This is a genomic window from Pseudomonas sp. BF-B-26, from assembly GCF_019956495.1.
In the GTDB taxonomy this organism is placed as follows: Bacteria; Pseudomonadota; Gammaproteobacteria; order Pseudomonadales; family Pseudomonadaceae; genus Aquipseudomonas.
Map to the genome: position 1 here is coordinate 1 of NZ_JAHBDP010000072.1, position 56,917 is coordinate 56,917.

Annotated in this window: 53 protein-coding genes and 1 other RNA gene (1 of these 54 cut by a window edge); 20 read left to right on the plus strand and 34 right to left on the minus strand. The window is 59.5% G+C overall.

The annotated features are described in order from the left end of the window. Window positions 1-80: 80 nt before the first annotated feature. Together KGB03_RS14355 and KGB03_RS14360 are read right to left on the minus strand one after the other, a co-directional pair. Window positions 81-566: a DUF523 domain-containing protein gene (locus tag KGB03_RS14355; protein WP_218536660.1), complete on the minus strand. Its 486-nt coding sequence runs from the start codon at window positions 564-566 to the stop codon at window positions 81-83. 2 nt (window positions 567-568) lie between these two features. Next, window positions 569-1,201 carry a 2OG-Fe(II) oxygenase gene (locus KGB03_RS14360; protein WP_223527344.1) on the minus strand — a complete coding sequence of 211 codons (633 nt, stop codon included), beginning with the start codon at window positions 1,199-1,201 and terminating at the stop codon, window positions 569-571. 108 nt (window positions 1,202-1,309) lie between these two features. Between KGB03_RS14360 and KGB03_RS14365 the strand changes: the two genes are divergently transcribed. After that, window positions 1,310-2,062, plus strand: a complete 753-nt coding sequence (locus KGB03_RS14365; protein ID WP_111448395.1) for a DUF2059 domain-containing protein — start codon at window positions 1,310-1,312, stop codon at window positions 2,060-2,062. A 114-nt stretch (window positions 2,063-2,176) separates the two neighbouring features. Here the strand turns inward: KGB03_RS14365 and KGB03_RS14370 are convergent, their stop codons facing one another. After that, entirely contained in the window at window positions 2,177-3,124 is a 948-nt protein-coding gene (locus KGB03_RS14370; RefSeq protein WP_223527345.1) for an alpha/beta hydrolase, read from the minus strand. 97 nt (window positions 3,125-3,221) lie between these two features. Here KGB03_RS14370 and KGB03_RS14375 point away from each other — a divergent pair, with 97 nt between their 5' ends. Together KGB03_RS14375 and KGB03_RS14380 are read left to right on the plus strand one after the other, a co-directional pair. Further along, a complete protein-coding gene (locus tag KGB03_RS14375; protein WP_223527346.1) occupies window positions 3,222-3,809 on the plus strand; it encodes a DUF6436 domain-containing protein in 588 nt (195 codons plus the stop codon). Between the two features lie 102 nt (window positions 3,810-3,911). Next, complete coding sequence (locus KGB03_RS14380) at window positions 3,912-6,323, plus strand: penicillin acylase family protein (RefSeq protein ID WP_223527347.1); 2,412 nt, start codon at window positions 3,912-3,914, stop codon at window positions 6,321-6,323. A 147-nt stretch (window positions 6,324-6,470) separates the two neighbouring features. On the opposite strand, the gene KGB03_RS14385 is transcribed toward KGB03_RS14380, so the two are convergent. Continuing rightward, window positions 6,471-7,436 (minus strand): GlxA family transcriptional regulator, encoded by a 966-nt coding sequence (locus KGB03_RS14385; protein ID WP_223527348.1) that lies wholly within the window; start codon window positions 7,434-7,436, stop codon window positions 6,471-6,473. Between the two features lie 335 nt (window positions 7,437-7,771). Here KGB03_RS14385 and KGB03_RS14390 point away from each other — a divergent pair, with 335 nt between their 5' ends. Next, entirely contained in the window at window positions 7,772-8,413 is a 642-nt protein-coding gene (locus KGB03_RS14390; RefSeq protein WP_223527349.1) for an HD domain-containing protein, read from the plus strand. A 132-nt stretch (window positions 8,414-8,545) separates the two neighbouring features. Here KGB03_RS14390 and KGB03_RS14395 read toward each other — a convergent pair whose 3' ends face one another. From KGB03_RS14395 to KGB03_RS14430, 8 genes are all read right to left on the minus strand, one after another. Continuing rightward, window positions 8,546-9,436 (minus strand): ABC transporter permease subunit, encoded by an 891-nt coding sequence (locus KGB03_RS14395; RefSeq protein WP_111448389.1) that lies wholly within the window; start codon window positions 9,434-9,436, stop codon window positions 8,546-8,548. Continuing rightward, window positions 9,433-10,314 (minus strand): ABC transporter permease subunit, encoded by an 882-nt coding sequence (locus tag KGB03_RS14400; RefSeq protein WP_193560115.1) that lies wholly within the window; start codon window positions 10,312-10,314, stop codon window positions 9,433-9,435. Before KGB03_RS14400 ends, KGB03_RS14395 begins: the two co-directional genes overlap by 4 nt. A 35-nt stretch (window positions 10,315-10,349) precedes the next feature. Then, window positions 10,350-11,492: an ABC transporter ATP-binding protein gene (locus KGB03_RS14405; protein ID WP_218536655.1), complete on the minus strand. Its 1,143-nt coding sequence runs from the start codon at window positions 11,490-11,492 to the stop codon at window positions 10,350-10,352. Between the two features lie 73 nt (window positions 11,493-11,565). After that, window positions 11,566-12,663 carry a polyamine ABC transporter substrate-binding protein gene (locus KGB03_RS14410; RefSeq protein ID WP_223527350.1) on the minus strand — a complete coding sequence of 366 codons (1,098 nt, stop codon included), beginning with the start codon at window positions 12,661-12,663 and terminating at the stop codon, window positions 11,566-11,568. 188 nt (window positions 12,664-12,851) lie between these two features. Beyond that, window positions 12,852-13,964, minus strand: a complete 1,113-nt coding sequence (locus KGB03_RS14415) for a polyamine ABC transporter substrate-binding protein (protein ID WP_192409044.1) — start codon at window positions 13,962-13,964, stop codon at window positions 12,852-12,854. A 168-nt stretch (window positions 13,965-14,132) separates the two neighbouring features. Next, window positions 14,133-15,497 (minus strand): aspartate aminotransferase family protein, encoded by a 1,365-nt coding sequence (locus KGB03_RS14420; protein ID WP_192409042.1) that lies wholly within the window; start codon window positions 15,495-15,497, stop codon window positions 14,133-14,135. A gap of 57 nt (window positions 15,498-15,554) precedes the next feature. After that, window positions 15,555-16,913, minus strand: coding sequence for a glutamine synthetase family protein (locus tag KGB03_RS14425; RefSeq protein ID WP_056738830.1), 1,359 nt, complete (start codon window positions 16,911-16,913; stop codon window positions 15,555-15,557). A gap of 37 nt (window positions 16,914-16,950) precedes the next feature. Then, window positions 16,951-17,727: a gamma-glutamyl-gamma-aminobutyrate hydrolase family protein gene (locus KGB03_RS14430; RefSeq protein WP_192409040.1), complete on the minus strand. Its 777-nt coding sequence runs from the start codon at window positions 17,725-17,727 to the stop codon at window positions 16,951-16,953. A 278-nt stretch (window positions 17,728-18,005) separates the two neighbouring features. On the opposite strand from KGB03_RS14430, the gene KGB03_RS14435 reads away from it, so the two are divergent. Both KGB03_RS14435 and KGB03_RS14440 read left to right on the plus strand, forming a co-directional pair. Beyond that, window positions 18,006-19,382: a glutamine synthetase family protein gene (locus KGB03_RS14435; RefSeq protein WP_008150449.1), complete on the plus strand. Its 1,377-nt coding sequence runs from the start codon at window positions 18,006-18,008 to the stop codon at window positions 19,380-19,382. A gap of 277 nt (window positions 19,383-19,659) precedes the next feature. Continuing rightward, window positions 19,660-20,298: a TetR/AcrR family transcriptional regulator gene (locus KGB03_RS14440; RefSeq protein ID WP_223527351.1), complete on the plus strand. Its 639-nt coding sequence runs from the start codon at window positions 19,660-19,662 to the stop codon at window positions 20,296-20,298. 184 nt (window positions 20,299-20,482) lie between these two features. Here the strand turns inward: KGB03_RS14440 and KGB03_RS14445 are convergent, their stop codons facing one another. The 9 genes from KGB03_RS14445 to KGB03_RS14485 form a co-directional block, all read right to left on the minus strand. Beyond that, window positions 20,483-20,698, minus strand: coding sequence for a molybdopterin-binding protein (locus KGB03_RS14445; RefSeq protein ID WP_003229256.1), 216 nt, complete (start codon window positions 20,696-20,698; stop codon window positions 20,483-20,485). Window positions 20,699-20,731: 33 nt separating this feature from the next. Further along, entirely contained in the window at window positions 20,732-21,538 is an 807-nt protein-coding gene (gene ssuB, locus KGB03_RS14450) for an aliphatic sulfonates ABC transporter ATP-binding protein (protein ID WP_223527352.1), read from the minus strand. Next, the gene (gene ssuC / locus KGB03_RS14455; protein ID WP_223527353.1) at window positions 21,535-22,317 is read right to left on the minus strand and encodes an aliphatic sulfonate ABC transporter permease SsuC; all 783 of its coding nucleotides are present in this window, start codon (window positions 22,315-22,317) and stop codon (window positions 21,535-21,537) included. Before ssuC ends, ssuB begins: the two co-directional genes overlap by 4 nt. 8 nt (window positions 22,318-22,325) lie before the next feature. After that, window positions 22,326-23,474, minus strand: a complete 1,149-nt coding sequence (ssuD, locus tag KGB03_RS14460) for an FMNH2-dependent alkanesulfonate monooxygenase (protein ID WP_192409033.1) — start codon at window positions 23,472-23,474, stop codon at window positions 22,326-22,328. A gap of 25 nt (window positions 23,475-23,499) precedes the next feature. Then, a complete protein-coding gene (locus KGB03_RS14465; protein ID WP_223527354.1) occupies window positions 23,500-24,465 on the minus strand; it encodes a sulfonate ABC transporter substrate-binding protein in 966 nt (321 codons plus the stop codon). Window positions 24,466-24,554: 89 nt separating this feature from the next. Beyond that, on the minus strand, window positions 24,555-25,148 hold the full coding sequence (gene ssuE, locus KGB03_RS14470; RefSeq protein ID WP_192409029.1) for an NADPH-dependent FMN reductase: 594 nt from the start codon (window positions 25,146-25,148) through the stop codon (window positions 24,555-24,557). A gap of 328 nt (window positions 25,149-25,476) precedes the next feature. Further along, a complete protein-coding gene (locus KGB03_RS14475; protein ID WP_223527355.1) occupies window positions 25,477-26,115 on the minus strand; it encodes a peroxiredoxin in 639 nt (212 codons plus the stop codon). 296 nt (window positions 26,116-26,411) lie between these two features. Next, complete coding sequence (locus KGB03_RS14480) at window positions 26,412-27,794, minus strand: OprD family porin (RefSeq protein WP_192409027.1); 1,383 nt, start codon at window positions 27,792-27,794, stop codon at window positions 26,412-26,414. Window positions 27,795-28,149: 355 nt separating this feature from the next. Next, window positions 28,150-29,484 carry an OprD family porin gene (locus KGB03_RS14485; protein ID WP_223527356.1) on the minus strand — a complete coding sequence of 445 codons (1,335 nt, stop codon included), beginning with the start codon at window positions 29,482-29,484 and terminating at the stop codon, window positions 28,150-28,152. Window positions 29,485-29,845: 361 nt separating this feature from the next. Between KGB03_RS14485 and tauA the strand changes: the two genes are divergently transcribed. Further along, window positions 29,846-30,835, plus strand: coding sequence for a taurine ABC transporter substrate-binding protein (gene tauA, locus KGB03_RS14490; protein ID WP_223527357.1), 990 nt, complete (start codon window positions 29,846-29,848; stop codon window positions 30,833-30,835). A gap of 122 nt (window positions 30,836-30,957) precedes the next feature. Here tauA and argA read toward each other — a convergent pair whose 3' ends face one another. Continuing rightward, a complete protein-coding gene (gene argA / locus KGB03_RS14495) occupies window positions 30,958-32,256 on the minus strand; it encodes an amino-acid N-acetyltransferase (protein WP_218536646.1) in 1,299 nt (432 codons plus the stop codon). A gap of 265 nt (window positions 32,257-32,521) precedes the next feature. Next, the gene (gene argE, locus KGB03_RS14500) at window positions 32,522-33,691 is read right to left on the minus strand and encodes an acetylornithine deacetylase (RefSeq protein WP_192409019.1); all 1,170 of its coding nucleotides are present in this window, start codon (window positions 33,689-33,691) and stop codon (window positions 32,522-32,524) included. A 157-nt stretch (window positions 33,692-33,848) separates the two neighbouring features. On the opposite strand from argE, the gene KGB03_RS14505 reads away from it, so the two are divergent. Next, complete coding sequence (locus KGB03_RS14505) at window positions 33,849-35,216, plus strand: inorganic triphosphatase (protein ID WP_111448372.1); 1,368 nt, start codon at window positions 33,849-33,851, stop codon at window positions 35,214-35,216. Window positions 35,217-35,330: 114 nt separating this feature from the next. Here KGB03_RS14505 and KGB03_RS14510 read toward each other — a convergent pair whose 3' ends face one another. Continuing rightward, window positions 35,331-35,795: an Lrp/AsnC family transcriptional regulator gene (locus KGB03_RS14510; protein WP_046045137.1), complete on the minus strand. Its 465-nt coding sequence runs from the start codon at window positions 35,793-35,795 to the stop codon at window positions 35,331-35,333. Between the two features lie 126 nt (window positions 35,796-35,921). Here KGB03_RS14510 and KGB03_RS14515 point away from each other — a divergent pair, with 126 nt between their 5' ends. The 4 genes from KGB03_RS14515 to KGB03_RS14530 all read left to right on the plus strand — a co-directional run bounded on the left by KGB03_RS14515 (window position 35,922) and on the right by KGB03_RS14530 (window position 39,403). Beyond that, window positions 35,922-36,260: a hypothetical protein gene (locus tag KGB03_RS14515; protein WP_218536645.1), complete on the plus strand. Its 339-nt coding sequence runs from the start codon at window positions 35,922-35,924 to the stop codon at window positions 36,258-36,260. Between the two features lie 90 nt (window positions 36,261-36,350). Then, the gene (locus KGB03_RS14520) at window positions 36,351-38,135 is read left to right on the plus strand and encodes a GspE/PulE family protein (RefSeq protein WP_218536644.1); all 1,785 of its coding nucleotides are present in this window, start codon (window positions 36,351-36,353) and stop codon (window positions 38,133-38,135) included. Window positions 38,136-38,208: 73 nt separating this feature from the next. Next, the gene (locus KGB03_RS14525; RefSeq protein ID WP_111448368.1) at window positions 38,209-38,526 is read left to right on the plus strand and encodes a DUF2388 domain-containing protein; all 318 of its coding nucleotides are present in this window, start codon (window positions 38,209-38,211) and stop codon (window positions 38,524-38,526) included. A 211-nt stretch (window positions 38,527-38,737) separates the two neighbouring features. Next, window positions 38,738-39,403, plus strand: a complete 666-nt coding sequence (locus KGB03_RS14530) for an outer membrane protein (RefSeq protein ID WP_218536643.1) — start codon at window positions 38,738-38,740, stop codon at window positions 39,401-39,403. Window positions 39,404-39,469: 66 nt separating this feature from the next. Here KGB03_RS14530 and gcvP read toward each other — a convergent pair whose 3' ends face one another. Continuing rightward, a complete protein-coding gene (gene gcvP, locus KGB03_RS14535; RefSeq protein ID WP_223527358.1) occupies window positions 39,470-42,343 on the minus strand; it encodes an aminomethyl-transferring glycine dehydrogenase in 2,874 nt (957 codons plus the stop codon). Window positions 42,344-42,497: 154 nt separating this feature from the next. Here gcvP and KGB03_RS14540 point away from each other — a divergent pair, with 154 nt between their 5' ends. Next, window positions 42,498-43,637, plus strand: a complete 1,140-nt coding sequence (locus KGB03_RS14540) for a DegT/DnrJ/EryC1/StrS family aminotransferase (RefSeq protein ID WP_218536641.1) — start codon at window positions 42,498-42,500, stop codon at window positions 43,635-43,637. Between the two features lie 114 nt (window positions 43,638-43,751). Here KGB03_RS14540 and gcvH read toward each other — a convergent pair whose 3' ends face one another. From gcvH to KGB03_RS14580, 8 genes are all read right to left on the minus strand, one after another. Beyond that, the gene (gene gcvH, locus KGB03_RS14545; RefSeq protein ID WP_008150389.1) at window positions 43,752-44,135 is read right to left on the minus strand and encodes a glycine cleavage system protein GcvH; all 384 of its coding nucleotides are present in this window, start codon (window positions 44,133-44,135) and stop codon (window positions 43,752-43,754) included. 50 nt (window positions 44,136-44,185) lie between these two features. Beyond that, on the minus strand, window positions 44,186-45,268 hold the full coding sequence (gene gcvT, locus KGB03_RS14550; protein ID WP_192409011.1) for a glycine cleavage system aminomethyltransferase GcvT: 1,083 nt from the start codon (window positions 45,266-45,268) through the stop codon (window positions 44,186-44,188). A gap of 156 nt (window positions 45,269-45,424) precedes the next feature. Next, window positions 45,425-47,041 (minus strand): ABC transporter permease, encoded by a 1,617-nt coding sequence (locus KGB03_RS14555; RefSeq protein ID WP_223527359.1) that lies wholly within the window; start codon window positions 47,039-47,041, stop codon window positions 45,425-45,427. A 232-nt stretch (window positions 47,042-47,273) separates the two neighbouring features. Continuing rightward, on the minus strand, window positions 47,274-48,278 hold the full coding sequence (locus KGB03_RS14560; protein ID WP_192409007.1) for an extracellular solute-binding protein: 1,005 nt from the start codon (window positions 48,276-48,278) through the stop codon (window positions 47,274-47,276). 249 nt (window positions 48,279-48,527) lie between these two features. Continuing rightward, on the minus strand, window positions 48,528-49,745 hold the full coding sequence (locus KGB03_RS14565) for a 2-octaprenyl-3-methyl-6-methoxy-1,4-benzoquinol hydroxylase (RefSeq protein ID WP_223527366.1): 1,218 nt from the start codon (window positions 49,743-49,745) through the stop codon (window positions 48,528-48,530). Window positions 49,746-49,848: 103 nt separating this feature from the next. Then, entirely contained in the window at window positions 49,849-51,036 is a 1,188-nt protein-coding gene (ubiH, locus tag KGB03_RS14570; RefSeq protein WP_223527360.1) for a 2-octaprenyl-6-methoxyphenyl hydroxylase, read from the minus strand. Then, window positions 51,033-52,367, minus strand: coding sequence for a Xaa-Pro aminopeptidase (gene pepP, locus KGB03_RS14575; protein ID WP_223527361.1), 1,335 nt, complete (start codon window positions 52,365-52,367; stop codon window positions 51,033-51,035). The genes ubiH and pepP overlap by 4 nt, the downstream gene beginning before the upstream one ends. Window positions 52,368-52,394: 27 nt before the next feature. Then, entirely contained in the window at window positions 52,395-52,955 is a 561-nt protein-coding gene (locus KGB03_RS14580; protein WP_008150369.1) for a YecA family protein, read from the minus strand. Window positions 52,956-53,082: 127 nt separating this feature from the next. Between KGB03_RS14580 and KGB03_RS14585 the strand changes: the two genes are divergently transcribed. The 4 genes from KGB03_RS14585 (at window position 53,083) to KGB03_RS14600 (ending at window position 54,507) form a co-directional block, all read left to right on the plus strand. Beyond that, window positions 53,083-53,292, plus strand: a complete 210-nt coding sequence (locus tag KGB03_RS14585; protein ID WP_007942437.1) for a TIGR02449 family protein — start codon at window positions 53,083-53,085, stop codon at window positions 53,290-53,292. After that, window positions 53,289-53,606, plus strand: a complete 318-nt coding sequence (locus KGB03_RS14590) for a cell division protein ZapA (RefSeq protein WP_007942435.1) — start codon at window positions 53,289-53,291, stop codon at window positions 53,604-53,606. The genes KGB03_RS14585 and KGB03_RS14590 overlap by 4 nt, the downstream gene beginning before the upstream one ends. Window positions 53,607-53,636: 30 nt before the next feature. Further along, window positions 53,637-53,815: non-coding RNA, 6S RNA (gene ssrS, locus KGB03_RS14595), on the plus strand. 86 nt (window positions 53,816-53,901) lie between these two features. Beyond that, a complete protein-coding gene (locus KGB03_RS14600; RefSeq protein ID WP_111448358.1) occupies window positions 53,902-54,507 on the plus strand; it encodes a 5-formyltetrahydrofolate cyclo-ligase in 606 nt (201 codons plus the stop codon). Window positions 54,508-54,541: 34 nt separating this feature from the next. On the opposite strand, the gene KGB03_RS14605 is transcribed toward KGB03_RS14600, so the two are convergent. Beyond that, window positions 54,542-54,694, minus strand: coding sequence for a hypothetical protein (locus KGB03_RS14605; RefSeq protein ID WP_008024268.1), 153 nt, complete (start codon window positions 54,692-54,694; stop codon window positions 54,542-54,544). 201 nt (window positions 54,695-54,895) lie between these two features. Between KGB03_RS14605 and KGB03_RS14610 the strand changes: the two genes are divergently transcribed. The 3 genes from KGB03_RS14610 to rbbA all read left to right on the plus strand — a co-directional run. Next, window positions 54,896-55,345 carry an EVE domain-containing protein gene (locus KGB03_RS14610; protein ID WP_218536638.1) on the plus strand — a complete coding sequence of 150 codons (450 nt, stop codon included), beginning with the start codon at window positions 54,896-54,898 and terminating at the stop codon, window positions 55,343-55,345. A 132-nt stretch (window positions 55,346-55,477) separates the two neighbouring features. Next, a complete protein-coding gene (locus tag KGB03_RS14615; protein ID WP_223527362.1) occupies window positions 55,478-56,443 on the plus strand; it encodes an HlyD family secretion protein in 966 nt (321 codons plus the stop codon). Beyond that, window positions 56,440-56,917: the beginning of a ribosome-associated ATPase/putative transporter RbbA gene (gene rbbA, locus KGB03_RS14620; protein ID WP_223527363.1), read on the plus strand. The gene runs 2,246 nt beyond the window's last position; only the first 478 of its 2,724 coding nucleotides appear in the window; its start codon is at window positions 56,440-56,442; its stop codon lies beyond the right edge, outside the window. Before KGB03_RS14615 ends, rbbA begins: the two co-directional genes overlap by 4 nt.

Here is a 56,917-nt window from a genome sequence, read left to right on the forward strand (position 1 = left end):
GTGTGACAGTCATAGTTGATGTTGACTGACACACCGCTTTCGCGAGCAAGCCCGCTCCCACAATAGTTTTGTGTCGGTCGCTAGTCCTGCTCAGTCAATGCTGTCGCCGCTTCAACCAACTCCAGCTCACTGAAGACCTGCACACCATGGCGCTTGAGCAATGCGGCAGTCACGCCTTCGCCACTCACCTTCACCCCACTGAACGTCCCGTCATAGGTCAACAGATTCCCGCAAGACGGGCTGTTGGCCTTGAGCACGGCAATCCGGATGTCGTGCTTTTGCACCAGTTCCAGCGCCTGACAAGCCCCCGAGAGAAACTCGGCGCTGACGTCGTCGCCCTCGGTGGTGATCACTGAGGCGTGGCCATCCAGCACTTCACTACCCTGCCCGCCCGAAATCTCGGCCGCTGCCCTTGGCGTCGGCAACCCGCCGGCCACCTCCGGACACAACGGCACCACCCGACCTTCATCAAGCCACTGCTGAAGCTGATCGAACGGTCCACTGGCCCCGCCGTCATAACGTACGCGGTGCCCCAGCAGACATCGGCTAACCAGAATTTTTTGCATGATCAGAACGGCTCGTTGCCACGCCGCCGGAACCAGCCGGTCAACGACAGGCGATCGCGGTTCGCGGGCAGGACTTCGTGGGGCACTTCACCCGACAGGAACACCACCAGGCATCCGCCGGTGGGCACCACATCATGTTCGACGCTTTCATTCAGGTACATGCGCAACTGGCCGCCGTATTCGGGCAGCCAGGCGTCATTGAGATAGACCACCGCCGACACCATGCGCCGGTCGTCGTCGCGGAAACGGTCGACATGCCTGAGGTAGAACGCGCCGGGCGGGTACAGCGCGAAATGGCTTTCGAAATCTTCCAGGCCCAGAAACAAACCGCGATTCATCGCCTCGCGCAGGCTGTCCATCAAATCCAGATAGCTGTCGCACACCAACGCCTGGCCGGGCTCGATCCATTGGATATGGTCGCCGCGAATCCCCTCGCGAATCCCGGATGTCGACCCGCGCCCTACGGCGGCCGGGGCCAATTCGCCCTCGGCAGCACGTTTACGGCACTCAGCCGCCAGTTCCCGGGTCAGACCCAGAGGAAGGAAAACATTCTGCTGCGACCAGCCATGTTCGGCCAGGTCGTCGACGATACGTAACAGCAGCGGGTGATCAGAGGGTATTCGCATGCCGCGCATAGTATTCCTGTGCCTGAAAATCCGACAGAGCCGCGCAGCGGGTTGATACGAATTCTCGACAAGGACGAATGCCACACGGAGAATAGTCGCCTGCTGACAGGAGTCCCTATGCGCCGTTTGCTTTTTTCACTGTTGATGTTCTGTGTATTGCCCGCTTGGGCAGACGGCCACGACCAGTTGTACAAGGTCGCCGGTTGGCCAGAACAACGCGCGCATTTCAACGACGCTCTCTCGGCGGCTCAGCAGCGGTACCAGAACAGCCTGCCGCCGGCAGTGTTCCAGGCGCTGGTGAATAACAGCAATCAGCGCTTTGCCCCCCAGGCCGTCGACCAACGCGCCGAAGCGCAATTGCGCAAGACCCTCGCCGATCCGAAACCTGCGCTGACATTCTTTCAGTCGCCCCTTGGCAAGAAAATCGTGGCCGCCGAATTGCTCGCGACCCGTCGCGACCAGTTGGCAAAAAACGCCAAGGGTTTGCCCAAGGTCCAGGCCAGCGACAGCCGCCTGCTGATCATCGGCCATCTGGCCCAGGCCTTGCCCGCTCGCGAAGCCGGCGCTGAAGTCAGCCTGGCGATTGCCGGCGTCGCGGCCGACAGCCTCAGTTCGATGATCCCCGGCCTGCTCGGCGGTGGTCAGGCGCAAGGCATGTTGAATGGTCAGCGTCAGCGCTTGATGGACCAGATCGGCAACGACCTGAACAACACGCTGTTGTATGTCTATCGCGACCTGTCGGATGAAGAACTGGAAGAGTTCGCGACCTTCGCCGAGTCCACCGAGGGCAAGGCTTATTACCAGGCAGCCCTGGCGGCGATTCGCGCGGGGTTGGCGGTGGGGCAGGACACTTCAAGTCTTCGCCAGTAATTTTTAGCGCCTGCAAGGGCCCCTTCGCGAGCAAGCCCGCTCCCACATGGGATCTGTGGCGTACACAAACCCCCTGTGGGAGCGGGCTTGCTCGCGAAGAGGCCAGCACAGACGCTAAAGATTCCGCCCCTTGATCCGCTTGGTCAAAAACCCGAAATACTCCCGCCGCAACGCCAGCGTCTCATTCGCCAGGTGATGCCGCGCCTCAGGCAACATCAGCACCTGCGGCCGATCGAACTTGCCCCGCAACACTTCAAGGTTATGCTCCCAATCCACGGTCATGTCCGCCTGCCCCTGCACAATCAGCGGTCGCCGCATGCTGTACGGTGCGGCTTCGATGCGCTTGATCCAGCGCGCCAACGCACCGACCCAGGCGGTCGGCAAACGGAGCGGCTGCAACGGGTCCGCTTGCAGGAAAGGCAGAAAATCCGGGTCGTTGGAGTTCTCGCTGAAGCGCCGGGCAATCGCTTTGACGAAAGGCTTGAGCAGGTAATAGCTGAGTTGCGACCAGCCCCAGGCCCGTGGCCTTACCAACGGCGACAGCAAGATGACCTGGCCCTGGGCCGGACTGCTGGCGCCCTGATTGAGCACATGATCGATCACGATCGCGCCGCCCGTGCTTTGCCCGCACAGGTGCCACGGCTGCGGCAGATCGAGGGATTGCGCCTCGGCGAACAACCCTTGCAGCGTGTCCTGATACTCGGTGAAATCCTTGATGCTGGCCCGTTCGCCGCTGGACAGTCCGTGCCCCGGCAGGTCGCAGGCAATCACCGCAAAATTCTGATCCAGCGCCCACTCGATCACATGCCGGTAGAGCCCGGTGTGATCGTAATAACCGTGGAACAAAAACAGCGTCGCCTTCGCCCGCTCGGGCCACCAGACCTGACTGACCACGTCATAACCATCGACCGCAAAACGCCCAAGGCCAGTGCGCACGTTGCGCCCCGCAAAATCCAGCCCGTAGAAATGCTGGTAAGCCAGCGCTTCCTCCGACAGCGGCTGCCAGTCGGCCAGCGGCCGCAGGCTGGCACGCAGATGATCGGAGTCGAAAGTGGCAGACATGAGCAATTCCAGAACGCGAAACAGACTTTATGGGCCTGCGATATTCATCTGTTGGGGCAAGCATGGCAAGCTAGCGCACCTTCGAGGACTGAAATCCATGCGCTCGCCCTACCGCGCCACACTGCTTGCCAGCCTGCTCGCCCTCGTGTGTGCCGGTTTGCTGTGGGCTGCATACGACTGGTTTGAGGGGCGCTACTTGCGAGCGTTCAGCGAGCACACCGCGGTGTTCTCCGGCGACCCGCTGCGCCTGCCCGACAACCTCGCCGGCCCCGGCGCCATCCGCCTCGTGCACTTCTGGGACCCGGGCTGCCCGTGCAACGTCGGGAACCAACAACACCTGAGCGAACTGGTTGAGCACTACGCACCGCAAGGCGTGGAGTTTTATGCGGTACAAAAACCTGGCAGCCACGGTCAGTTGCCGAACACCTTAAGCAGCCTGAAAAGCATCGTCGTCCTGCCAGGTTCCGAACAGATCCCCGCGAGCCCGGCCGTGGCGATCTGGGATCGCAGCGGCAAACTGGCGTATTTCGGCCCGTACAGTGAAGGCCTGACCTGCAATTCGAACAACAGCTTTATTGAGCCGATACTGCAAGCGTTGAGCGAAGGCCGCGCGGTGAATGCCACGCACACACTGGCCGTGGGTTGTTACTGCCCGTGGCCTGTCGACGCAGTGAAGCAAGGCTGACAGGAGACGCGAATCCCTCCTAAGTGCGATGGCCATGGCGGCAAGCCTTGTTAAACAGTGGCGCCAGGGAACTGCTGCCACGGATAACAACAAGGAATCACCATGAAACGTAGCCTGACCGTTCTCGCCCTGCTGATTGTTGCGCTCGCCGCAGGTGCAGGCGGGTACGTCTACAGCAAGCAGCCGTCACGCCAAGGCTTGGTGGAGCTGCAACACCTGCAAGGTTCGGTCACCGTGCGCTATGACGAGCGCGGCATCCCGCACATCCGCGCCGAGAACGAAACCGACCTGTACCGCGCCCTCGGCTATGTGCACGCCCAGGATCGGCTGTTTCAGATGGAAGTCCTGCGCCGCCTCGCCCGCGGCGAGCTGGCCGAAGTACTGGGCCCGAAACTGCTCGACACCGACAAGCTGATGCGCAGCCTGCGCATTCGCGAACGCGCCGACACCTACCTGGCGAACATGGACAAACAGTCGCCGGCCTTTATCGCCATGCAAGCCTATCTGGATGGCATCAACCAGTATCAGGACGGTCATTCAAAACCTGCGGAGTTTGATGTACTGGGCATCCCCAAACGCCCCTTCACCGCCGTGGACACCATCAGCATCGCCGGTTACATGGCCTACAGTTTTGCCGCAGCGTTTCGCACCGAACCATTGCTGACCTACGTGCGCGATCAGTTGGGCGCCAACTACCTGAACGTCTTCGATCTCGACTGGCAGCCCAAGGGCGTGCTGGTGAAAAACCGCAGCGCTGCCATGTCACCCCTTGCCAGTACCGACTGGAAAGACCTCAACGCCCTCGCCCGTCTCAGCGAGCAGGCACTGGCCGACAACGGCTTGCCGCAGTTCGAGGGCAGCAACGCCTGGGCCGTCTCCGGCAGTCGGACCAAAAGCGGCAAACCGCTGCTGGCCGGCGACCCGCATATCCGTTTTTCCGCGCCGTCGGTGTGGTATGAAGCGCAGCTCTCGGCGCCGGGTTTCGAGCTCTACGGCCACTATCAGGCATTGATGCCGTTCGCCTCCCTCGGGATGAACCGCGACTTCGGCTGGAGCATCACCATGTTCCAGAACGACGACCTCGACCTGATCGCCGAGAAGGTCAACCCGGACAACTCCAATCAGGTCTGGTATCGCGGCAAGTGGGTGGACATGCTGACCAGCGAACAGCAGATCGCGGTCAAGGGCCAGACGCCGGTGACACTGGTGCTGCGCCAGTCGCCCCACGGTCCGATCGTCAACGATGCGCTGGGCAGCGGCGTCGGCAAAACGCCGATCGCCATGTGGTGGGGGTTTCTCGAAAGCCAGAATCCGATCCTTGAGGGCTTCTACCAGCTCAACCGCGCCGACACCCTGGCCAAGGCGCGCAGTGCCTGCGCAAAGGTCCAGGCGCCAGGCCTGAACATCGTCTGGGCCAACGCCAAGGGCGACATCGGCTGGTGGGCGGCGGCGCAATTGCCAAAACGTCCGGCGGGTGTGCGTCCGGGGTTCATCCTCGACGGCAGCACCGCCGACGCGGACAAGGAAGGTTTTTACCCGTTCAGCGCCAACCCACAGGAAGAGAACCCGGCACGCGGTTACATCGTCTCGGCCAACTTCCAGCCGGTGTCGCCGACCGGCATGGAGATTCCCGGTTACTACAACCTGGCCGATCGAGGTCAGCAGCTCAATCGCCAGCTCAGCGACAAAACCATCAAGTGGGATGTGGACGCCAGCCAGAAGCTGCAACTGGGCACCACCACCGCTTACGGCCCGCGCTTGCTGGCGCCGTTGCTGCCCGTACTGCGTGAAGTGGTGAGCGATCCCGCCGAACTCAAACTGGTTGAGCAACTGGCCCAATGGCAAGGCGACTACCCGCTCGACTCCACTAGCGCCACGCTGTTCAACCAGTTCCTGTTCAACCTGGCTGACGCGACGATGCACGATGAGCTGGGCAATGACTTCTTCGAGACGTTGCTGTCGACCCGGGTGATTGATTCCGCACTGCCGCGCCTGGCCGCGACTGCCGATTCACCGTGGTGGGACAACCGCAACACCCTCGGCAAGGAGACCCGCGCCGATACGGTCAAGGTTGCGTGGCAGGCGAGCATTGCTCATCTCAAGACCACCCTCGGCGGCGATTTCGCGCAATGGCAGTGGGGCAAGGCGCACACGCTGACCCATGGCCATCCGCTGGGGCAGCAAAAGCCGCTGGACCGGATCTTCAATGTCGGCCCGTTTGCGGCACCCGGCACCCATGAAGTACCGAACAATCTCTCAGCCAAAATCGGCCCGGCGCCTTGGCCAGTAACTTATGGTCCCTCGACGCGGCGTCTGATCGACTTCGCCGACCCGACCCACAGCCTGACCGTCAACCCGGTTGGCCAGAGTGGCGTGCCGTTCGACAGCCACTATGATGATCAGGCTGAGGCGTATATCGAAGGGCTTTACTACCAGGCGCATCTCAACGACGAAGAAGTCACGGCCAACACGCGCAGTACGTTGAAGCTGTTGCCAGCGCGGTCAGGGCAATAGATTTGTGTTGACCGGGCTGACGCCATCGCGAGCAGGCTCACTCCCACAATGGATCTTCATTGGACACAAATATTGTGTGCGCCGACGATCCAATGTGGGAGCGAGCCTGCTCGCGATGAGGTCCTGACAAGCAACAAAAATGTCAGCTCAAACCATCGCCGCAAAGTTCAGCCTGAACTGCTGCGGCGTCACGCCCAGCCTGCGGTTGAACACACTGCGCATGTGCTGGGCATCGCGAAATCCGCACTGATAAGCCACGGTCTTCAGCGGTGAGTGGGTGCTTTCAAGCAGCACCCGCGCCGCATCCACCCTGGCTCGCTCGACGAATTCCGCCGGGGTGACTTTCGCCTCTTTGGCAAACACCCGGGAAAAGTTGCGGGCGCTCATGTTGGCGGCGTTGGCCAGGTCGGCAATTGCCAGGTCGCCCGTCAGGTTGGCCAACACATAGAGCTGCACCAACGCCACCGCCGAAGTGGGTTCGGCGTGTGGCGTGAGGAATGGGCTGAACTGTGACTGCCCGCCGGAGCGCTGAGTGAACACCACCAGTCGCTTCGCCACACTCAATGCGACTTCCGGCCCGTGATCCCTGGCCAGCAAGTACAGCGACAGATCAATCCCGGCCGTGACACCCGCCGAGGTGTAGAGCTCGCCGTCCTCCACGTAAAGGCGATCTGCCTCGACCTGAGTCGACGGGCACAACTGCGCCAGCGCCGCGGCATCGCCCCAGTGGGTGGTGACCGTTCGCCCTTCCAGCAATCCGGCCCTGGCGAGCATGAACGCGCCGTTGCAGATCGAGCCAAAGCGTTGTGCCTGCGCGCAGGCATCGCGCAGCCAGGCATCGAATGCCGCACCAAAATCCATGAACGGCAACTGCGGCCCACCGGCCACCAGCAGCAAGTCATAGGCCTCCAGCGCTTCGCTGAAATGCCGATGGGCATTGAGTGACAAACCGTTGGAACACGCCATCATCCCGCGCTCGACACCGATCACCTCCAGTCGGTAGTGATCGGGTGGTTCGAGGAAACGATTGGCTTCGCAAAACACATCCATGGGGCCGGTGACGTCCAGGGACTGAACGCCGGCGAAGACCACGATGGCAACGGTTTTACTCATGCTCGAAAGCCTCTATGGATCACGCTTACTTGTGGCGAGGGAGCTTGCTCCCGCTCGGCTGCGCAGCAGTCGCAAAACCGTCGGAAGCGGTGTGGCTGACAATACTCGACTGCAGGTATGGGGCCGCTTCGCAGCCCAGCGGGAGCAAGCTCCCTCGCCACAAAAGCGTGCTCATCGACAGCAACCCTAGCCAATCCGCGCGCAACAAGCGAGGTTGGCGCGATATGCATGCTCATTGGCCGGGATCGCAGCCATGGATCGATTGTCCGGTTTGGGGTGCGCGGACAGACTGACTCCATCAGCGCCGCCACGGCGCTCCCCGAGAGGACAGCACCATGAGCAGCATCATCGCCGGTATCGAAATCCCCGACAGCGCGTTGGCCAAAGCCACCACGGAATACATTCGCGACGTCGAATCAGACCTGCTGTATCACCACTCGCGCCGGGTGTTTCTGTTCGGTGCCTTGAGCGGCGAACGCAAGCAACTGAGCTACAACCCAGAACTGCTGTACGTCGGCGCGATGTTCCATGACTTGGGTCTGGTGGAGGGTCATCGCACTGACGACGAGCGCTTCGAAGTCGATAGCGCCAACGCTGCCAAAGCATTCCTCAAGCCCTACGGTTTGTCCGACGATGATATCGAGCAGGTCTGGTTGTCGATTGCCCTGCACACCACACCGGGCGTGCCGCAACACCTGCGACCTAATGTGGCGCTGGTCACCGCGGGCGTTGAAATGGATGTGCTGGGCATCGATTACGCAGCGTTCCCCAGCGCGCAACGCGAAGCCGTGGTGCATGCCCACCCGCGTGGCGAAGGGTTCAAGGAGTGCATCTTGTGTGCGTTTGCCAATGGCTTCAAACACAAGCCGGATACCACGTTTGGTACCGTGAACGCGGATGTGCTGGTGGATAGCGAGCCAGGCTTCAAACCGATGAACTTCGTCGAGATCATCCGCGAGTCCCCTTGGGTGTCGTAAAACAACTGTGGGAGCGAGCCTGCTCGCGAAGACGGAGTGTCAGTCGACATCAATGTTGACTGACGCACCGCTTTCGCGAGCAGGCTCGCTCCCACATGGGATCTGGCGTGGCCACTTATTCGTGACCAGCCTTCAAGCCGCTTCCGGCGCCTGTGCGCGACGCACGTCCGGTTGTTTCCAGGAGTCGGCAGCGCCTTCTTCGATCGCCTGCTGGATCGCACGTTTGCGACTTTCTTCGGCACGACGGCTGAAGAACCAGACCAGGAACGTCATCAGCGATACCGCCAGCAAAATCAGACTGGCCACGGCGTTGATCTCGGGTTTCACGCCCAGACGCACCGCCGAGAACACTTCCATCGGCAGGGTCGTCGAACCCGGGCCCGATACGAAGCTCGCCAACACCAGGTCATCCAGGGACAAGGCGAACGACATCATGCCGCCGGCCCCCAACGATGGCGCGATCATCGGGATGGTGATCAGGAAGAACACCTTCCATGGCCGCGCGCCAAGGTCCATGGCCGCCTCTTCGATGGACAGGTCCAGCTCACGCAAGCGCGCCGAGACCACCACCGCCACATACGCCGCACAGAACGTGGTGTGGGCGATCCAGATGGTGATGATGCCGCGTTCCTGTGGCCAACCGATCATCTGCGCCATCGCCACGAACAGCAGCAACAGCGACAGACCGGTGATCACTTCAGGCATCACCAGCGGCGCGGTGACCAGGCCACCGAACAGCGTGCGACCCTTGAAGCGGGTGATACGGGTCAGCACAAACGCCGCCAGCGTCCCCAGCACCACCGCCGCCACCGCCGTGTAGCAGGCGATTTCCAGCGAGCGCACCACCGAGCCCATCAGTTGGGTGTTGTCCATCAGGCCGACGTACCACTTGATCGACCAGCCGCCCCACACCGTCACCAGTTTCGAGGCGTTGAACGAGTAGATCACCAGGATCAGCATCGGCGCGTAGATGAACAGCAAGCCCGCCACCAGCATGAAACTTGAGAAACGGAAGCGCTTCATTCTTTACCCTCCATTTCCTTGGCCTGACTGCGGTTGAACAGGATGATCGGCACAATCAGGATCGCCAGCATCACCACCGCCAGGGCAGACGCCACCGGCCAGTCACGGTTGTTGAAGAACTCTTGCCAGAGCACTTTACCGATCATCAGGGTTTCCGGACCGCCGAGCAGTTCCGGGATCACGAACTCGCCCACCACCGGGATGAACACCAGCATGCAGCCGGCGACGATGCCGTTCTTGGACAGTGGAATGGTTATCTTCCAGAAGCTGTTGAACGTGCTCGAACCCAGGTCAGAGGCAGCTTCCAGCAGGCTGTTGTCGTGCTTCACCAGGTTGGCGTAGAGCGGCAGGATCATGAACGGCAGGTACGAATAAACGACGCCGATGTACACCGCGAGGTTGGTGTTGAGGATCTGCAGCGGTTCGTTGATCCAGCCCATGCTCATCAGGAAACCATTGAGCAGACCGTTGTTGCTGAGGATGCCCATCCACGCGTAAACGCGGATCAGGATCGCGGTCCAGGTCGGCATCATGATCAGCAGCACCAGCACCGTTTGCAGCTCTTTACGGGCACTGGCAATGGCGTAGGCCATCGGGTAGCCGATCAGCAAACAGAGGACGGTGCTGATCAGCGCCATCTTCAACGAGCCGAGGTAGGCGGCGATGTACAACTCGTCGCCGGCCAGCATCGCGTAGTTGCTCAGGTTAAGCAGCAACTGCACCTTTTGGTCGAGGTAGCTGTAGATCTCGGTGTACGGCGGAATGGCCACGTCGGCTTCGGCGAAGCTGATCTTCAGGACAATGAAGAACGGCAACATGAAGAACATGAACAGCCAAATGAACGGAACCCCGATGACCATCTGACGGCCACCGGGAATTATTCGATTGAGTCGGCGTTTGAATTTGCGCATGTTCATGAGCGAAGTACCACGCCGCTGTCGTCTTCCCAATACACGTAGACCTGGTCACCCCAGGTTGGACGCTGACCGCGGCGCTCGGCGTTGGCGACGAAAGACTGGACGATCTTGCCGCTCGGCAGTTCGACGTAGAACACCGAGTGGCCACCGAGGTAGGCGATGTCGTGCACCTTGCCGCTGGACCAGTTGTATTCGCAGGTCGGCATGGTCGGCGTCACCAGCAGTTTTTCCGGACGGATCGCGTAGGTCACGGATTTGTCCTGCACCGAGGTGCTGATGCCGTGGCCCACGTAAATCTGCCGGTCCAGGTCCTTGCAGGTGATGATTGCGTGGCCTTCGGCATCGTCGATCACTTCACCGTCGAAGATGTTGACGTTGCCGATGAACTCGCAGACCAGACGGCTGGTCGGGGTTTCATAGATGTCGATCGGACTGCCGATCTGGGCGATCCAGCCCAGGTGCATGATCGCGATGCGCTCGGCCATGGTCATGGCCTCTTCCTGGTCGTGGGTCACCATGACGCAGGTTACGCCGACCCGCTCGATGATTTCGACCAGCTCCAGCTGCATTTGCGAACGCAGCTTCTTGTCCAGAGCACCCATCGGTTCGTCGAGCAGCAACAGCTTCGGCCGCTTGGCCAGGGAACGCGCCAGGGCCACACGCTGACGCTGACCTCCGGACAACTGATGCGGCTTGCGCTTGGCGTATTGCGTCATCTGAACCAGCTTGAGCATGTCCGCGACACGGGCATCGACTTCAGCTGTGGGGATTTTGTCCTGTTTGAGGCCAAATGCGATGTTCTGCGCCACGGTCATGTGCGGGAACAAGGCGTAGGACTGGAACATCATGTTGATCGGCCGCTCGTAAGGCGGCATGTCGGTGATGTCTACGCCATCGAGGAAAATGCGCCCCTCCGTAGGCCTTTCGAAGCCTGCGAGCATGCGCAGCAACGTGGATTTGCCCGATCCCGAACCGCCGAGCAGGGCGAAAATCTCGCCTTTCTTGATTTCCAGGGACACATCGTCCACGGCAATCGTCTCGTCGAACTTCTTCGTGACCCGGTCGATTTTGACCAACACCTGTTTAGGTGATTGGTCGCCCTCGAGGGCTTTCTTATAGGCGCCGGAGGCAACTGCCATTTACGAAACTCCCAGAAAAAAAGAGTGCAGTTCGCTCAAGGTGAGCCAACCTTGGATAATTTGAGCCTTGCAGCTATTTACCCGACTTGACCTTGGTCCAGCTGCGGGTCATCAAACGTTGAATGTTTGGTGGTAACTCGACCGACACGTAGGTCTTGTCGAGGACGGCTTGCGGTGGATAAACCGACTCGTCAGTACGGATGGACTGTTCCATCAATTTGTCCGAGCCGGGGTTGGGGTTCGCATAGCCAACAGAATCGCTGACCTGTGCGATCACCTCGGGTTTCAACAAGTAATTGATGAAAGCGTGGGCTTCCTTGACGTTGGCCGCGTCCTTGGGGACCGCCAGCATGTCGAACCAGAGCGCGCCGCCCTCTTTGGGAATGGTGTAAGCGATGTTCATGCCCTTGCCTGCCTCAGCCGCCCGGGCCTTGGCTTGAAACATGTCACCGGAGAAGCCGATCGCGATGCAGATATCGCCGTTGGCAAGGTCCGCGATGTACTTGGACGAGTGGAAGTACGTCACGTAAGGCCGCACCGCCAGCAACTTGGCTTCAGCCTTTTTGTAATCTTCGGGGTTGGTGCTGTTGGCGTTCAGGCCCATGTAGTTGAGGACCGTGGGCATCATTTCATCGGCGGAGTCGAGGAACGCCACGCCACAGCTTTGCAGCTTCTTGATGTTTTCCGGTTCGAACACAGCGCTCCAGGAATCGATCTTGTCGACGCCCAATACCGCCTTGATCTTGTCGACGTTGTAACCAATGCCGTTGGTGCCCCAAAGGTACGGTACGGCGTATTGGTTACCCGGATCGTTTTGCTCCAGGCGCTTGAGCAGCACCGGGTCGAGATTGGCATAGTTGCTCAGCTTCGACTTGTCGAGCTTCTGGAAGGCGCCGGCCTTGATCTGCTTGCCAAGGAAGTGATTGGACGGCACGACCACGTCGTAACCGGTGCGCCCCGCCAGCAACTTGCCTTCCAGGGTTTCGTTAGAGTCGAAAACGTCATAAACCGGTTTGATGCCGGACTCTTTCTGGAAGTCGGCCAGGGTGGTCGAGCCGATGTAGTCGGACCAGTTATAAATATGCACGGTACTCGCGGCCTGGACGCTGACAGCCAGTGTCAGTCCGGCGCCGACCAGCACGGCATTGCGCAACAAAGAAAAAACAGGCACGTGGAGGTCCTCTAAAATTAGTTGGGCCCAAGTTGCCCCGTGCTACATGACAGCGATGGCTGCCTGGCAACAAAACCGGCGCGCAACTTACCCTCGAAAAACCGTTCCAGCAAAACTTTCTGTCATTTAATTACACCGGCTGCCGTCACCGCGCAGGTGACGACAGCAGGTGATTGCCTCAAACCGGCTTACTTACCGGATTTGATCTTGGTCCAACTGCGAGTCAGCAGGCGCTGGGTCGCGGCCGGCAAGTCGGCAATCGCGTACAGCTTGGCCTGCACTTCCGGCGACGGGTAGATGCCCGGGTCGCTGGTGATGTCTTTATCGACCAGTGCGGTGGCGGCCGCGTTACCGTTCGGGAAGCGCACGGCGTTGGTGATTGCAGCCATGACTTCCGGCTTCTGCAGGTAGGTCATGAACTTGTAGGCGCCTTCGACGTTTTCGGCATCTTTAGGGATGGCGACCATGTCGTAGAAGCTGCCCGCACCTTCTTTCGGAATGTTGTAGCTGACTTTCACCTTGTCACCGGCTTCAGCAGCACGGGACTTGGCCTGATAGACGTCACCCGAATAACCGACTGCGACGCAGATGTTGCCGTTGGCCAGGTCGGAGATGTACTTGGACGAGTGGAAGTAAGCGATCGAAGGACGGACTTTCAGCAGCAGCGCTTCAGCCTTGTCGATGTCTTCTTTCTTCTGGCTGTCGGTTGGCAGGCCCAGGTAGTGCAGCGCCGCCGGAATCATCTCGGTTGGCGAATCCAGCAGGCTGATACCGCAAGACTTCAGCTTGGCGGCGTTTTCAGGCTTGAAGATCAGGTCCCAGGAGTTGGTTGGAGCATCGGCACCCAATGCAGCCTTGACCTTCTCGGCGTTGAAGCCGATACCGATCGAACCCCACATGTAAGGGAAGGCGTGTTCGTTGCCCGGGTCGCTCACCGATACCGCTTTGAGCAGTTCAGGGTTCAGGTTCTTCCAGTTAGGCAGTTTGGACTTGTCCAGCTTCTGGTAAACGCCGGCCTTGATCTGCTTGGCCAGGAAGTTGTTCGACGGTACGACGATGTCGTAACCGGACTTGCCTGCCAGCAACTTGGCTTCCAGAGTTTCGTTGCTGTCAAAAACGTCGTACACCACCTTGATCCCGGACTCTTTTTCAAAGTTCGCGATGGTGTCCGGTGCAATATAGTCGGACCAGTTATAGACGTGCAGGACCTTGTCGTCCGCCTGCACCGCGCCCGCCATCATGCCCATCAGGGACATGGCAAGGAGAGTCTTGCCAGCAAACTTCTTTCCTAATGCCTTCATTCGTAATGCTCCAAATTTTTCTTTTTTGAACCACTTTGTTCAGCGGCCGAACCCGGACAACTGGAACCGCGACTAGTCTGGCAAGATCCGAGGCGGTCTTTCAAGGAAAGCCCGCCCTTCAAGACTGCTCTGAGCGAAAGTTTCATATGTCCGCTCAGAGCCTAGCACTTAGCCCTGCAACGCACTCAGGGTCAGGTCCAGACACTTGCGTGCCTTGGTCACCAACTCATCGATTTCAGCCGGTGTAATCACCAGTGGCGGAGCGATGATCATGGTGTCGCCGACGGCGCGCATGATCAGGCCGTTTTCGAAGCAGAACGTGCGGCAAATCATGCCGGCGCCCTTGCCTTCGTAACGCTTGCGAGTGGCCTTGTCCTTCACCAGCTCGATCGCCCCCAGCAGACCTACCCCACGCACTTCCCCCACCAACGGGTGATCGCTCAGTTCCCGTAGACGCTTTTGCAAATAGGGTGCCGTTTCTGCATGAACGCGCTCGATAATTTTTTCTTCGCGCAGGATGCGGATGTTTTCCAGTGCCACCGCAGCAGCCACCGGGTGTCCGGAATAGGTGAAACCGTGGTTGAAATCACCACCTTCGTTGAGCACCGCCACCACTTCATCGCGCACGATCAGGCCACCCATAGGGATATAGCCGGACGTCAGGCCTTTGGCGATGGTCATCATGTCGGGTTTGAGGTCGTAGAAATCGCTACCGAACCACTCACCGGTACGGCCGAAACCACAGATCACTTCGTCAGCCACGAACAGGATGTCGTACTTGGCGAGGATTTCCTTGATGCGCGGCCAGTAGGTGGCAGGCGGAATGATCACGCCGCCGGCACCCTGGATCGGCTCGGCAATAAAGGCACCGACGTTGTCCACGCCGACTTCCAGAATCTTCTCTTCCAGCTGATTGGCCGCCCAGATACCGAACTCTTCCGGTGTCATCTCGCCGCCTTCAGCGAACCAGTACGGCTGCGCGATGTGGACGATGCCAGGGATCGGCAAGTCGCCTTGTTCGTGCATGTACGTCATGCCACCCAGGCTCGCGCCGGCCACGGTGGAACCGTGATAGCCGTTTTTGCGGCTGATGATGACTTTCTTCTTCGGCTGGCCCTTGATCGCCCAGTAGTGGCGAACCATACGCAGCATGGTGTCGTTGCCTTCAGAACCGGAACCGGTGAAGAACACGTGGTTCATGCCTTGTGGCGCGATGTCGGAGATGGCCTTGGCCAGTTCCAGCACCGGCGGGTGAGCCGTCTGGAAGAACAGGTTGTAGTAAGGCAGTTCGCGCATTTGTTTGCTGGCGGCATCGGCCAGTTCATCGCGACCGTAGCCGATGGCTACGCACCACAGACCGGCCATGCCGTCGAGGATCTTGTTGCCTTCGCTGTCCCAGAGGTAAACGCCCTTGGCGTTGGTGATGATCCGCGGGCCTTTCTCTTTCAGCTGCTTGAAATCGCTGAACGGGGCCAGGTGGTGATCGTTGCTCAGGGTTTGCCATTCACGGGTTTGCGGGTTGTTGCTGGTCATGCGAATTCTCCTAAGATTTCAGTGAGAGCGCCGCCAACATCAGCGGCGCCCGGCGCATCAGACGGCGAAGAGCAGGAATTCCCGCTCCCACGAACTGATCACGCGCTTGAAGTTTTCATGCTCGGCCCGCTTGACCGCGACGTAGCCAGTGATGAATTTCTTGCCCAGGTATTTCTCGATAGTCGCGCTGTGTTCCATGCGTTCCAGCGCGTCTTCGATGGTCAGCGGCAGGCGCAGGTTGCGGCGTTCATAGCCACGGCCCACCACCGGCGCACTCGGGTTCAAGCCTTCGACCATGCCGATGTAACCGCAGAGCAGGCTCGCGGCAATCGCCAGGTACGGGTTGGCGTCGGCGCCCGGCAGGCGGTTTTCCACCCGACGGTTTTGCGGCCCGGCATCCGGAACCCGCAGGCCCACGGTACGGTTCTCTTCGCCCCACTCCACGTTCACCGGTGCCGAGGTGTCCGGCAAGAAGCGGCGGAACGAGTTGACGTTCGGCGCGAACAGCGGCAACAGCTCAGGGATCAGTTTCTGCAAACCACCGATGTGGTTCAGGAACAGCTGGCTCATGGTCCCGTCTTCATTGGAGAAGACGTTCTTGCCGGTCTCGATGTCGATGATGCTCTGGTGCAAGTGCATCGCGCTGCCCGGCTCGCCGGTCATGGGCTTGGCCATGAAGGTGGCTGCCACATCGTGCTTGAGCGCGGCTTCGCGCATGGTGCGCTTGAACACCAGGATCTGGTCGGCCAGGGACAGGGCATCGCCGTGACGGAAGTTGATTTCCATCTGCGCCGTGCCGTCCTCGTGGATCAGCGTGTCGAGGTCCAGTTCCTGCAATTCGCACCAGTCGTAGACGTCTTCGAACAGCGGATCGAATTCGTTCGCCGCTTCAATCGAGAAGGACTGGCGACCGGTTTCCGGGCGACCGGAACGGCCAATCGGCGGTTGCAGCGGGAAGTCCGGGTCTTCGCAGCGCTTGGTCAGGTAAAACTCCATTTCTGGCGCCACGATCGGCTGCCAGCCCTTGTCGGAATAGAGTTTCAGCACCTTTTTGAGCACGTTGCGCGGCGACAGCTCGATGGGGTTGCCTTGCTTGTCGTAGGTGTCGTGGATCACCTGAGCGGTGGGCTCGATGGCCCAGGGCACAAGAAAAACCGCGTTCTGGTCGGGGCGGCAGATCATGTCGATGTCGGCCGGGTCGAGCAGTTCGTAATAGATGTCGTCTTCGACATAGTCGCCGGTCACGGTCTGCAACAGAACGCTCTCGGGCAGGCGCATGCCTTTTTCGGCAATGAACTTGTTGGTCGGCGAAATCTTGCCCCGGGTGATCCCGGTCAAATCGGCGATCATGCATTCGACTTCTGTGATCTTGTGGTCTTTCAACCAATCGGTGAGCTGGTCGAGGTTGTTACTCATAAATGCCTCTTAGGCTGAGTTTCCTGACTCTAATAAGTCAGGCGTTGTTTGACGCATCGGCGTCGCGTTGTAATGCGTGCTTACGACAGGCATCGCCAAATGCCTGGAAGATCGCAAGGTAATCCGGGTTAGAGCTTACCTGCCATTCGGGATGCCATTGCACTCCCAAAGCAAAACCCTTGCCCTGCGGGACCGAGACCGCCTCAATCAACCCGTCAGGCGCCAAGGCTTCGACGCAAAGGCCCGGCGCCAGACGTTCAACGCCCTGACCATGAATCGAATTGACCTGTATCTCGCTCGCCAGGCCCAGACCTGCGAGTACACCACCCGGCTGAATGTGCACCGGGTGACTTGGCGCATACTGTCCTTCAAGCGGTAGGCTATCGTCTTCACGGTGATCCATGAATGGACCGGCTTCGTGGACTTTTTGATGCAGGCTGCCGCCGAACGCCACATTCATTTCCTGGAAACCGCGGCAAATACCGAGCACGGGAATACCGGCCTCGACGGCGGCGCGGATCAACGGGAGGGTGGTGGCATCACGTGCAGAATCATGAGCAGTGCCCGGCGCGCTGGCTGGGCCGCTATAGTGAAACGGTTCTATATTGGAAGGAGAGCCTGTAAAGAGGATGCCATCCAGACCGTCCAGAATATCGGACGGTGCCAGCAAATCGGCCAGGGACGGAAGAATCACCGGCAGCCCCTTGGCCGCTGAGGCCACAGCGCGGACGTACTTGTCGCCACTGATGTGATAAGCATGCAGACCGATCTGCTTAGAGCAGGCGGTGACGCCGATTAACGGCAGGCGAGCCATGAAGCACCCCGGTATTATTGGTGTTATGGGTTTGAATCGAGCTTAGCCTTGTTCATTTTTTTACACAACACCCCCGTAAAAAATACAACACGGCCTGCTCCAGCCCGCAGGCGCTAAAGCGCTCAAAGGCATAAAAACGCCCCAAAGTGCCTCAAAAAAGCCCCACGGGTGCTTTTTTAGGGCAAAAAAGGCCTCGCTTGACTTCGGCATGCCGTTCGGGTTGACTGGAATCCGAAGAGATCAATGATTGATATTTTTAACAACAAAGGTGTTGCATCATGTCGGTACCCCCGCGTGCCGTTCAGCTTAACGAAGCGAACGCGTTCCTTAAGGAACATCCTGAGGTTCTGTACGTTGACCTTCTGATTGCGGATATGAATGGTGTGGTGCGCGGCAAGCGCATTGAACGCACCAGCCTCCACAAGGTTTACGAGAAAGGCATCAACCTGCCGGCCTCTCTATTTGCTCTGGATATCAATGGCTCGACGGTGGAAAGCACCGGCCTGGGCCTGGACATCGGCGATGCTGACCGAATCTGCTATCCAATCCCTGACACCCTGTGCAACGAGCCTTGGCAGAAGCGCCCTACCGCGCAACTGTTAATGACCATGCACGAACTTGAAGGTGAACCTTTCTTCGCGGATCCCCGTGAAGTTTTGCGTCAAGTTGTTGCCAAGTTCGACGAGATGGGTCTGACCATCTGCGCCGCGTTCGAACTGGAGTTCTACCTGATCGACCAGGAGAACGTGAACGGTCGCCCACAACCGCCTCGCTCGCCAATCTCCGGCAAGCGCCCGCATTCGACCCAGGTTTACCTGATCGACGACCTCGACGAATACGTCGACTGCCTCCAGGACATTCTGGAAGGTGCGAAAGAGCAAGGCATCCCTGCCGACGCGATCGTCAAGGAAAGTGCCCCGGCGCAGTTCGAAGTGAACCTGCACCACGTTGCCGACCCGATCAAGGCCTGCGACTACGCGGTCCTGCTAAAACGCCTGATCAAAAACATCGCCTACGACCATGAAATGGACACCACGTTCATGGCCAAGCCTTACCCGGGCCAGGCGGGCAACGGTCTGCATGTCCACATCTCGATTCTTGATAAAGACGGCAAAAACATTTTTGCCAGTGAGGATCCCGAGCAGAACGCCGCACTGCGTCACGCGATCGGCGGTGTGCTCGAGACCCTACCGGCGCAGATGGCTTTCCTCTGCCCGAACGTCAACTCCTACCGTCGTTTCGGCGCACAGTTCTACGTGCCGAACGCACCGTGCTGGGGTCTGGACAACCGTACTGTTGCGGTGCGTGTGCCGACCGGTTCCGCCGACGCGGTCCGTCTGGAACACCGCGTTGCCGGCGCCGATGCCAACCCGTACCTGCTGATGGCTTCGGTCCTGGCAGGCGTGCACCACGGCCTGACCAACAAGATCGAGCCGGGCGCACCCGTGGAAGGCAACTCCTACGAGCAGAACGAGCAAAGCCTGCCGAACAACCTGCGCGATGCATTGCGCGAGCTGGACGACAGCGAAGTCATGGCCAAGTACATCGACCCGAAATACATCGATATCTTCGTCGCGTGCAAAGAGAGCGAGCTGGAGGAGTTCGAACACTCCATCTCCGACCTCGAGTACAACTGGTACCTGCATACCGTGTAAGTGGTTGCAGTAAAAACAACGCCGCCGGCTTCACAGCCTGCGGCGTTTTTTTATGGCCCAACACTGACTTTGTGGCGAGGGGATTTAGCGAACGTCGCACCGCCCCGTTCGGCTGCGAAGCAGTCGCAAAACCTCTGTACGCGATACGCCTGACACACCGCAGCTGCAGGCTTTGGGGCCGCTTCGCGACCCAACGGGGATAAATCCCCTCACCACAGGGGATATGGAACATCTGCCCGCTCTGCGTACAATGCCCGCTGCCCCGCAGGAGACTTCAATGACGCGCACCGCCACCCTTCGCAAACCCCGCGCTCGCAGCCAGGCCCGGATCGATTCGATACTCGATGCCGCCCGCACGCTGCTGGCTGCCGAGGGCGTAGCGAGCCTGTCGATCTACAGCGTCGCCGAACGCGCGGAGATCCCGCCCTCCTCCGTCTACCACTTCTTCGCCAGCGTCCCGGCGCTGCTCGAAGCCCTGACGGCCGATGTCCATGCGGCGTTCCGTGCCTGCCTGCAAGCGCCCATCGACCACGAAACCCTCAACGGCTGGCGCGATCTGTCGCGACTGGTGGAACAGCGCATGCTCGACATCTATGACGAAGACGCCGCCGCCCGCCAACTGATCCTTGCCCAGCACGGGCTGACCGAAGTCACCCAGGCTGACCGTCAGCACGACATCGAACTCGGCGACTTGATGCACAAACTCTTCGATCATCACTTCGAGCTGCCGAGACTGCCGACCGACGTTGATGTGTTTGCGTTGGCCATGGAGCTCGGCGACCGCGTCTATGCGCGCTCGGTGCAACAACACGGACAGATCACGCCGCGCATGGCTGAGGAAGGGATGCGGGTGTTCGACGCCTACCTAGGGCTATATTTGCCGCCGTATCTACCGAAGCGCACTCTTTCAGCCTGATTCTTTATTGACCGTGCAGGCCTCTTCGCGAGCAAGCCCGCTCCCACATTGGTCCCGTGAACACTGGAGATCAAATGTGGGAGCGGGCTTGCTCGCGAAAGCCGCACCGCCGACCTTACTGACTCACACGCATAAAAAACCCCGAAGGGCTTAAACCGTTCGGGGTTGTTGTTTGCGCACGCGCTTACAACTTGGCGATCGACACCTCGGTGGATTTTACAAACGCGATCACTTCGCTGCCGACCACCAGCTCCAGCTCTTTCACCGAGCGAGTGGTGATCACCGAGGTGACGATGCCGGAAGCGGTCTGTACGTCGATTTCGGACAGCACGTCGCCGAGTACGATTTCCTTGATGGAGCCTTTGAACTGGTTGCGAACGTTGATGGCTTTGATCGTCATGGGGTTGATTCCTGTCGTTGGATAAGGCTTGAGTTATTGAGCCCAGCGCAATTGCGTGGGCAATGGTGAAACAGGTTCCGGTGCCGGCGGTTCGCCGGGCAACGCCAGTACGCGATTGAGGACTTCGGTTTCCAGCGCCGCCAGCCGATGGGAGCCACGAACCCGAGGGCGCGGCAGTTCAACGTGCAGGTCGAGGCCGACTTCGCCCTCTTCGATCAGGATCACCCGATCGGCAATCGCCACCGCTTCACTGACATCGTGGGTGACCAGCAACACGGTGAAACCGTGCTTCTGCCAGAGCCGCTCGATCAGTTGCTGCATTTCAATTCGGGTCAGTGCGTCCAGCGCGCCCAGCGGCTCGTCCAGCAACAGCAAACGCGGTTGGTGGATCAGCGCGCGAGCCAGGGCCACCCGTTGCTTTTGTCCGCCGGACAAGGCGGCCGGCCATTCATTGGCGCGATCCGCCAGGCCCACCGACTCCAACGCGTCCAGCGCTTGCGGACGCCAGTTGCCCTTGAGCCCGAGGCCGACGTTGTCGATGACCTTTTTCCACGGCAGCAAACGCGCTTCCTGGAACATCAATCGAGTGTCTTCCCGCGCCTTACTCAGCGGCGCGGAACCTGCGAGCAATTCACCGCCCGTGGGTTTGTCGAGACCGGCGAGCAAACGCAGCAAGGTGCTTTTGCCGCAACCGCTACGACCGACCACGGCGACAAACTGACCCGCCGGGATGTGCAGATCGATCTCGCGCAAAACCTGGCGCGTACCAAACGTCTTCTGCAGTTTGCGCACGGCCAGCGGAATCCCGCGCAGCAGGCGTGGAGGTTGTTGAGCCGTCATGCCGCACCTCCTTTAACAACCTGATAGGCCGGGTGCCAGCGCAACCACACGCGTTCAAGTCCACGGGCCGCGAGGTCGGCGAGTTTGCCGAGCACGGCATACAAAAGAATCGCCAGTACCACCACGTCGGTCTGCAAGAACTCCCGAGCATTCATCGCCAGGTAGCCGATGCCGGAGCTGGCGGAAATGGTTTCCGCGACGATCAACGTCAGCCACATGAAGCCCAGTGCGAACCGCACGCCGACCAGAATCGAAGGCAGCGCCCCCGGCAGAATCACCTGACGGAACAGGCTGAAACCGGACAAGCCATAACTGCGGGACATTTCCACCAGCGCCGGATCAACGTTGCGGATGCCGTGATACGTGTTGAGGTAGATCGGGAACAACGTGCCCAACGCCACCAGGAAAATCTTCGCCGATTCATCAATGCCGAACCACAGGATCACCAGTGGAATCAGCGCCAGGTGCGGCACGTTGCGGATCATCTGCATCGAACTGTCGAGCAGGCGTTCGCCCCATTTCGACAGGCCGGTGATGAAGCCCAGGGTCAGACCGATGCTGCCGCCGATGACAAAGCCCAGCGCTGCACGCCAGCCGCTGATCGCCAGGTGCGTCCAGATTTCGCCGCTGCGCACCAGGCTGACGCCGGCTTCGATGACCGCGATTGGCGCCGGCAGAATCCGCGTCGACAACCAGCCCGCCGACACCGACAACTGCCACACCGCCAGCAGCAACAACGGCAACGCCCAAGGCGCGAGGCTATGGATGATTTTCTTCATGGCGCGCCTCAGCTCTGCGACGCGGCTTTGGGGAGGATGTCATTGGCGACCATCTCACCAAACGGGCTGACGTAACCGGCGCTTTTCGGCAATTCCGGACGCTCGATATCGAGGTGCGGGAACAGCAATTCGGCGACGCGGTACGACTCTTCCAGGTGTGGATAACCGGAGAAGATGAACGTGTCGATGCCCAGGTCCGCGTATTCCTTCACGCGAGCGGCCACGGTCGGACCGTCACCCACCAATGCTGTACCAGCACCGCCACGCACCAGGCCGACACCGGCCCACAGGTTGGGGCTGACTTCCAGGTTGTCACGGCTGCCGCCATGCAGCGCGGCCATGCGTTGCTGACCGACCGAGTCGAAGCGCGCCAGAGAAGTCTGGGCACGAGCGATGGTGTCGTCGTCCAGATGAGAGATCAGCCGATCCGCCGCTTGCCAGGCTTCGGCATTGGTTTCACGAACGATCACATGCAAACGAATGCCGAAGCGCACGGTGCGCCCGAGCTTCGCGGCTTTGGCGCGTACTTGTTCGATCTTCTCGGCAACCGCAGCCGGCGGCTCGCCCCAGGTCAAAACCATTTCGACCTGCTCTGCCGCGAGGTCTTGCGCCGCTTCCGAAGAACCGCCGAAGTACAGCGGCGGACGCGGTTGCTGGATCGGCGGATAGAGCAATTTGGCGCCCTTCACGCTGATGTGCTGACCGTCGTAATCGACGGTTTCGCCTTCCAGCACGCGGCGCCAGATACGGGTGAATTCCACCGAGGCTTGATAGCGCTCTTCGTGAGTCAGAAACAAACCGTCACCGGCCAATTCTTCCGGATCACCACCGGTTACCAGATTGAACAACGCACGGCCGCCGGACAGGCGATCCAGCGTCGCAGCCTGACGCGCGGCCACCGTCGGGGAAATGATCCCGGGCCGCAGGGCGACGAGGAATTTCAAGCGCTGGGTCACCGGGATCAGCGACGCGGCCACCAGCCACGAGTCTTCGCAAGAGCGACCCGTAGGAATCAGCACCCCGCCGAAGCCCAGGCGATCCGCCGCTTGCGCGACTTGTTGCAGATAACCGTGGTCGACGGCGCGAGCGCCTTCGGCGGTGCCAAGGTAATGGCCGTCGCCGTGGGTAGGCAGGAACCAGAAAATATTGAGGCTCATGGAGTGGTCTCCTTAGGGATTCGAATTACTGAGCGTTGGCAACGGCCGCCGGTGGCGTCCAGATCACGTCTTTGATGCTCAGCGGCTTTGGAATCAGCTTGAGCTGGTAGAAGCTGTCGGCGATTTTCTGTTGCGCGGCGACCACTTCAGGCGTGAGGAACAGCGCGCCGTAACCCTGGCGTTTCACCGAGGTCAGGGTGATGTCCGCCGGCAATCCGAGCAGTGGCGAGACTTGTTGGGTCACCTCGATGGGATTGGCCTTTGACCACTCACCGACCGCGCGCACTTCTTCCACCAGGGTCTTGATCACCTCAGGATTTTTCTGCGCATAGGGCTTGGTCGCGAGGTAGAACTGATGGTTGTCGACGATGCCTTGGCCATCACGCAGGGTGCGTGCCTGCAACTGTTGTTCGGCGGCGGCCTGGTACGGGTCCCAGATCACCCAGGCATCGACGCTGCCACGCTCGAACGCAGCGCGGGCGTCGGCCGGCGGCAGGAATACGGTCTGAATGTCGGTGTACTTGAGGCCGGCATCTTCCAGTGCGCGGACCAGCAGGTAGTGAACGTTGGAGCCTTTGTTCAGGACGACTTTCTTGCCCTTGAGGTCCTGCACCGATTTGATCGCCGAGTCCTTCGGCACCAGGATCGCTTCACTGTGAGGTGCTGGCGGCTCGTAGGCGACATAGAGCAGATCGGCGCCGGCTGCTTGAGCGAATACCGGTGGCGTTTCACCCGTCACGCCGAAGTCGATGGAGCCGACGTTCAGGCCTTCAAGCAGTTGCGGGCCGCCGGGGAATTCAGTCCATTGCACGTCCACGCCTTGGGCGGCGAGGCGCTTTTCCAAAGTGCCTTTGGCTTTGAGCAGCACCAAAGTGCCGTATTTTTGATAGCCGATTCGTAACGTCTCGGCTTGTGCTTGAAAAATAACGCCGAAAGACACAGCCGCAGCAAACAGAGCGACCAGCCCACGACGCAAAATGACAGTGCGCATGGCGCTCTCCTTTTTGCAGTTGGGTTTTGGCTGCACCTGCTTGGCCGTTAGCGGCTGAGTAAGGTGAGTACTTCAAATTGGGGTAAGGCTTAAATGCTCCAGCGAGCACTCAACAAACGTTCATTCAACAGGTTCGGATCGATCGGCTTGGGCCGTCGGGCCATGGCGCTGAAAAACAGCTCCAGCGATTCATTCAGTCTTTCTTCCAGCTCCGGCGCCAACTGCGCCTGGACGCTGCCTTCGCCGTAAGCGATCTGGCTGTCTACGGCGAAAATCCCGTGGAGCATTTCCTGGGCTTTCAACGCCGACAGCACCGGTTTTAGCGCGTAATCCACCGCCAGCATGTGGGCGATGCTGCCGCCGGTGGCCATTGGCAAAACCACTTTGTGGGCCAGGGCGCGTTCGGGCAGCAGGTCCAGCACGGTTTTCAATGCGCCGGAGAACGATGCTTTGTAGACCGGCGTGGCGATCAGCAGGCCATCGGCGTTTTCAATCTGTTGCAGCAGGTCGATCACCTTCGGGCTGTCGAAGCGCGCATGCAGCAAGTCTTCAGCCGGGAAGTCCCGTACCTGGTAACTCACCACTTCCACACCTTGCCCCTGCAACCAGCGTTGGGAGCGCTCCAGCAGTACGCCGGAACGGGAGCGTTGGCTGGGACTGCCACCGAGTGAGACGACCAGCATTCAGAGGATTCCTTGAACGGTGTTGGCGATTCGCGGCTTGCGATCTCGCGTTGATGGAAGTGACCTTAACAGGTGATTGTTATATCCATAAATCATATTTATTCATTTAGTTATTCTTTATAGGTCTATATGAAATAGCTTTTCCGGGCAAAAAAACAGGCCGTAAAAACGGCCTGAAATCCCCTGTTTTGTGGATAGGTTCACTCTGAATTCTGCGGTGCCTGACCGGCCGTCTTCGCGAGCAAGCCCGCTCCCACAGTTGACCGCATTCCAATGTGGGAGCGGGCTTGCTCGCGAAGTCGGATTCGGCCACACCGCAATTGATGGTTTATCTGTTGGGCTGTGGCGTCAGACGCAGGTACGGCTTCACCGCGCGATAGCCCTTGGGAAAGCGTTTGTTGATTTCGTCTTCGTCCTTGAGCGACGGCACGATTACCACTTCATCACCGTCCTGCCAGTTGGCCGGGGTGGCCACTTTGTAGTTGTCGGTGAGTTGCAGCGAGTCGATCACCCGCAGAATTTCATGGAAGTTACGGCCGGTGCTCGCCGGGTAGGTGATGGTCAGCCGAACCTTTTTGTTCGGGTCGATCACGAACAGCGAACGCACGGTCAGAGTGTCGTTGGCGTTCGGGTGGATCAGGTCGTAGAGGTCCGAGACCTTGCGGTCGGCGTCGGCAAGGATCGGGAAGTTGACGAGGGTGTTCTGGGTTTCGTTGATGTCTTCGATCCACTTGTGGTGCGAATCCACCGGGTCCACGGACAGGGCAATGGCTTTCACACCACGTTGGGCAAATTCGTCCTTGAGCCTGGCAGTGAAGCCCAACTCCGTGGTGCACACCGGGGTGAAGTCCGCCGGATGGGAAAACAGCACGCCCCAGCTATCGCACAGCCATTCGTGGAAACGGAGGGTGCCGGCGCTGGAATCCTGTTCAAAGTCGGGGGCAATGTCGCCCAGTCTGAGGCTCATGGTGCTGCTCCTGGTGAGTGCTTGTTGAGGCCAACTGTGCCTGCATTTTTTATTCATTAAAAAGAATAAATATCGATTTGTTTAGATCGTAAGTGAATATTAAAAATGTGTTCACTGGACCTCGGCAGCAGTCAGGACGACTATCGCCCACAAGGTTCGAGAAGGCCTTGAGTTGCTGCACAAAGAGGGAAATTTCGAGGAGGGTTTACGGGGGTGAGCCTGACTTGAAAACGCAAAAGCCCCGCCCGGCGAGATGCCGGGCGGGGCTTTTTTTTACTTCAGTTACGCGAGTGCTATTACAACAGCGGGATCGAGTAGCTGACGATCAGACGGTTTTCGTCCTGGTCGCGTTGGCCTGGGATGTCGTTGCGCCACATGGCGTTTTTCCACGTGAGGCCCAGGTTTTTCAGTGGGCCTTCCTGGACTACGTACGCCAGGGTCAGGTCGCGTTCCCACTCAGAGCGGCCGGTTGCGTTAACGCTAGTCTGAGCAGCACCCACTTTACCGGTGGTGTCGATGTTATCGCCACGCAGGTAAACGATGCCGGCAGTTGCGCCTGGCAGGCCAAGCTTGGCGAAGTCATACGAGTAGCGAGCTTGCCAGGTACGTTCGCCGGCGCGAGCGAACTTGGCAATCTGCGAGTCGGTAGTGAGGTAAGCCGACGAGCCGTCACCCTGGTTCAACCAAGGGAAATCGCTGTTACCGTTGCTGACCTGGTAACCGCCACCGAAGGTGTGACCGGCAACCGAGTACAGGAACAGGCCGCTATACAGGTTGTTGTCGACTTTGCCTTTGGTGATGCCCGTACCGTAGTCACCCGTGGTGAAGTAGGCGGATTCATGGCCGTTGGCGCCATCGTCACGGCTGTTGAAGTAACGGAAGTCAGACTTCAGTACGCCCGGACCGATCGACCAGTTGTGAACCAGACCCAGGAAGTGCTGCTTGTAGAAATCTTCCAGGTTGCCGTAGTAGTACTGGGCTGTCAGGTCTTTGGTGATCTTGTAGTCGCCACCACCGTAGATGAACTTGTTGCTGTCACGGCCGGAAGCGGTGGGAGAGTTCGCACCAGCAATCGACAACTCTTCGTTGTTGCTGGAGTTACGACCCTTGGCGTGCTCGATCTGACCACCGACCAGTGTCAGGTCTTTGATTTCGTTCGAGGTGATCTGACCACCTTGAAAGGTTTGCGGCAGCAGACGGCCATCGTTGGTCACGATAACCGGCAGTTTTGGCTGCAGGGTGCCCAACTTCAGCTCAGTCTGGGAGATCTTGGCCTTGGCCGTCAGACCCAGGCTGGAGAAGTTATCAACCGCTTCACCGTTAGACTTGCTTGGGAAAACAGTGCCGCCGTAAGAAGTCGAAGTGGCGCCGTTAGTGCCGCCGCCCGAATCCAGACGCACACCCAGCAGGCCGATAGCATCGATACCGAAGCCGACGGTGCCTTGGGTGTAGCCGGAGATGAAGCGCAGGTCGAAGCCTTGACCCCATTCTTCGTTCTTGCTTTGAACGCCGTTGGCCTTGACCCTGGCGGTACCCGCGTCGGAATCACGGTTATCGGTGTTGATGTAGAAGTTACGCAGCCCCAGAGTGGCTTTGCTGTCTTCGATGAAACCGGCGGCGCCTGCCTGCTGCGCCAAAACCCCTACGGCCACAGCCAGGGCCAAGGTGGACTTGTTCATTTGTTTCGCTCCTATCGTTTCTAATTTTTAAGGTCCTGAGTCGAATGCCCTGGATCCTGAAATGCTCGGTGAGTGCCAGCCCGTGTGACTACGGCGATGGCCTGACCTCTGTGATTTTGGCCCGCATGATAAACACAAAAAGAATTATTTCATTACTTTTCATGCCATTCAGGAATATAGCTTCGTGCTATTACTCTGAGTCGGGACACAAGGTATCGGCTCATAAGCCACCCACTTTAGGCGTTCGGCATAAAAGCTAAAAAGAATAAAAAATTACTACTTAAGCTCTATTTAGAATATTAAAAAAAACACAAAAAAAACCTCGCCGGCGGGCGAGGCTTTTTTCTGACGGCTATTACAGGAAGCTGTAGGTGTAGTTGAAGATCAGACGGGTCTGGTCAACATCAGGGTTGTTGCTGACTTCACTGCCACGGTAGACGCCATTACGCAACGTCACGCCGAAACCTTTGAGGGAGCCCTGCTGGATGGTGTAGTCGATCCGCATGTCGCGTTCCCACTCGGACGCATCAGGGCCACTGCCGTTCGTTGCTTTGATGTTATCGCCGTGCAGGTAGGCGATCGAGGTTTTCAGGCCCGGTACACCCAACGCGGCGAAGTCATAGGAGTACTGACCGAAGGTGGTGTTTTCACCGGCACGGACGAAACCATTGATCATGGAATCGGTGAACAGGTAGAAGCTCGCGCCGCCATTACCTTCCGCATGGCCATTGCCATCAACCACGTTGCCCTGGTTCAGGTAAACGAAGCCGCCGTCATCGTTGACGCGCTGATGACCAAGCAGGAAGGCGTTGCCACCCAGCGTGTAGGTGAACATGGCGCTCCAGGTCTTGTTATCGACCTCGCCCGGCTTGCTGGCGTAACCGTTGTTGTTGTTGAAGCGATAACCCGCATCACCGTTCTTGCCGTTGGAGCTGCTGTCGAAATAGCGGATATCAGTCTTGAAGGACTGGTTGGCGTTGATCGGGAAGACGTGGATCAAGCCGAAGAAGTCCTGCTTGTAGTAGTCCTTCAGATCCGAGTGGTAGTACTGCAAGGTAAGGTCCTTGGTGACCTTCCAGTCAGCACCGCCATAGCGGAACTGGTTGCTGTCATGAGTACCGCCAGCCACGGCCAGGCCGGTGGAGTTTGAAGAGGCACGCCCTGCCGAGTGCTCCAACTGACCCGCGTTGAAGGTCACGTTGTCGATTTCCTTCGAGGTGAGGGTGCCACCGTCAAAGGTCTGTGGCAGCAGGCGGCTGTCGTTCGCTACCAAAATTGGCAAGTTAGGCTGCAGAGCGCCACCCAAATGGGCCTCGGTCTTCGAGAAGCGTGCCTTGACGTTAGCTGCTGCACGGCTCCATTCGTCCACAGCCGAACCATCGCTGTCGCTTGGGAAGAACGTGTTGTTGTTGGCTGGGTGGTGGCCTCTGCCGCCGTCCAGATGGATACCTACGAGGGCCTGGGCGTCGATACCGAAGCCGACAGTGCCTTGGGTGAAACCGGACAGATAATCGAATTTCAGGCCTTCAGCGGTCTCTCTCTGATCCGCGCCGCCTTCTCGGTTATCGTTGTTGTAATACATGGTGCGGGAACTGACGGAAGCCTTGCTGTCTTCCAGGAAACCTGCGGCGCCTGCCTGCTGCGCCAAAACCCCTACGGCCACGGCCAGAGCCAAGGTGGACTTGTTCATTGTTTCGCTCCTATCGTTTCTAATTCTTGTATTCCTGGTCCGGGGTTAATTGCCTCGGATCCTAAGATGCACGATTAGCGCCAGACCGTGACTCACAAGTCAATCGTAACTTTGTGTGTCTACGACCATAGTCTAATCCCCAGTAAATTCGCTCCTTGACGGGCAATGAACGCTTCATAAACCCAAAAAGAATCACCCAATTCTTTTTCATACCGTTTAGGAATTAAGCTCCGCAGTACCCCTTGAGCCAGGACACGGGCACCGGCTCATAAGCTAATTCCTAAATGGTATTTGTTAGCCTTTTTTTAGATCGATTAGCTTTGATGCAACTCACGATCAATCCCTATCGAAAGGCAGCGCCATGACCACCAAACGCGCACTATCCGGTTCAATTGTTACAGTTTGTGTATCGCTAATAATATCTTTCAGCGCTCACGCTGCAAACCTCACAATCGGTTATCAAACCGGCATCGACCCCAGCAAAGTCCCCCAGGCAGACGGACTGTACGAGAAAACCATAGGCCAGAAAATTGATTGGCGTCGTTTTAATAGCGGTCCGGAAGTGGTTACTGCCATTGCTTCTGGCGACGTGCAGATCGGCAACCTCGGTTCAAGTCCGCTGGCAGCCGCGGCTTCGCGCAATCTGCCAATCGTTGCGTTCATTGTTTCCGCCCAGATCAACGCTGCTGAAGCACTCGTGGTGCGCAACGGCAGCGGCATCGATAAACCGAATGATCTGATCGGCAAGACCATTGCCACCCCCTTCGTATCAACCTCCCACTACAGTTTGCTGGGTGCGTTGAAGCACTGGGGCCTGGATGCCTCGAAAGTCAAAGTGGTTAATTTGCAACCGGCGGAAATCGCGGCGGCCTGGAAGCGTGGTGACATCGATGGGGCGTTTGTCTGGTCACCCGCCCTGGGGGAAATTCGCAAAACTGGCAAGACCTTGACCGACGCGGCACAGGTCGGCCAATGGGGTGCACCGACCTTCGAAGTCTGGGTCGCGCGCAAGGATTACGCCGAGAAGCACCCAGAGGTGGTGGCCAAATTCGCCAAGGTCACGCTGGACTCGTTCGCCGACTATGCCGCGCATAAGGACAGCTGGACTGCTGACTCGGTACCGGTGCAAAAAATCGCCAAACTGACCGGCGCCAATGCCGTCGATGTGCCGGAGTTGCTGGCCGGTTCCACGTTCCCGGATGCTAAAGCCCAACAGACCACCGCACTGCTGGAAGGCGGCACGGCCAAGGCGATTGGCGAGACGGCGAAGTTCTTGAAGGAACAAGGAAAGGTCGAGACGGTGCTGCCGGATTATTCGCCGTATGTCAGTGCGAAGTTTGTACAGGATTGATGATCATTCCCACGCTCTGCGTGGGAATGCAGCCCGGGACGCTCCGCGTCCCATCTAGAGCCGAACGCGGAGCGTCCGTTGAGGCATTCCCACGCAGAGCGTGGGAACGATCAAGCGTGCGGTCAGAGGGCTTTTTCGAAGATCTTCGAATTACGCTGGTAGTTGTACAGCGACGCCCGTGCTGATGGCAGACGTTCAACACTGCTTGGCACAAACCCACGCTCACGAAACCAGTGAGCGGTGCGGGTCGTCAATACGAACAAGGTTTTCAGCCCCTGCGCCCGGGCGCGGGTTTCGATGCGCTCCAGCAGCTCATCACCACGACCGCCATGGCGATACTCCGGGTTCACCGCCAGACACGCCAACTCCCCCGCATCCGAATCAGCAATCTGATACAGCGCCGCACACGCGATGATCATGCCTTCGCGCTCGACCACACTGAACTGCTCGATTTCACGCTCCAGCACCTCGCGGGAACGCCGCACCAGAATGCCCTGCTCTTCCAGCGGGCTGATCAAGTCCAGCAAACCACCGACGTCTTCGATGGCCGCTTCGCGCACCACCTCGAATTGCTCCTGGGCCACCAGCGTACCGCCGCCATCGCGGGTGAACAGTTCGGTAAGCAATGCGCCGTTTTCGACATAACTGACGATATGGCTGCGGGCGACACCGCCGCGGCAGGCCTCAGCGGCCGCATCCAGCAGCTCAGCCTGATAGTTGCTGCCCAGGCGCTGCAGATGCGCCGGCACTTGTTGCGGACGCAACTCACGAACCAGACGACCGTTTTCATCGATCAGCCCCAGGTCAGCACCGAACAACAGAAGCTTGTCCGCCCCCAGATCGATGGCCGCACGGGTGGCGACGTCTTCGCAGGCGAGGTTGAAAATCTCACCGGTCGGCGAGTAGCCCAGCGGCGACAACAGCACGATGGAACGCTCATCCAGAAGGCGATTGATGCCCTTGCGGTCGACCCGACGCACTTCGCCGGTGTGGTGATAGTCGACACCTTCCAGCACGCCAATCGGCCGCGCCGTCACCAGGTTGCCGCTGGCCACCCGCAGACGCGAGCCCTGCATCGGCGATGAAGCCATGTCCATCGACAGCCGCGCTTCGATGGCGATGCGCAGCTGGCCGACCGCATCGATCACGCACTCCAGCGTTGCGGCATCGGTGATGCGCATGCCGTGGTGGTAATGCGGGGTCAGGCCGCGTGCAGCCAGGCGGGTTTCAATTTGCGGACGGGAACCGTGAACCAGCACCAGTCGCACGCCCAGGCTGTGCAACAGCACCAGGTCGTGGACGATATTGCCGAAGTTCGGGTGCTCCACGCCGTCGCCGGGCAGCATGACGACGAAGGTGCAATCGCGGTGGGCGTTGATGTAGGGCGAAGCGTGACGAAGCCAATTAACGTATTCGGGCATGAACCTGGGCCTGTAATAAATAGCAGCCAAAAAATGGGCGAAACAGAAAACGCACAGCGGGCTGATGGTTATCGTCGGAACAGGCTTGGCGACACGCGCGCTCTCCTCATGAATACGGGTTGGGACACCGGCAATTTACAAGGCTTGCCAGCCGTGACACAGCCCCTGTGGGAGTGAGCCTGCTCGCGATAGCGGAATGTCAGTCGATACTGAAGTGTCTGACACACCGCTATCGCGAGCAGGCTCACTCCCACAGGGATCTCGCTCAACCGACTGGCATTGGCGTTTTGGCCGGTGTCAGGCAGTAATGTTCAATCAGTTGACGTAATAGATGCACCGTAGGCTGCAAACGTGACATTTCGAGGTATTCCCCCGGTTGGTGCGCACAGGCGATGTCGCCAGGGCCAAGCACCAGTGTTTCGCAGCCAAGACGCTGAAGATAAGGCGCTTCGGTGCCGAACGCCACTGCTTCGGCACGATGGCCGGTGAGCTTTTCCGCAACCCGGACCAATTCTGCATCCTCGGCCTGCTCGAACGGCGGCACTTCGGGGAACAGCGGCGCGTAATCGATCTTCACCTGATGCCACTCGGCAATGGGCTTGAGCTTCTTCAGAATCTCCGCGCGCAGGGCATTGGGGTCCATGCCCGGCAACGGGCGCAGATCAAACTCCAGCGAACACTGGCCGCAAATACGGTTGGGGTTATCGCCGCCATGGATGCAGCCGAAATTCAGGGTCGGCGTCGGTACGCTGAACTGTGGATTACGGAACTCACGCTGCCACGCCAACCGCAAACCACGCAGTTCACCGATGGCATCGTGCATGGCTTCGAGGGCGCTGTGGCCCAGGCGCGGATCCGAGGAGTGGCCGCTCTGACCGAGGATGTCGATGCGCTCCATCATGATGCCTTTGTGCATGCGGATCGGCTTGAGCCCGGTCGGCTCGCCGATCACCGCCGCACGACCGAGCGGACGCCCGGCTTCGGCCAGGGCGCGAGCGCCGGACATCGAGCTTTCTTCATCGCAAGTGGCGAGGATCAACAGCGGTTGCTTGAACGGCTGATCGAGCAGCGGTATGACGGCTTCGATGGCCAGCGCGAAAAAGCCCTTCATGTCGCAACTGCCCAGCCCCACCCAGCGACCGTCGACTTCGGTCAGTTTCAGCGGATCGGTCTGCCACAGCGCGCCATCGAACGGCACCGTGTCACTGTGACCGGCCAGCACCAGGCCACCGGGGCCGGAACCGAAACTGGCCAGCAGATTGAATTTGCCGGGGCTGACCTGCTGAATGTCGCAGGTAAAACCCAGATCGCCGAGCCACGTCGCCAGCAAATCGATCACCGGACGGTTGGTTTGATCGAGGCTGGCCTGCGTACAGCTGACGGACGGTGCGGCGATCAGCGCAGCGAACTGATCTTTCATGGACGGCAAAGGCATCGCTGACTCCAACTCCCGAGTTGAACTCCATCATAGAACCATCCGGCGACAGGAATAAACCGTCGCGGCGCGTAGGTACGTTCACTCCTGTACACTGCACGACCTTGGCAGCCACACATTTCCCCCGGCTGCGCTCCCGATCCTGGATTTTCCGGCCATGCAGAAAGAAACCGAAATCAAACTCCGCGTCAGCCGAGAAACCCTCGCGGCCCTGCGCGAGCACCCGCTCCTGAAAAAACGCAACAAAAGTGGCTGGGAACGCCGTGAGTTAATGAATCAGTACTTCGACACGCCTGAGCGCGACCTGGCCCGCGCCAAGGTTGCCCTGCGCCTGCGCCGCGATGGCGAAGAAGTGATTCAGACCCTCAAGACCCGCGGCCAGAGCGTCGCCGGTTTGTCCGAGCGTAACGAATACGACTGGAACCTGCCCAAAGCCAAGCTCGACGTGAAGAAACTCGACGGCGAATGCTGGCCTGAAGAGCTGGCCGAGCTGGACAAGAAAACCCTGAAGCCGATTTTCACCACCGATTTCGTCCGCGAACGCGCGGAAATCGCCTGGGGCCGTGGCAAGACCAAAGTGGTGATCGAAGCCGCACTGGATCTGGGTCACGTGATCGTGGGCAAGCAGAAAGAAGAAATCTGCGAGCTGGAACTGGAACTGCGCGAAGGCGAGCCGGCCGCTCTGCTGGAACTGGCCGCCGAACTGGCCGCGACCCTGGCCCTGATGCCGTGTGACATCAGCAAAGCCGAGCGCGGTTATCGTTTGTACGACGCCAACAGCTATTCGTTGAGCCTGCCGGCGCCGCAGATCACCGCCGAAATGCCGCTGGACGACGCTTTCGCCGCGCTGAGCTGGCACTTGCTGAGCAGCAGCCAACGCCTGGCCGAGCAGTATCGCTTCAATGGCCACTGGCGCCTGTTGCTGGACTGGGTTGAAAACCTGGCTGAATTGCGCGCGTTGCTGAGCAGCCTGGGCCAAGCCGCACCGCGTCAGTCGACACACGATCTGCGCGTCGCGCTGGATGCCTTGCTGGAAGACTGGCGCCCGCTGGTACAGGCCGGTATCGACGACGAAGACGTGCGCAAAGCTGCGCCGGAGCAGTTCCTCGAAGAACTGCAAGATCCGCGCTGGGGCTTGTTCTCGCTGAACACTTCGCGCTGGTTGCTGGCCCGCACCTGGACCGCCGATCGCAACGTTCGTGGCAATCGCCAGGGCGCTGCGCAATTGGGCAGCTGGTTGCCGCGTCTGCTGGGTGAAGAAGCGACCTCCCTGCAACTGCAGCGTTACCAGCAACAGCCGGAAGACCTGGCCGAGCAACTGCCGCGCATCGAGCGCATCCAGGCTTGGCTGCACCACGCCCGCAGCGTGCTGGACATCCCGGAAATGGATCGCTTGTACGGTGAGCTGAAACAGCTTGCTCAATTGGCGAACGAGCCGATCACCGATGAATCGCTGGATGCGCGCAAGCAGCAGGCGATTGCGGTGTATCAGAATCGTGCCTGGAAAATGCTGCTGCGCATGTGATACCGCCTTCGCGAGCAAGCCCGCTCCCACATTTGACCGCGTCCATTCAGACAAGGCGGTCAAATGTGGGAGCGGGCTTGCTCGCGAAGAGGCCCGCAACTTCACCGCAAAACCTCAGACCGGCAAACTCGTCGTGGATTTGATCTCCGACAACGCCACGATCGAGTTCACCTCCTGGATCCCCGGCACCATCGACAGCTTCTCAAAGAAAAAGCGCTCATAAGCCTCGATGTCCGCCGTCACAATCCGCAGCAAGAAATCCACCGACCCCATCAGCACATAACACTCCAGCACTTCGGGAAAACCGCGAATCGCCTCGGTGAATTCGGTGAAGTTCGAACGCCCGTGAGCGTTGAGTTTGATTTCAGCGAAGATCTGCGTGTTAAGCCCGATTTTCTTCCGGTCAAGCAAGGTCACCTGCCCGCGAATGATCCCCTCCTCCTTCATCCGCTGAATCCGCCGCCAGCACGGCGACTGCGACAACCCCACCTGTTCCGCAATCTGCGCACTGGAAAGCGAAGCGTCCTCTTGCAGCAACGCGAGAATCTTGCGGTCGTAGCCATCCAGCTCGCTATGCATAAAAAAACCTTTGATTGATAACTTACCGAATCAAGCAATTCAAACAATCGCCAATAAGCCCAATCATAGATAAGAAATGCCCGGCACCGAATGTAAAAATTCCTCCAGTGATTTTGGAGATCGACCATGCAGCATCTAGAAGCCGTGAATACCCCGCACACCCGCGCCGATGTCTGGAACGTCAGCAACGCCCACTGCCGCGTTCACTATCAATTGCTGGCCGAGGCCGAACCGGACTTGCTGTGTCGGGCGCTCAACCTGTTCGCTTTGCAGTTTCTGACGCCACAACAGGTCAACGTGCAGCGGATGGACGATCTGTTGTCGATCGACATCGTGATAGACGGCCTGAGCTGGCACCGCGCCCAAGTGATCGCGGAAAAATTACGTAACCTGATCAGCGTCTGTTCGGTTGATCTGCAAGCGGTTGATTGCGCGTGGAATGAACCGGCTCAAGCGGCGGGCTGAAAAAACTCGACATGGCTTCGTCACGTAGTGGCCCAACGGTCTGCCGGTCCGCGACTATCCTTTGCGAACTGTTGTTCATGAGGAGCCCGCATGTCCGTTCAACTTGCCATTCAGGACCGCTGGCTGGATCTCAATGATTTGCTGCGTGAACTGGTCGCCCAAGGTTTTATCAGTCAGGATTCGGCCGAACACGCGCTCAATGCTCGACGCCGTCACGCAGCCAATGGCCAGACGCACCCGCTGGAATTCATCGCCAGCCAACTTCTGGACGACCTCAGCCGCCCCGGTAAACACCTCGACCTGGAAAGCCTGACGCTTTGGCTGTCGCAGCAGGCCGGTCAGCCTTATCTGCGTATCGATCCGCTGAAAATCAACGTGGCGGCGATTACCCCGCTGATGTCCTACGCCTTCGCCCAGCGCCACAAGATTCTTGCGGTGTCTATCGACCGCGACGCAGTGACCGTGGCCAGCGCCCAGCCCTACGTCACCGGTTGGGAAGCCGACCTGACCCATGTGCTGAAACTGCCGATCAAACGTGTCGTCGCCAACCCGGTCGACATCCAGCGCTTCAGCGTGGAGTTTTTCCGCCTGGCCAAATCGGTCACCGGCGCGACCAACGCCGATCAGCAAATGAACACCCTGGGCAATTTCGAGCAGTTGCTCAACCTCGGCGCAAGCGACCAGGAACCGGACGCCAACGATGCGCACATCGTCAATATCGTCGACTGGTTGTTCCAGTACGCGTTCCAGCAACGCGCCAGTGACATCCACATCGAACCCCGGCGCGAACAAGGCACGGTGCGCTTTCGCATCGACGGCGTGCTGCACAATGTCTATCAATTCCCGCCGCATGTGACCATGGCGATCGTCAGCCGCCTGAAAAGCCTCGGGCGGATGAACGTCGCGGAAAAACGCAAACCCCAGGACGGCCGGGTGAAAACCAAGACCCCGGACGGCGGCGAAGTCGAGTTGCGCCTGTCGACATTGCCTACCGCATTCGGCGAAAAAATGGTCATGCGGATCTTCGACCCGGAAGTACTGCTCAAGAACTTTGATCAGCTGGGCTTCTCCGCCGATGACTTGCGCCGCTGGCAGGACATGACGAGCCAGCCCAACGGCATCATCCTGGTCACCGGCCCGACCGGTTCCGGCAAAACCACCACGCTGTACACCACCCTGAAGAAACTGGCGACGCCGGAGGTCAACCTCTGCACCATCGAGGACCCGATCGAAATGGTCGAGCCGGCGTTCAACCAGATGCAGGTCCAACACAACATCGACCTGACCTTCGCCGCCGGTGTGCGCGCACTGATGCGACAGGATCCGGACATCATCATGATCGGTGAGATCCGTGATCTGGAAACCGCTGAAATGGCGATCCAGGCTGCGCTCACTGGTCACTTGGTGCTGTCGACGCTGCACACCAACGACGCGCCGAGCGCAATCAGCCGCTTGCTGGAACTGGGCGTGCCGCATTACCTGATCAAAGCCACGGTGCTTGGCGTCATGGCCCAGCGCCTGGTCCGCACCTTGTGCCCGCATTGCAAGGCGCCGCTGACCCTGGGTGAAGAAGACTGGCAAACCCTGACCCGGCCCTGGCAGGCACCGTTGCCGAACAACGCACATCGCGCCATCGGTTGCCTTGAATGCCGCGATACCGGTTACCGCGGCCGGGCCGGGGTCTACGAAATCATGCAACTGACGGACGGCGTCAAAGCGCTGATCAACCCCGACACGGATTTGCTGGCGGTACGGCGGCAGGCCTTCAAGGAAGGCATGCGCAGTTTGAGATTGTCAGGCGCGCAAAAAGTGGCGGCGGGTTTGACGACGATTGAGGAGGTGCTGCGGGTAACACCGCAAAGCGAGCAAAAGTAGGCGCGGCCGTTACGGAACTCGATTGGGGGATTTGTAATCCAACGCCGCAGTTAACCCAGTGGAGTCACCCAATATGCGTCTCAAACTTGCTGTCGCTACCATCGCCTTGTTGTCCCTTCCTGTCGGTTCGGCGATGGCTGATAGCTTTTGGCGTAACGTCATCTCATCCGGTGCGACCACCGGTTCGACCTACCTGACCTTCAAGGATAACAAGCTGATCGTTGCCGCCCAGGACGATGCCGGCAGCTTCGTCGCCAGTGACGGCGGCATCCGCGGTCCATACCTGGAGGCCGCGATGCAGAAAGTCCGTGCCGACAACCCAGGCCTGCAGGCCACGGACATGGAACTGGCGAACGCGATCCTGGCGAAGAATGCCGTCGCTTCGAATTAAGATTTATTGCTGAACAAAATGCCGCTCTCAATGAGCGGCATTTTTTTGAACCAGAGAAATTGCACAGCTATTTCCTACGTTGGCTAACGCCAAAACTCTCACATACAGACGAGTTTTCACCGACCTACTGATGAAAGCTCTGATATGAGCGCCTGACGTGCGAACTCAAACTTTGTCGATTCGGATTACCCCCACAAGCGAATCGACTCACATGAAAAAACCAGTCTTGTCTTTACTTCTGCTGGCCGCCTACAGTCACGTTTCCCACGCGGAAGGTCTGTATGGCTCGATAAAAATCCAGAGTGTCCAGCAAGACCTTGCCGGCGCCCTGCTCACAAGTCCCAGGGTGAACAACCGTATCGTCAGTCCGGAACGCAACAAAGATGTGGGAGGCTCCGTTGCGCTCGGCTACGAGTTTATAGGGGGCTGGCGCCTGGAAAGCGAGTACACCATCAAGCAGGACTCGGAGTTCAAGAGTTACTGGGCGCCATTCAACGCCAACGTTAACAACATGCAGGTCTCATCCAAGCGCCTGATGTTCAATGCCTATAAGGACTTCCCCTTGACCCAAAGCCTATCGCTGTACGCCATGGCCGGCGCAGGCGTGGCCCATATCAATTCGGAAGGCTATCAGTCCAACCCTTCACGTCGATTTGCCAACAATGCCCAAAACAATTTCGCCTACGCCCTGGGTGTCGGTGCAGACCTCAAACTGACCCGGCAAATTACCGTCGGCACCGGCTACCGCTATGTTGATATGGGTCAGGTTGAAACCGGCTATAACACCTTCGCCAACCGCATCAATGCGCGGGACGAACAACTGAAGGGCAAACTTCGAGAGCAGAATCTTTTCGTTGAAGCGCGGATGTCGTTCTGACTCATGACTCAAAAAAATGCCGCTCTCCCTGAGCGGCATTTTTTTGCCCGAATACAAAACGGTGTCTCAGCGGTAATCGTCCACCGGCACGCAGGCACAGAACAGGTTTCTATCGCCGTAAACGTTATCCACCCGGTTCACCACCGGCCAGTACTTGTGCGCCTTGGTGTGAGCATCCGGCGTAACCGCCTGCGCGATGCTGTAGGACCGCTCCCAAACTCCGGTGATATCCGCCAGGGTATGCGGTGAACGTTTCAGCGGGTTGTCATCGGCCGGCCAGTTGCCGTTCTGCACCTCGGTGATTTCCGCGCGGATACTCAGCATCGCCCCGATAAACCGGTCCAGCTCCGCCTTCGATTCACTTTCGGTGGGTTCCACCATCAACGTTCCCGGCACCGGAAACGACATGGTCGGCGCATGGAAGCCGTAGTCCATCAGCCGCTTGGCGACGTCCTCCTCGCTGATCCCGGTCAGCGTCTTGAGTGGCCGCAGGTCAAGAATGCATTCGTGAGCCACCCGCTCGTTGCGCCCGGTGTAGAGCACCGGGAACGCCCCGGACAAGTGCTGCGCCAGGTAATTCGCGGCGAGGATCGCCACCTCACTGGCATCCGCCAATTGCGGCCCCATCATCGCGATGTACATCCAGCTGATCGGCAGGATGCTCGCGCTGCCCCAAGGCGCCGCGCTGACTGCGCCGTTCTGTGCCAGCGGTCCGTCGATCGGCACCACCGGATGGTTGGCCACGAACGGGGCCAGATGTGCGCGCACACCAATCGGCCCCATGCCCGGCCCGCCGCCACCATGGGGGATGCAGAAAGTCTTGTGCAGGTTCATGTGGGACACGTCGGCACCAATGTCCGCCGGGCGCGCCAGTCCGACCTGAGCGTTGAGGTTGGCGCCATCCATGTACACCTGGCCACCGTGACTGTGGATAACCTCACAGATTTCGCTGATGCCTTCCTCGTATACACCGTGGGTCGAAGGATACGTCGCCATCAGGCAGGCGAGTTTGTCTGCGGCCTCTGCGGCCTTGCCTTTGAGGTCATCCAGATCAACGTTGCCCGCCTCGTCGCATTCGACGATCACCACGCGCATGCCGGCCATCTGCGCCGAAGCCGGGTTGGTGCCATGGGCCGAGGACGGGATCAGGCAGATATCCCGCGCGCCCTCATGACGACTCTCGTGATATTTGCGGATGGCCAGCAACCCGGCGTACTCACCTTGGGCGCCCGAGTTGGGTTGCATGCAGATCGCGTCGAAACCGGTAATCGCGCAGAGCCAACGCTCCAGTTCTTCGATCATCAGCGAATAACCGACCGCCTGCTCTTTCGGCACGAACGGGTGCAGGTTGGCGAACTGCGGCCACGTGATCGGGATCATCTCGCTGGTGGCGTTGAGCTTCATGGTGCAGGAGCCCAGCGGGATCATCGATTGATTGAGCGCCAGGTCCTTGTTCTCCAGTTGCTTGAGGTAGCGCAGCATCTCGGTTTCGCTGTGATGGGCGCTGAACACCGGGTGACGCAGATAAGACGAGGTACGCAGCAGACCTGCGGGAATGCCGGAAACAAGAGCTTCAGCGTCCAGTTCGTCGACGTTAAGCCCATGATCGGAACCGAGGAACACATCAAACAACTTCGCGACGGTGGATTCGTCAGAGGTTTCGTCGAGGCTCAGCCCCAACTGCCCACGCCCGAGAATGCGTAAATTGATCTGCGCGGCCTGGGCACTTTCAATGATTGCGGTCTGAGTACCACCGACTTCCAGCGTCAGCGTGTCGAAAAAGTGTGTGTTGAGGCGGGTGATGCCGTGGCGCTCCAGGCCAGCGGCGAGGATGCTGGTCAGCCGATGGACGCGTTGGGCAATGCGTTTGAGCCCTTCCGGACCGTGGTAGACCGCATAGAAACTGGCAATGTTGGCCAGCAGCACCTGCGCGGTGCAAATGTTCGAGTTAGCTTTCTCCCGGCGGATATGTTGCTCGCGGGTTTGCAGGGCCATGCGCAGGGCGACGTTGCCGCGAGCATCTTTCGATACGCCGATGATCCGCCCGGGAATCGCCCGTTTGTATTCATCGCGACTGGCAAAAAACGCCGCGTGAGGGCCGCCGTAACCCATGGGCACGCCGAAACGCTGGGATGAACCGAACACCACGTCGGCGCCCAACTCCCCTGGCGGCGTCAGCAACAGCAGACTCAGCAGATCGGTGGCGACACACGCCAAGGCTTGCTGCGCATGCAGATGATCGATCAAGGGACGAAGATCGCGGATCTCGCCGTGGGTGTCGGGGTATTGCAGGAGCGCGCCGAACACCTGGTGCTGTTTCAAGTTATCCACAGAGTCGATGATCAGCTCGAAGCCGAACCCTTGTGCTCGGGTCTGCACCACGGAAATGGTCTGCGGATGACAGTTTTCGTCGACGAAGAACAGATTGCTTCGGGACTTGGCGACACGCTTGGCCAGTGCCATGGCTTCCGCCGCCGCCGTGGCTTCGTCCAGCAGCGAGGCGTTGGCCAGTTCCAGGCCCGTGAGGTCGATGGTCAATTGCTGGAAGTTCAGCAGCGCTTCGAGCCGCCCTTGGGCGATCTCTGGTTGATAGGGTGTGTACGCGGTGTACCAACCGGGATTTTCCAGCACGTTGCGCACAATGACGGCCGGCGTGAGGGTGCCGTGGTAGCCCATGCCGATCAGGCTGGTCCAGACCTGGTTTTGCTCGGCGTAACCACGCAGTTTGGCCAGCGCGGCTTCTTCATCGAGGGCGGGTGGCAGGTCGAGCGGCCTGTTCAGGCGGATTCCTGGCGGCACCGTCTGCTCGATCAACTCGACCCGGCTGCCGAGGCCGAGGCTGTCGAGCATCGCCTGTTGCTCGGCGTCATCGGGCCCGAGGTGGCGGCGAAGGAAGGCATTAGGGTCGCGTAACTGGCTCAAGGACGGCAACTGGGACATGACGGGCTCTCTCTTGACTGGCGCTCAACGTCGATGCAACACGGTCAAACCAGCATAGCAGTCGATACCCGAGCGGATGGATTGGCGCCAACGATCATTGCGGATCAGAATGCTCGGCATCTGCCCAATGTCCGCTGATCAGGTGACTGTATTTATGAGCCAACTGCCTTTCCTGCCATTCTCCAAACCCACCATCGACGAAGCCACGATTGCCGCTGTGGGTGACGTATTACGCTCGGGCTGGATTACCAGCGGCCCCAAGGTTCAGGCCTTTGAACAACAACTCTCGGAGTATTTCGGTGGGCGCCCGGTGCGCACCTTCAATTCCGGCACCTGCACCATGGAGATCGCCTTGCGCATTGCCGGTATCGGGCCGGGCGATGAAGTGATCACCACGCCGATTTCCTGGGTGGCCACCGCCAACGTCATTCTGGAAGTCGGCGCTACGCCGGTGTTTGCCGACATTGACCCGATCACCCGCAACCTCGATCTGGATCAGCTGGAAGCGGCAATCACCCCGCGCACCAAAGCGATCATTCCTGTGTACCTCGCCGGTTTGCCGGTGGACATGAGCCGGTTGTATGCGATCGCCAAAAAACACGGATTGCGGATTGTCGAAGACGCCGCGCAAGCCTTGGGTTCGAGCTGGAACGGCCAGCGCATTGGCTCGACCGGCGATTTCGTGTCCTTCAGTTTCCAGGCAAACAAAAACGTCACCTCGTCAGAGGGCGGTTGCCTGGTATTGAACAATGACGAGGAAGTGCAACTGGCGCAAAAGTACCGTTTACAGGGCGTCACCCGTAGCGGCTTCGATGGTCTGGATGTCGATGTGCTGGGCGGCAAGTTCAACATGACCGACGTTGCAGCGGCCATCGGCCTTGGGCAATTTGCTCACATCGATGCAATCACAGCGCATCGCCGTGAACTGGCCAGGCACTATTTCGCTTGTTTCGGTGAGGATTTCGAAGCGTTGTATGGGGCTCAACTGCCCCCGGCGGATTTCGAGAACAGCAACTGGCATTTGTTTCAGCTGGTGCTGCCTGAGCGCAGGGATGGCCAACCGGCACGGGCTACTTTCATGGAGCAGATGCAGGCACTGGGGGTTGGTATCGGCTATCACTACCCGCCGATTCACCTGCTGAGTCTTTACCGCGAACGCGGGTTCAAGGAGGGCATGTTCCCGGTCGCCGAGCGGGTCGGTCGCCTGATCGTTTCACTGCCGATGTTCACCGCCATGACCAAAGCGGATGTTGAGCGGTCAGTCGCAGCGGTGAAGTCAGTGCTAAATCCATAGACCCTGTGGGAGCGAGCCTGCTCGCGAAGTGGGAGTGTCAGTTGGCATAACTGTTTGCTGACACACCGCTTTCGCGAGCAGGCTCGCTCCCACATAGATTTCGCAAGGCGACGATTATTCGCCGATGGCAGCCTTGTAGCCGGCGGCGTCCAGCAGCGTGTCCAGGTCAGCCGCGTTGCTTGGCTTGAGCTTGAAGATCCAGGCACCGTACGGGTCGGAGTTGAGCAGCTCAGGGTTGGCGCTCAGTTCTTCGTTGATCGCAATCACTTCACCGGCCACCGGGGAGTAGATGTCCGAAGCGGCTTTAACCGACTCCACCACACCGGACTGATCACCGGCAGCGAAGACTGTTCCGACTTCGGTCAGCTCAACGAACACCACGTCGCCCAAGGCTTCCTGAGCGTGATCGCTGATGCCCACGGTAACGCTGCCATCGGCTTCGAGACGGGCCCACTCGTGACTTTCGGCAAAACGCAGGTCGGCAGGAATATCGCTCATGTTCTGTGTCCTCAAGAGAATTGTCAGCGGTCGTTGCCCGCCAAAAAAGGTTAGATCAAGGTTTTGCCATGGCGTACGAAGGTCGGTTTGACCACTCGGACCGGGTACCACTTGCCACGGATTTCCACTTCTGCGCGGTCGGCTGTCGCCATCGGCACGCGCGCCAGTGCAATCGACTTGCTAAGCGTAGGAGAGAAACTACCACTGGTGATCTCCCCTTCGCCAACATTGGCGATGCGGACGACTTGATGAGCGCGCAAAACCCCACGCTCCTCAAGGACCAGACCGACCAGTTTGTGCTGCACGCCACCCGCCCGCTCGGCTTCAAGAGCGCTGCGACCGATAAACTGGCGAGTGGCCGGTTCCCACGCAATGCTCCAGGCCATGTTGGAGGCCAGTGGTGAAACGTCTTGATGAATGTCCTGGCCGTAGAGGTTCATACCGGCTTCGACCCGCAGCGTATCGCGCGCCCCGAGGCCGATCGGTGAGATGCCCGCGCCCACCAGATCGTTGAAGAATCCTGGCGCTTGATTGGCTGGCAGAACGATTTCCAGGCCATCTTCGCCGGTGTAACCCGTGCGTGCGATAAACCAGTCACCATCGGCCTGGCCTTCGAAGGGCTTGAGCATCTGAATCAGGTTGCCGCGGGACTGGGTCACCAGTTCGGAGATTTTGTGCCGGGCGTGGGGACCTTGAATGGCCAGCATCGCCAACTCGGAGCGCTCGTTGAGCTGCACCTTGAAACCCTCGAGGTGAGCCTGCATCCAGGCGAGGTCCTGATTGCGGGTGGAGGCGTTGACCACCAGCCGATAACCCTCCTCGAGACGGTAGACAATCATGTCGTCGACGATGCCGCCGCGCTCGTTGAGCATGGTGCTGTACAAGGCACGGCCAGGGCTGTGCAGACGTTCGACGTCATTGGCCAGCAAATGCTGGAGCCAGGCCTTGGCCTGAGGGCCGCTGACATCGATCACGGTCATGTGGGATACATCGAAAACCCCGCAATCGCGGCGCACCTGATGGTGTTCCTCGACCTGCGAGCCGTAATGCAAAGGCATATCCCAACCGCCAAAATCGACCATCTTCGCGCCGAGGGCGAGATGAAGGTCATACAGAGGCGTGCGCAGTCCCATGGGTTTCTCCTTCCGGGCGTGGCGAAGGTGCGGGCCGGTGCTGCACGGGGTGAAAGCCTTGAAATAGAAGGCTTTCAGCCGATTTCAGCTACCTGGTCCGTAGGACGGACCGCACCGAATGCCGCGCATTGTAGCCTCAAGGTGTAGGACTGACACCTAGGCGTTTCGATGCGCTGAACGTCGAATCAATCCGATGACCGGTAACAGCCCGACCAAAACCAGGGTCAGTGCCGGCAGCGAGGCCCTCGCCCACTCGCCTTCGCTGGTCATTTCGAAGATCCGTACCGCCAGCGTGTCCCAGCCAAACGGGCGCATCAGAAGGGTCGCGGGCATTTCCTTGAGCACATCGACGAACACCAGCAACGCGGCACTCAACGTTCCTGGCAGCAATAACGGCAGATACACTTTGAAAAACAGTTGTGGCCCACTGACGCCAAGGCTACGTGCCGCTTCGGGCAAAGATGGCCGTATTCGCGCCAGACTGCTTTCCAGCGGCCCATAAGCCACCGCGATGAAACGCACCAGATAGGCCAGCAACAACGCCGACAGGCTGCCCAGCAGCAATGGCTTGCCGGCGCCCCCCAGCCAACCCGACAACGGGATCACCAGTTCGCGGTCCAGGTAACTGAACGCCAGCATGATCGACACCGCCAGCACCGAGCCTGGCAAGGCGTAGCCGAGATTGGCCAGGCTGATGCCGGAGCGGATCGCGCGGGTCGGGGCCAGACGCCGGGCAAACGCCAGCACTAAAGCAACACTGACTGTAATCAGCGCCGCCATGCCGCCCAGGTACAACGTATGGACGATCAGCCCCGCGTAACGCTCATCCAGGTCAAAGCGCCCGCGCTGCCAGAACCACGCTACCAGTTGAAGCACTGGAATGACGAAAGCGCAGGCGAATACCAGACCGCACCAACTCATGGCCGCCAGCGCCTTGAAACCGCGCAGGTGATACAGCGCCTTGACCCGTGGTCGTTCGTTACTCGCCCGGTTGGCCCCGCGAGCACGGCGCTCGCCGTACAGCACGACCATCACCACCAGCAGCAACAGGCTGGCCAGTTGCGCGGCGGTGGAGAGGCTGAAAAATCCGTACCAGGTCTTGTAGATGGCGGTCGTGAACGTGTCGAAATTGAACACCGACACCGCACCGAAATCCGCCAGGGTTTCCATCAACGCCAGCGCCACGCCAGCGCCGATGGCCGGGCGCGCCATGGGCAGCGCGACTCGCCAGAACGCTTGCCACGGGGATTGCCCCAGGACTCGCGCCGCTTCCATCAAGCCTTTGCCCTGAGCCAGGAACGCGGTTCGCGCCAACAGGTAAACGTAGGGATAGAAGACCAGCACCAGCACCAGAATCACGCCGCCGGTGGAGCGCACGCGCGGCAACCTCAAGCCCGAGCCGAACCATTCGCGCAACAGGGTTTGCACGGGGCCGGCAAAATCCAACAGGCCGACGAAGACGAATGCCAGCACGTAGGCGGGAATGGCGAATGGCAGCATCAGCGCCCAGTCCAGCCAACGCCGACCGGGGAATTCGCAGAGGCTGGTGAGCCAGGCCAGGCTAACGCCCAAGAGCGTCACGCCGATACCGACACCGAGTACCAGGGTCAGGGTATTGCCCAGCAGGCGCGGCATCTGGGTATCCCAGAGGTGGGACCAGATTTGATGATCGATGGTTTGCCATGACAACAGCAAAACGCTGAGGGGCAGCAGGACCAGCGCAGCGATGGCGAAGACCAGGGGGTACCAGCGGCGTTGGGCGGGGTGGGCCAAGGAGATTCTCTAGAAAATATGGGAGCGACACGGCGCTTTGTGGCGAGGGGGTTTACCCCCGTTGGGCTGCGCAGCAGCCCCAAAACCATTCAACCAAATTGAATCAGTTACTAATGCGTTTATCGATTTTACGACTGCTTCGCAGCCGAACGGGGCGGTGCGACGTTTCGCTAAACCCCCTCGCCACAGGAACCCCACTCACCACTAGGGAAGCACTCTCAGCACAGTGGACTCAGTTCCAGCCTGCCCGATCCATCATGCGAATCGCTTCCGCCTGACGCTTGCCGGCAATTTCCACCGGCAAGGTATCAGCCACAAACTTGCCCCAGCTCGCCACTTCTGCAGAAGGCTGAACCGCAGGGTTGGCCGGGAATTCCTGGTTCACGTCAGCAAAGATCTTCTGTGCTTCAGGTGTGGTCATCCACTCCACCAAGGCCTTGGCCGCTTCCGGGTGCGGAGCATGTTTGGTCAAGCCGATGCCCGACAGGTTCACGTGCACGCCACGGTCACCCTGGTTTGGCCAGAACAGCTTCACGGCCAGATCAGGCTTCTGCTTGTGCAGACGACCGTAGTAGTACGTGTTGACGATGCCGACGTCGCATTGACCCGCGTTGATGGCCTCCAGCACCGCGATGTCATCCGAGAACACATCGGTGGACAGGTTATTCACCCAGCCCTTGAGAATCTTCTCGGTTTTTTCGGCGCCATGGACTTCGATCATGGTGGCGGTCAGGGACTGGTTGTAGACCTTCTTCGCCGTGCGCAGGCACAGGCGGCCTTCCCAGTTCTTGTCGGCCAGACCTTCGTAGGTGGTCAACTCACCGGGTTTCACTCGATCGGTGGAGTAAGCGATGGTCCTCGCCCGCAGGCTCAGGCCTGTCCAGGCATGGGCGGATGAGCGGTATTGCAACGGGATGTTGGCGTCGATCACCTTGGACGTAAACGGTTGCAGGATGCCCATTTGCTCGGCTTGCCAGAGGTTGCCGGCATCGACGGTCAGCAGCAGGTCCGCGGTGGCGTTCTCGCCCTCGGCCTTGATCCGCTGCATCAGCGGCGCTTCCTTGTCGGTGATGAACTTCACCTGCACGCCGGTTTTCGCGGTGTAGGCATCGAAGACCGGCTTGATCAGCTCGTCGATACGCGAGGAGTAAACCACCACCTCGTCAGCGGCCTGGGCAGCAGTGCTGCCAATCAGGGTCAGGGCGAGCGCGGTCAGTAGACGCTTCGGTGCCAACATGGGAGCGATCTCTCGATTGAAAAATTGAAGCCAAATGATATGGACTCACATTTAGCTTCTCAATCGAACTGTTTGTAGAGGAGTTACCAGATGTTGCACAGGCTGGAATATGTGGTGGATGTACCAGCCCTTTCGCGGGCAAGCCCGCTCCCACAGGGATCTCCAGTGTTCACACATAATGTTGTGATCACCCGAATCCTTGTGGGAGCGGGCTTGCCCGCGAAGGGGCCATCAGCCCCAACGAAAATCTCAGGCCTTGGCGAGTGCCGGCAGATCCCCGGTCAACCCCAGCGCCTCACGCACGAACAGGGCCTTGGCTTCGGGCATTTGGTCGACCATCTTCAACCCGGCATTGCGCAACCAGCGAATCGGCAACGGATCAGCCTGGAACAGGCGCTCGAAGCCTTCCATCGCCGCCATCAACGCCAAGTTGTGGGGCATGCGCCGACGTTCGTAACGGCTGAGCACTTTCACATCCGCCAGACGTTCGCCACGCGTGGCCGCTTGCAACAGCACTTCGGCCAGCACGGCGGCATCGAGAAAACCAAGGTTCACGCCCTGCCCGGCCAAGGGGTGAATGGTGTGCGCCGCATCACCGATCAACGCCAAACCTTCAGCTACATAGCGCTTGGCATGACGCTGGCGCAGCGGTACGCACAGACGCGGGTCGGCGCTGAGCACCTTGCCGAGTCGGCCTTCGAAGGCCCGCTCCAGTTCTTTGCAGAAACCGTCGTCATCCAGCGCCATCAGGTGCTCGGCTTCGCTCGGGGTGGTCGACCAGACGATCGAACACCAATCCTGTTGACCGTCACGCTCCAGCGGCAAAAACGCCAGCGGACCGTTGTCGGTGAAGCGCTGCCACGCGGTCAGTTGATGAGGTTTGGCGCTGCGCACGCTGGTGACAATCGCGTGGTGCAGGTAGTCCCACTCGCGCGTCGCCATGCCGGTCAGACGCCGAACGGCGGAATTGGCGCCATCCGCTGCGATCACCAAAGGTGCGCGCAAGGTGCGGCCATCGGCCAGGGTCAGCAGCCAGTCATCGCCGGAACGACGCATTTGCTCCAGGCGCGCGTTGGCCAACATGCCGAGATCGCAGTCGTGCAAGCGGTCGAGCAAGGCGTCCTGAACCACGCGGTTCTCGACGATATGCCCCAGCACGTCGGCATGCACACTGGCTGCCGAAAAATGGATTTGCCCGGTGCCGCTGCCGTCCCAGACCTGCATGTCGGTGTAGGGGCTGCTGCGCCGTTTGGCGATGCCGTCCCAGACGCCCAGACGATCAAGAATCCGCTGGCTGGCAATCGATAAGGCGCTCACTCGCGGCTCGAACGAAGCTTGAACATCGAAGGGTTTGACGCTCATGGGGCTGCCGTCCAGCAGCAGGACTTCCAGCCCGCTGTCCTGCAACGCCAGCGCCAGGGCGCTGCCGACCATTCCGGCCCCGACAATCAGCAGATCTGCGCGCATTTCCATGCTTTAAGCCTGTCTCGCTTGCGGCTTGAGCCGCCTATAAAGGGATTTAACCAAAGTGCCGGCGCCGAGGTTCGGCAGGTAGAAGCTGCCGAGCCACTTAAGCATCGGGACGCGTACCCAAACCCATGGCCTGTCGCGCGAACCAGCGTTTGGCCGGCGGCAACAGGTCCAGCCCGAGCAGACCGATACTGCGGCCCAGGGAAACCAATGGTTGAGTACTGCCGAACAAACGGGTGACCTGATCGGAGAAGCCCACGGTCAGGTTCTGATCCAGACGCTGACGCTCGCGGTAGGCCTGCAAGGTCGCAAAGTCGCCGGGAGATGTTTCGCTGGCCAGCAATGCATCGGCCAGCGCTTGAGCATCACGTAAAGACAGATTGAAACCTTGCCCGGCAATCGGGTGCAGGCTGTGAGCAGCATTGCCGAGAATCGCCAGGTGCGGACGCACCTGCTCCTCGGCCTCGATCAATGTCAGCGGGTACAAATGCCGCGCGCCAACCTGCTTCAAAGTGCCGAGGCGATAACCGAACACGCCTTGCAACTCGCTGAGAAAGCTCTTTTCATCGAGGGCCGCCAGCCGTTGCGCGTCCATCCCCAATCGGGTCCAGACCAGTGCGCAGCGGTTTTCCGGCAACGGCAACAAGGCCATCGGCCCGTCATCGGTGAAACGCTCGAAGGCCATGCCGTTGTGCGCTTCACTCGGCGTGATGTTGGCGATCAACGCGCTCTGGTTATACGGGCGCTTTTTGATGCCGATCCCCAGTTGCTCGCGCAGGCCGGAACGGCCGCCATCAGCCAGCACCGCAAGCTCGCATTCCAGCGTGGTTTCGTCGTTGAGGGTCAGGCGATAGCCATCGATCAGCGGCTCCATGCGCGTGACTTCCGCCGGGCAACGCCAGCTGATCACGTCCTTGTCCAGCCCCTGCCAGAGGCATTGGCCGAGCCAGGCGTTTTCCACCACATAACCCAGCGCCGGAACGCCCTCTTCCATCGCCGACAACCGCGCGGTGGAGAAGCGTCCACGGTCGGAGACATGAATCTGTTTGATCGGCTCGGCGCGGCGGGAGATTTCCTGCCACACGCCCAGGCGTTGATAAATCTGCTTGGCACCGTAGGACAACGCCGAGGAACGGGCGTCATAGCTCGGTTGATAAGTATCGCCGGGGGCAAACGGCTCGATCAGCACGATCTTCCAGCCACGAGCCTTGGCCCCGGCCTGCAACGCCAACGCCAGGCTGGCGCCGACCAGACCACCACCGATGATTGCCAGATTGACTCGACTCATGCCGCTTGTGCCCGCGCGGCGGCCATCAAGGCCTCGATCTCGGCGACCGTTTTCGGCACGCCTTTGGTCAGGATTTCACAGCCGCTTTTGGTGACCACTACGTCGTCCTCGATGCGCACGCCAATGCCGCGCCATTTCTTCGCTACGTTCTGGTTGCCCGGGGCAATGTAGATGCCCGGTTCCACGGTCAGCGCCATGCCGACTTCCAATACACGCCATTCGCCGCCGACCTTGTATTCGCCAACGTCATGTACATCCATGCCCAGCCAGTGGCCGGCGCGGTGCATGTAGAACGCTTTATAGGCTTCGCTGGCGATCAACTCGTCGACGTCGCCCTGCAACAGACCCAACTTCACCAGACCGGCGGTAATCACCCGGACTGTGGCTTCGTGGGCCTGATTCCAGTGTTTGTCCGGGGCGATTTCCGCAAACGCAGCTTCTTGCGACGCCAGCACCAATTCGTAGATTGCCTTCTGTTCCGCTGAGTACTTGCCGTTGACCGGCCAGGTGCGGGTGATGTCGCTGGCGTAGCAGTCGATCTCGCAACCGGCATCGATCAGCACCAGATCGCCGTCCTTGAGCACCGCGTCATTCTGCTGGTAATGCAGGATGCAGCTGTTGCGCCCAGCGGCGACGATCGAACCGTAGGCCGGCATTTTCGCCCCGCCCTTGCGAAACTCGTAGTCGAGTTCGGCTTCGAGGCTGAACTCATGCAGCCCCACACGACTGGCCTGCATCGCGCGGATGTGTGCCTGTGCGGAAATCCGTGCGGCTTCGCGCATCACCTTCACTTCTGCCGCCGATTTATACAGGCGCATGTCGTGAAGCAGATGATCCAGGGCAACGAATTCGTTCGGCGGCTGGGCGCCGAGGTGCGCTTTAGAGCGGATCACGTTGATCCAGTCCATCAGGTGTCGGTCGAATTCCGGGTTGCTGCCCATGGCCGAATACACCCGGTCGCGGCCTTCGATCAGGCCCGGCAGGATGTCGTCGATGTCAGTGATGGGGAAGGCGTCGTCGGCGCCAAAGTCGCGGATCGCGCCTTCCTGCCCGGCGCGCAGGCCGTCCCACAACTCCCGTTCGGCATTGCGTTCACGGCAGAACAGTATGTATTCGCCATGCAGACGCCCCGGCATCAAAACGATGACCGCCTGAGGTTCGGGAAAACCGCTGAGGTACTGGAAGTCGCTGTCCTGACGGTAGACGTGCTCGACGTCGCGGTTGCGGATCGCAACGGCGGCGGCGGGCAGGATGGCGATGCTGTTGGGTTCCATCTGCGCCATCAGGGCCTTGCGGCGACGGCTGTATTCCGATTTCGGGATATGAATCATGGGCAGATGGCTTTCCCTTTCACGCGATTAATGCAACGACGGTTTGGCGGCAGCCGGCGCGTCCGGCTTTTTGTTTTCGGTGAACAGCAGCAGCGGCGCGACGCGCAGGTACTCCATCACTTCCATGTAATCGCTTTCGCCGTCGTCGGACTCCTCCAGGGCGTCTTGCACCTGCGAAATAGCCGCCAGGTCCTGAAGCACTTCGGTGGCCTCGGTGCTCAGCATGCTGCTGTCACGGCAGTTCAGGCCGAAACCGCTGAGGAAACCCTGGCACCATTGGCCCAGTGCGGCGGCACGGTCAGCCAGTGGCTCGTCATCGGTCGGCAGCAGTAGAACGACGGTCACGTCGTCGCCAGTGAGCTCGCCCTTGACCATCTCCTGCAAGCCGATCAAGGCGTTGCGGACATTATCCTGCGGCTCGCTTTCGAGCAGCTCGGCGGCATCGATCAGCCAGCCTTCGGCATCGAAACCGGCTCCGGCGCAACTGCGGCCGAGCAACAGGCCATGCAGTTCGGCAGGCGAGACGTTATGACCGCTGGAAGTCAGCAGTTTGGCGAAGGCTTGGTACGGGGAATTCTGAATGGGCATGGGCAGCTAGGCGCCAGACGGCGCTATGTCTAGAATGAAGGCCTGTATCCTACATCGACAGACTCGCCAAGACTATTAAAGGCTGTCCGCCAGCTACCACCCATCTGACACATTTTCAGTGGACACAATGGAAGACACCGACCTGCAAGCGCTGATGGCCAGACTCGAACTGCTAATTAGCCGCGTCGAGCAACTAAAGAGTCAAAACGGACTCCTATTAGCTCAGGAAAAGACCTGGCGCGAGGAACGCGCTCACCTCATTGAAAAGAACGAAATCGCCCGGCGTAAGGTCGAATCAATGATTTCGCGCCTCAAGGCCCTGGAGCAAGACTCATGAGTTCAAGCAATAGCGTTACCGTGCAGATCCTCGATAAAGAATATTCGATCATCTGCCCCCAGGAAGAACGCAGCAACCTGGTGAGCGCCGCCCGTTACCTGGACGGCAAGATGCGCGAAATCCGCAGCAGCGGCAAAGTCATCGGCGCCGATCGCATCGCCGTGATGGCCGCCCTGAACATCACCCACGATCTCCTGCACAAGGAAGAACGCCCGGATGTACAGGCCAGCGGCTCGACCCGTGAGCAGGTTCGCGACCTGCTGGATCGCGTCGATCTGGTGCTCGCAACCGATCCGGACGTCACCAAGGGCTGAAACGCGAAACCGCTTGGGGTATACTCGCATCACTCCCTGGGGTGCTTGCCAGTTGACCACGTCCCTGAGCCGATTCGCACTACCCTGGAAGTTGCACGTTGGGCTGGTGTGCATGTCCGCTAGACGGAAAGCCTTAAAGCCTACTGCATCTTCCACCTTGAACTTTCGGGTTCAAGGGCTAAGTCAGCAGCGGTTCATCCGGGGAGCCTGATTCCAGTCCGATGCCGGTTTAAATACCGGCATCGGCTTTTTTACGGGTACGCTTTATGTACTTACCCTTCTGAAGCCCGAATCCATGACCGAACCTGCGCTGCTGCCCCGCCCGCAACTTCGACGCATGCTGCGCAAGGCCCGCCGCGCACTGACGCCCAGTCAGCAACGCCAGGCCGCTCGCGGGCTGTACAAGCAATTGGCCCAGCAACCGCTGTTTCGCCGCGCAAAACATATTTCCCTGTATCTGCCCACCGACGGTGAAATCGACCCGCGTGTTTTGCTGCGTGCCGCTCAACGCCGGGGCAAGGCAACTTATCTGCCGGTGCTCAGCGCCTGGCCACGAACCAAAATGGTGTTCCAGCGAATTCGCCCCGGCGAGAAGCTGAAACCCAACCGGTTTCGTATTCTCGAACCCATGCACAATCTCGCACGGCAACGCAAAGTCTGGGCGCTGGATCTGGTGTTGCTGCCGCTGGTGGGGTTTGACGATGTCGGCGGACGTCTTGGGATGGGCGGTGGTTTCTACGACCGGAGCCTGGCGTACCTGGCGCGGCGCAAAAACTGGCGCAAGCCGACGCTATTGGGGCTGGCCCATGAATGTCAGAAGGTCGAACGATTGGCTCAAGCGAGCTGGGATGTGCCGTTACAGGGAACGGTGACAGACAAGGCGTGGTATTTCGCCGGCTAGACGCCACTGGAATCAGCGGCGTCCGAAGACAGTTTCAGCGTTTGAAGGCCGATGGCTGTTGTTGCTGCGCGATTTCGATCGGAGCGTCGGTCTTGTTGCTCCACAGGCTTTGGGCATAGCCAGTGGTCACGACGCCGAGGCCGAACAAAATAACCAAAATCCATAGTAAATCCGGTTTGCGTTTCATCGATTGCCCCCCAAAGGCACATCAACACGATGACAGCAGCGGTTTCCGTTGTAGGTGTAGGCCGTGCAGCAGCGTCAAGCTTAGAAGGCCGGCATTTTGCGACAACGTGAACCGACACGCAAACGCTGGCGTCAACCGACCGTCGGTTTGTCATAAAATTCCCCGACAACTTGCCCACCCACTTCGCAAGGAGCAAAAACCATGGCTTATTGGCTAATGAAATCCGAGCCCGACGAACTCTCGATCAAGGGCCTGGAGACGCTTGGCAAGGCGCGCTGGGACGGGGTTCGCAACTATCAGGCACGTAATTTTCTGCGGGCCATGGCGGTGGGCGACGAGTTTTTCTTCTATCACTCCAGCTGCCCCGAACCGGGGATCGCCGGGATCGGGAAGATCGTCGAAGCCGCGTATCCGGACCCGACAGCGCTGGAGCCGGAGAGCCCTTACTACGATCCCAAGGCCACGGCAGAGAAAAACGCCTGGAGCGCGATCGATGTGGCCCACGTCGAAACGTTCACGAAAGTCCTGAAACTCGATTACCTGAAACAACAAACAGCGCTGGCCGAGATGCCGCTGGTGCAGAAAGGCTCGCGACTGTCGGTGATGCCGGTGACGGCCGAGCAATGGGCGGCGGTGCTCGATTTACGTTAAATACAGCAGAACCACCCGGTCACCCTCTTTTCTGCGCCGAACAGGGTTAGGCTTGGCCCACAGTTGACTGGTATCAACGCGCCTCGGCGCTCGATCAACCAGACTAGGACGCAACAGCCGCAGGATGCCCGCATGTCTACGCACAGTCGCTCTTCGATTTTTTTCGCCAGCGCTTTAATGGTACTGCTGCTGGCCGCCGGTGGTTTTGGCTACTGGAAGTCGATGCATGACCGGTTGCCCGAAGGTTTGTATGTCGGCAACGGCCGTCTCGAAGCCACCGAAGTGCAGATCGCCAGCAAGACATCGGGGCGACTGGCAGAGGTACTTGTCGATGAAGGCGACAAGGTCACCAAGGGCCAATTGCTGGCCCGCATGGACACCCGCACCCTTGAAGCCCAACGCAACCAGGCCGAAGCTGAAGTGTTGCGCGCCCGGGAAAACCTCAACGCTGCACAAGCCAACGTGCAATTGCGCCAGAGCGAGCAACTGCTGGCCCAGCAGGAACTCAAGCGCTCTCAGGAACTGTTCAAACACGGTTTCGTCAGTGGCCAGATTATCGATCAACAGCAGGCGCGCCTCGACACCGGTATCGCTGCGGTCGCCGCGTCTCGGGCCCAGGTATCGGCCGTTGGCGCCGCGATTGGTGCGGCACAAGCCCAGGTCGCGATGTTGACCAGCGAAATCGACGACAGCAGTTTGCGAGCGCCTATCGACGGAGTGATCCAGCTGCGCATGGCCGAACCCGGCGAAGTGTTGGGTGCTGGCGGACGCGTATTACTGCTGATCGACCCGAACGATCAATACATGAACCTCTACCTCCCGGCCTCCGTGACTGGACGCCTGGCGGTGGGCGATGAAGCGCGGATTTTGCTCGATGCCCTGCCCGACCGCCCACTGCCGGCGAAAATCAGCTTTGTGGCAGCCAAGTCGCAATTCACCCCCAAAGAAGTCGAGACCCGCGATGAGCGGCAAAAACTGGTGTTCCGCGTCAAGTTACGCCTGACGGATCCCAGTGCCATGCCGCAGGCCAAACCCGGCATGCCCGGTGCCGGCTATGTACGCACCACTTCCGTTGGTTGGCCGGCCAATCTGCAATGACCGGCCAGGCGGTTCAAGCGACCGGCATCAATCATCGCTACGGCAAACAACAGGCGCTGAGTGACATCACGTTCAGCCTGCCCGCTGGAACCCGTTGCGGGTTGATCGGCCCCGATGGCGCCGGCAAATCGAGCCTGCTGGGGCTGATCGCCGGGGTGAAAACGCTGCAACAAGGCCAGTTGGAGGTGCTCGGCGGCTCGATCCAGGATCGCCGCCATCGCAACACCCTCTACGCGCGCATCGCTTTCATGCCCCAAGGCCTGGGGGGCAACCTTTACCCCGAGTTGTCGATCAGCGAAAACATCCACTTTTTCGCCACCCTGTTCGGCCTGTCAAAAGCTGAATGCGATCAGCGCATGCACAATCTGTTACTGGCTACCGACCTGTTGCGCTTTGCCGACCGCCCGGCCGGCAAACTGTCCGGCGGCATGAAGCAGAAGCTGGGCCTGTGCTGTGCGTTGATCCATGAGCCGG

Coding starts and splice junctions, on each gene's coding strand:
- KGB03_RS14355 (WP_218536660.1), bottom strand. CDS start 566: ATGCAAAAAATTCTGGTTAGCCGATGTCTGCTGGGGCACCGCGTACGT.
- KGB03_RS14360 (WP_223527344.1), bottom strand. CDS start 1,201: ATGCGCGGCATGCGAATACCCTCTGATCACCCGCTGCTGTTACGTATC.
- KGB03_RS14365 (WP_111448395.1), top strand. CDS start 1,310: ATGCGCCGTTTGCTTTTTTCACTGTTGATGTTCTGTGTATTGCCCGCT.
- KGB03_RS14370 (WP_223527345.1), bottom strand. CDS start 3,124: ATGTCTGCCACTTTCGACTCCGATCATCTGCGTGCCAGCCTGCGGCCG.
- KGB03_RS14375 (WP_223527346.1), top strand. CDS start 3,222: ATGCGCTCGCCCTACCGCGCCACACTGCTTGCCAGCCTGCTCGCCCTC.
- KGB03_RS14380 (WP_223527347.1), top strand. CDS start 3,912: ATGAAACGTAGCCTGACCGTTCTCGCCCTGCTGATTGTTGCGCTCGCC.
- KGB03_RS14385 (WP_223527348.1), bottom strand. CDS start 7,436: ATGAGTAAAACCGTTGCCATCGTGGTCTTCGCCGGCGTTCAGTCCCTG.
- KGB03_RS14390 (WP_223527349.1), top strand. CDS start 7,772: ATGAGCAGCATCATCGCCGGTATCGAAATCCCCGACAGCGCGTTGGCC.
- KGB03_RS14395 (WP_111448389.1), bottom strand. CDS start 9,436: ATGAAGCGCTTCCGTTTCTCAAGTTTCATGCTGGTGGCGGGCTTGCTG.
- KGB03_RS14405 (WP_218536655.1), bottom strand. CDS start 11,492: ATGGCAGTTGCCTCCGGCGCCTATAAGAAAGCCCTCGAGGGCGACCAA.
- KGB03_RS14415 (WP_192409044.1), bottom strand. CDS start 13,964: ATGAAGGCATTAGGAAAGAAGTTTGCTGGCAAGACTCTCCTTGCCATG.
- KGB03_RS14420 (WP_192409042.1), bottom strand. CDS start 15,497: ATGACCAGCAACAACCCGCAAACCCGTGAATGGCAAACCCTGAGCAAC.
- KGB03_RS14425 (WP_056738830.1), bottom strand. CDS start 16,913: ATGAGTAACAACCTCGACCAGCTCACCGATTGGTTGAAAGACCACAAG.
- KGB03_RS14430 (WP_192409040.1), bottom strand. CDS start 17,727: ATGGCTCGCCTGCCGTTAATCGGCGTCACCGCCTGCTCTAAGCAGATC.
- KGB03_RS14435 (WP_008150449.1), top strand. CDS start 18,006: ATGTCGGTACCCCCGCGTGCCGTTCAGCTTAACGAAGCGAACGCGTTC.
- KGB03_RS14440 (WP_223527351.1), top strand. CDS start 19,660: ATGACGCGCACCGCCACCCTTCGCAAACCCCGCGCTCGCAGCCAGGCC.
- KGB03_RS14445 (WP_003229256.1), bottom strand. CDS start 20,698: ATGACGATCAAAGCCATCAACGTTCGCAACCAGTTCAAAGGCTCCATC.
- ssuB (WP_223527352.1), bottom strand. CDS start 21,538: ATGACGGCTCAACAACCTCCACGCCTGCTGCGCGGGATTCCGCTGGCC.
- ssuC (WP_223527353.1), bottom strand. CDS start 22,317: ATGAAGAAAATCATCCATAGCCTCGCGCCTTGGGCGTTGCCGTTGTTG.
- ssuD (WP_192409033.1), bottom strand. CDS start 23,474: ATGAGCCTCAATATTTTCTGGTTCCTGCCTACCCACGGCGACGGCCAT.
- KGB03_RS14465 (WP_223527354.1), bottom strand. CDS start 24,465: ATGCGCACTGTCATTTTGCGTCGTGGGCTGGTCGCTCTGTTTGCTGCG.
- ssuE (WP_192409029.1), bottom strand. CDS start 25,148: ATGCTGGTCGTCTCACTCGGTGGCAGTCCCAGCCAACGCTCCCGTTCC.
- KGB03_RS14475 (WP_223527355.1), bottom strand. CDS start 26,115: ATGAGCCTCAGACTGGGCGACATTGCCCCCGACTTTGAACAGGATTCC.
- KGB03_RS14480 (WP_192409027.1), bottom strand. CDS start 27,794: ATGAACAAGTCCACCTTGGCCCTGGCTGTGGCCGTAGGGGTTTTGGCG.
- KGB03_RS14485 (WP_223527356.1), bottom strand. CDS start 29,484: ATGAACAAGTCCACCTTGGCTCTGGCCGTGGCCGTAGGGGTTTTGGCG.
- tauA (WP_223527357.1), top strand. CDS start 29,846: ATGACCACCAAACGCGCACTATCCGGTTCAATTGTTACAGTTTGTGTA.
- argA (WP_218536646.1), bottom strand. CDS start 32,256: ATGCCCGAATACGTTAATTGGCTTCGTCACGCTTCGCCCTACATCAAC.
- argE (WP_192409019.1), bottom strand. CDS start 33,691: ATGCCTTTGCCGTCCATGAAAGATCAGTTCGCTGCGCTGATCGCCGCA.
- KGB03_RS14505 (WP_111448372.1), top strand. CDS start 33,849: ATGCAGAAAGAAACCGAAATCAAACTCCGCGTCAGCCGAGAAACCCTC.
- KGB03_RS14510 (WP_046045137.1), bottom strand. CDS start 35,795: ATGCATAGCGAGCTGGATGGCTACGACCGCAAGATTCTCGCGTTGCTG.
- KGB03_RS14515 (WP_218536645.1), top strand. CDS start 35,922: ATGCAGCATCTAGAAGCCGTGAATACCCCGCACACCCGCGCCGATGTC.
- KGB03_RS14520 (WP_218536644.1), top strand. CDS start 36,351: ATGTCCGTTCAACTTGCCATTCAGGACCGCTGGCTGGATCTCAATGAT.
- KGB03_RS14525 (WP_111448368.1), top strand. CDS start 38,209: ATGCGTCTCAAACTTGCTGTCGCTACCATCGCCTTGTTGTCCCTTCCT.
- KGB03_RS14530 (WP_218536643.1), top strand. CDS start 38,738: ATGAAAAAACCAGTCTTGTCTTTACTTCTGCTGGCCGCCTACAGTCAC.
- gcvP (WP_223527358.1), bottom strand. CDS start 42,343: ATGTCCCAGTTGCCGTCCTTGAGCCAGTTACGCGACCCTAATGCCTTC.
- KGB03_RS14540 (WP_218536641.1), top strand. CDS start 42,498: ATGAGCCAACTGCCTTTCCTGCCATTCTCCAAACCCACCATCGACGAA.
- gcvH (WP_008150389.1), bottom strand. CDS start 44,135: ATGAGCGATATTCCTGCCGACCTGCGTTTTGCCGAAAGTCACGAGTGG.
- gcvT (WP_192409011.1), bottom strand. CDS start 45,268: ATGGGACTGCGCACGCCTCTGTATGACCTTCATCTCGCCCTCGGCGCG.
- KGB03_RS14560 (WP_192409007.1), bottom strand. CDS start 48,278: ATGTTGGCACCGAAGCGTCTACTGACCGCGCTCGCCCTGACCCTGATT.
- KGB03_RS14565 (WP_223527366.1), bottom strand. CDS start 49,745: ATGCGCGCAGATCTGCTGATTGTCGGGGCCGGAATGGTCGGCAGCGCC.
- ubiH (WP_223527360.1), bottom strand. CDS start 51,036: ATGAGTCGAGTCAATCTGGCAATCATCGGTGGTGGTCTGGTCGGCGCC.
- pepP (WP_223527361.1), bottom strand. CDS start 52,367: ATGATTCATATCCCGAAATCGGAATACAGCCGTCGCCGCAAGGCCCTG.
- KGB03_RS14580 (WP_008150369.1), bottom strand. CDS start 52,955: ATGCCCATTCAGAATTCCCCGTACCAAGCCTTCGCCAAACTGCTGACT.
- KGB03_RS14585 (WP_007942437.1), top strand. CDS start 53,083: ATGGAAGACACCGACCTGCAAGCGCTGATGGCCAGACTCGAACTGCTA.
- KGB03_RS14590 (WP_007942435.1), top strand. CDS start 53,289: ATGAGTTCAAGCAATAGCGTTACCGTGCAGATCCTCGATAAAGAATAT.
- KGB03_RS14600 (WP_111448358.1), top strand. CDS start 53,902: ATGACCGAACCTGCGCTGCTGCCCCGCCCGCAACTTCGACGCATGCTG.
- KGB03_RS14605 (WP_008024268.1), bottom strand. CDS start 54,694: ATGAAACGCAAACCGGATTTACTATGGATTTTGGTTATTTTGTTCGGC.
- KGB03_RS14610 (WP_218536638.1), top strand. CDS start 54,896: ATGGCTTATTGGCTAATGAAATCCGAGCCCGACGAACTCTCGATCAAG.
- KGB03_RS14615 (WP_223527362.1), top strand. CDS start 55,478: ATGTCTACGCACAGTCGCTCTTCGATTTTTTTCGCCAGCGCTTTAATG.